The sequence below is a fragment of the Pantoea sp. FN0305 genome (assembly GCF_050113845.1).
In the GTDB taxonomy this organism is placed as follows: domain Bacteria; phylum Pseudomonadota; class Gammaproteobacteria; order Enterobacterales; family Enterobacteriaceae; genus Mixta; species Mixta alhagi.
The window spans coordinates 281,433-337,411 of the sequence record NZ_JBNJSN010000002.1; the positions used below are offsets into that span (position 1 = coordinate 281,433).

Genomic DNA, 55,979 nt, shown 5'->3' on the forward strand with positions numbered 1-55,979 from the left:
GGCGCTGGCGCAGCAGCTGGTTAACGCCGATACCCCACAGTATTACAACGCGGCCCAGTAATGAGCTGGCAACATCGGATTGCAGCAGCGCTGACCGAGCGTCAACAGCAGCAGCGCTTTCGTCAGCGCAGTCTGCTGGAACAGAGCCGCGCGGGCTGGCTGCTGCATAACGGAAAACGCTACCGCAACTTCGCCAGCAATGATTATCTCGGGCTGAGCCATGATGCGCGTCTGGTGCAGGCCTGGCAGCAGGGCGCTGAACGCTACGGCGTGGGTGCCGGGGCGTCGGGCCATGTCACCGGCTATGCGTTGCCGCACGCTCAGCTGGAAGCGGAGCTGGCTGACTGGCTTGGCTATCCCTGTGCGCTGCTGTTTAATTCCGGCTATGCCGCCAATCAGGCTGCGATCGGCGCGCTGGCAAAGGCGGGCGACCGTATCCTGGCGGATAAACTGTCACACGCCTCGCTGCTGGAAGCGGCCAGCCTCAGTCCGGCCACGCTGCGGCGTTTTGCCCATAATCAGCCAGAGAGCCTGCAACGTCTGTTAACCCCGCAAGAGGCGGGCGAAACGCTGGTGGTCACCGAAGGCGTATTCAGCATGGATGGCGACAGCGCGCCGCTGGGCGCGCTGCATCAGCTTACTCAGCAGGCAGGCGGCTGGCTGCTGGTGGATGATGCACATGGTATCGGCGTACAGGGCGAACAGGGACGCGGCAGCTGCTGGCAGCAGGGCGTCAGGCCAGAACTGCTGATCGTGACCTTTGGCAAAGCGTTTGGCATCAGCGGCGCGGCGTTGCTGTGCGATAACGACACCGCTAATTATCTGCTGCAGTTTGCCCGCCATCTGATCTACAGCACGGCAATGCCGCCAGCGCAGGCCGAAGCGCTGCGTGCGGCATTGCACGCTGTCCAGCAGGGCGACGATCTGCGTCAACAACTGGCGGCGAACATTGCCCGCTTTCGTCACGGCGCCGCGCAACTCTCCTTGATGCTGCTGCCTTCCTCCACCGCTATCCAGCCGCTGCTGGTGGGTGAGGATAGCCAGGCGATGACGCTCGCCAGCCGTCTGCGTCAGCGCGGCTGCTGGGTTACAGCGATTCGCCCCCCCACGGTGCCGCCGGGCACGGCACGCCTGCGTCTTACCTTAACCGCAAGTCACACGGCGGACGATATCGATCGGCTACTGGAGGCGCTGTATGACGCACAAAGTGAATAAGCAGGCGGTGGCGCAGGCATTTGGCCGCGCGGCAGGCGGTTACGACCGCTTTGCCGAACTGCAGCGCTACAGCGGAGAACGCCTTATGGCGTTGCAGCCTGCGTTATCCGGCGGAACCGTGCTGGATGCGGGTTGCGGCACCGGCTGGTTCAGCCGACGCTGGCGCGAGCAGGGTCATCAGGTCGTTGCCCTCGATCTTTCGCCAGGCATGCTGGCACAGGCGCGGCGCGATGAGACCGCGCATCACTATCTGCTGGGTGATATTGAGGCGCTGCCGCTGCATGCGCGTTGCGTGGATATCTGCTGGAGTAATCTGGCGATGCAGTGGTGCGACGATCTGGCGCAGGGGCTGCGCGAGCTGTGTCGGGTAACGCGCCCTGGCGGACGGGTGCTGTTTTCTACTCTGGCGGAGGATTCGCTGTATGAGATGCGCAGCGCCTGGCAGGCACTGGATGACTATCAACATGTGAATACCTTTCTTTCCGTGGCGGCGATCCAGCGTGCTGGCGACGACCTGGGGCTGCGGCTGAGCAGCGAAACGGTTGAGCAGCGCTTTCCCGATGTGCGCAGCGCGCTGCAATCGCTAAAAGGCATCGGTGCCACTCATATTCATCAGGGGCGTGCCAGCGGGCTATTAACGCGCCAGCGCCTGCAGCAGCTGGCACAGCACTGGCCGCAGGATGAACGCGGCTATCGCCTCTCTTATCAACTGGTAACCGGAGTAATTGATTGTGAGTAACTGCTGGTTCCTGACCGGAACCGATACCGAAGTAGGCAAAACCGTTGCCAGCAGCGCGCTGCTGCAGGCCGCTAACCGCGCGGGCTTTCTTACCGCAGGCTATAAGCCGGTGGCCTCCGGCAGTGAAATGACGCCGGAGGGCATCCGCAACGGCGATGCGCTGGCGCTGCAGCGTAACAGCAGCGTGCCGCTGAGCTATGAAGAGGTGAATCCGCTGGTGTTTATGGAGCCGACATCGCCGCATATTGTCAGCGCCGATACCGGTCAGCCGATTGAATTTGCGCGGCTTTCCGCCGGGCTGCAGACGCTACGGGAAAAAGCTGAATGGGTGCTGGTCGAGGGCGCGGGCGGCTGGTATACGCCGTTGTCGGAGCAGCAGACATATGCTGACTGGGTGCGCGAGGAGCAGCTGCCGGTGATCCTGGTGGTGGGCATTAAACTGGGCTGTATCAACCATGCGATGCTCAGCGCTGAAGCGATCCTCAATGCAGGGCTGCCGCTGGCGGGCTGGATCGCCAACGATATTCAGCCGCCGGGCCGACGTCATCAGGAATATATGGCGACCCTGCAACAGCGCCTGCCTGCGCCGCTGCTGGGCGAAATCCCCTGGCTGGAACAGGTTGATAACGCCGCGCTGGGCGACTATGTTCGTCTGCCCGTCTGACGCGCGTTTAGCTCACCGCCAGCCATTTATCCACTACCTTTTCATCCAGTTCCGCAACGTGGCCCTGCGCCACGTTGCGTCCACGATGCAGCAGCAAAAAATAGTCCGCTACGCGACGAATAACCGAAACCCGCTGTTCCAGCAGCAGGATCGTCAGGCCGAACTCATGATTCAGTCGATGCAGCAAATTACCGGTTTCCTCCTCCAGCCACGGCGACATGCCTTCGGTTGGTTCATCTAAAATCAGCAGTTGCGGCTGCAGTGCCAGCGCGCGGGCCAGCGCCAGATTCTGCTGCTGCTCCAGGGTCAGATCGCCGCTGCGCTGATGGCGCAGCTGCCACAGCGTGGGAAACAGTTCATAAACCAGCGGCGGAATGGCACTGTGGCGATCCTGCTGACCAGCCAGCAAGGCGATCAGCAGATTCTCCTCCACGCTGAGCTGGGAAAAAATCTGCCGTCCCTGCGGCACATAGCCGATCCCCAGCCGCGCGCGCGTTGCCGCTGGCTGCATCAGTAAATTTTCCGGCGGCGATCCAGCCTGCTGCCATATCATGCTGCCGCTGTTAATCGGCAGGTGGCCCATAATACAGTTTACCAGGGTGGTTTTTCCCATGCCGGGCTGCGCGATGATGCCGGTACAGGTGCCGGGCGGCAGGTCCAGATCCACATCCCACAGGATATGGTTTTTACCGTAAAACTGATTCACCGAACGTAAACGCAGCATCTGATATTCTCCTTCCGTACAGTTCAAATCATTCCGCCGCCTGCCTCAGGTCAGGCAGGTAACAGATGTCGGCGAGGTGATATCACCGCCTTATCCCCTGGAGGCTCAAGGGCCAATCCAGATGGGAGGTTCATGCTTTCTTGCAATCCACAGGCCAAATCATCGAAAACGGGCAGAAGACGGGCTGTTATGGCATGCACAGCAGACGTTGAATGGTCAGAAATACTTAATAATTTAATCGGGTAATAAATGGGCTGCACGCTGACGGTGCCAATGAGACCACGCTTATGGTGCAGAAGAACCACCATAAGGCAGAAAAATTTATTAATAACGGCTTGACGTTTAGGGTAGAAAAATCGCGGTAACGCCGAATAGCAGGCGTTAAACCAGAAAATTCAGGGGCAGGTCAGGCTGAAAAACGCGAAAAAAAAATATTTCATCCGTGTTACAGCCTGGGGCGTAATTTTATCCATCCCCGATGTTGCGGGGCCTGTAAACAGTTATCCACTATTCCTGTGGATAACCATGTGCATTACCGAGTGAAAACAACGTGCAAGCCAGAGCGGGCGCGGCTTTTTCCTGAACTGGCGCGAAACTGGGCTTTATTTATATTTTATTAAATTTCAACATGTTAGTTAAAATCAAGCCTGCTATTGCGTACGCTTTTTTCCGCTATGGCTTTTGCGCTGCGCCTATTGACAAATGTTAAATGCTGCCCGCTGTTGGGGATAACCTTGCGTCTCTTAATATTATCCCCATGTAATGATAAGTCTTTAAATTGTCGCTTTGCCTTTTTCATGGGTATCGGGCAAAATAACTGATTATTTATCCAGTGTCACGCGCTGGAAAAATCATCGAAGCGGAGTAAAATTATCCTCCTGTCCGTGCAATTCTTCAGCAGAGATCATTCCTAATGAGTAAAGCCTTTAAACTTAACTCCGCCTTTCAGCCCTCCGGCGACCAGCCAGAGGCGATACGTCGTCTGAAAGAGGGGCTTGAGGACGGTCTGGCACACCAGACGCTGCTGGGGGTGACCGGCTCCGGGAAAACCTTCACCGTTGCCAACGTGATTGCCGATCTTAACCGGCCAACGATGGTGTTAGCGCCCAACAAAACGCTGGCGGCGCAGCTGTATGGCGAGATGAAAGAATTCTTTCCCGATAATGCCGTCGAGTATTTTGTTTCCTACTACGACTACTATCAGCCTGAAGCCTACGTGCCCAGCTCCGACACCTTTATTGAAAAAGACGCCTCGGTGAACGAACATATCGAGCAGATGCGTCTTTCCGCCACCAAAGCGCTGCTGGAGCGGCGCGATGTGATCGTGGTGGCATCGGTTTCGGCTATTTATGGCCTTGGCGATCCCGATCTGTATCTGAAAATGATGCTGCACCTGTCGCGCGGTATGCTTATCGACCAGCGCAGTATTTTGCGTCGCCTGGCTGAGCTGCAGTACAGCCGTAACGATCAGGCGTTTCAGCGTGGTACTTTCCGCGTACGCGGCGAAGTGATCGATATTTTCCCGGCGGAATCGGACGATCTGGCGCTGCGCGTGGAGCTGTTCGATGAAGAGGTAGAGCGGCTGTCGCTGTTCGATCCGCTGACCGGACAGATAGATTCCGTGGTGCCGCGCTTTACCATCTATCCGAAAACGCACTACGTTACGCCGCGCGAACGTATTTTGCAGGCGATGGAAGAGATCAAACTTGAACTGGCCGACCGGCGTAAAACGCTGCTGGCGAACAACAAGCTGCTGGAAGAGCAGCGCCTGACGCAGCGTACTCAGTTCGATCTGGAGATGATGAATGAGCTGGGCTACTGCTCCGGCATCGAAAACTATTCACGTTATCTCTCCGGGCGCGGGCCGGGCGAGCCGCCGCCGACGCTGTTTGACTATTTGCCTGCGGATGGGCTGCTGGTGGTGGATGAGTCCCACGTTACTATTCCGCAAATCGGCGGCATGTACCGTGGCGACCGGGCGCGCAAGGAGACGCTGGTGGAGTATGGTTTCCGTCTGCCGTCGGCGTTGGATAACCGCCCGATGAAGTTTGAAGAGTTTGAGGCGCTTGCGCCGCAGACCATCTATGTTTCGGCGACGCCGGGCAACTACGAACTGGAAAAATCCGCTGGCGAAGTGATCGATCAGGTGGTGCGTCCTACCGGTCTGCTCGACCCGATTATTGAAGTGCGCCCGGTCGCCACTCAGGTGGACGATCTGCTGTCGGAAATCCGCAAACGCGTTGAGATCAACGAGCGCGTGCTGGTGACCACGCTGACCAAGCGCATGGCGGAGGATTTGACCGAATATCTGGAAGAGCACGGCGAGAAGGTGCGCTATCTGCACTCAGATATTGATACCGTTGAGCGTATGGAAATTATCCGCGATCTGCGTCTGGGCGTATTCAACGTGCTGGTGGGCATCAACCTGTTGCGTGAAGGGCTGGATATGCCGGAAGTGTCGCTGGTGGCGATTCTGGATGCCGATAAAGAGGGCTTCCTGCGTTCTGAACGCTCGCTGATTCAGACCATCGGACGTGCGGCACGTAACGTTAACGGCAAGGCGATCCTTTACGGCGATCGGATTACGCCTTCGATGGCGAAAGCGATTGGCGAAACCGAGCGTCGCCGCGAGAAACAGATCGAGTACAACACTGAGCACGGTATTGTGCCGCAGGGCCTGAACAAGAAAATTACCGATATTCTTGAACTGGGCAAAAGCGCGACCAAAGGGAAAACACGCGGCAAGAGCAGCAATCGTGGCGCTGCTGAGACCGAAGCCAGTTATCTGGCGCTTACGCCGCAGGCGCTGCAGAAAAAGATCCACCAGCTGGAAACGCAGATGCAGCAGCATGCGCAAAACCTGGAGTTCGAAGAAGCCGCCAACGTGCGCGATCAGTTACATCAGCTACGCGAGCTGTTTATCGCTGCTTCGTAAATAATGCGTCCCGAAAAAAGCCGCCGCCTGAACCGCTGCGGCTTTTTTTATGGCCGTGTCAGAAGCCACCGCCCGGAGACGGCTTCGCTGCAGGCGGCGCGCCTTAGCCGAGCGCCTGAAGCGCCTGCTCCAGCGCCAGACGCAGCAGCTGGCGATCGTGACGGTAGGGGATATCCGCCGCTTCCAGTGGCTGTTGCACAATCAGCCGATCCTGAACGCCCTGTACATCCACTCGTGGGCCGACCACCACCGCGTCAATCACCTTTTTACCAATATACTTTTCCATGATCGCCAGCTTATCTTCCAGCCTGAGGCTGGCTGCGGCGGGGCTAAGTTCCCGGCCCAGATTAGCAATAAAAATCAGCGGAGCGGGCGTGCGGCGCAGCGCCTGCGCCATTTCATCCATCAGCAACAGCGGCATCAGGCTGGTAAAAAAGCTGCCGGGTCCGATCAAAATCAGATCGGCTTCGGCAATCGCCTCTATCGCCTCGCGCGTTGGCGCCACGTTGGGATGCAGCATTAAATCCTGCGGTACCCGCGCCAGCGTATCGATTGCCGTTTCGCCGTAAACCATATGACCTTCGCAGTCGGTTGCCATTAAATCCACCGGCTGCTCCGACATAGGGATCAGCATGGCATCCACCTTCAGCATATCGCGTATCAGATTAATCGCCTCCAGCGGGCGCACGCTGAGATGATCGAGCGCTTTCAGCATCAGGTTGCCAAGGTTATGTCCCGCCAGCTCGCCATTGCCGGTAAAGCGGTACTCAAACATTGCCGACGCCACGCCCGGCTCGGTAATCAGCTGGTTCAGGCAGTTACGCGTATCGCCCCAGGCTATGCCGCCCTCCGATTGTCGGATACGACCGGTAGAGCCACCGTTATCGGTGGTGGTTACGATGCCGGTCAGACGTGAGCCCAGCGAAGCAAGGGCCGACATCACGCGCCCCAGTCCATGTCCGCCGCCCAGGGCCACCACCCGATCCAGATCCGTAAGGGTACGATTACGCATAATTCTCCTGACAATAAGTGACGGTAATCTTAACCGTCGAATTGCCACAGGATAATCGTTTCTCTGGGCGTTTAATACTCTCTGGCCGTAGCAGTATGGCTGTGATTTGCCAAACAACGCGCAAAAATGCGCTATCACAATCATCGTTCGGGCTTCGCTTGTGACTAATTAAAATCATCATGCAGCAAACTGTCGCTATCATGCAGATAAATGCACCGAAGTAGCGATATGTATCTAATTATATAACGAAATTCACCGTGGCATACCCGGACAAATGGCGTTACTATTTGCAGATTCCTGTTTAACAGGCAAAACCACACTCAAGCCTTTGCGCCTACGTCGACAGATAGGGGGCACTGGCCGCAGCCGCGAGCTGCCAGGGTGCAGAAAGAAATGACTGCATCTCCCATTTGGAAAGGTGTTCTGGTGACCCAATTTATTGATTCCTATGCCCGCAAGTTCTATTACTTGCGTTTGTCGATCACGGATGTGTGCAACTTTCGCTGCACCTACTGCCTGCCCGATGGCTATAAGCCGCAGGGCGCGACAAACAAAAGTTTCCTTTCGCTTGATGAGATCCGGCGCGTTACGCGCGCATTTGCCGATGCCGGTACGGAAAAAGTCCGTCTGACCGGCGGCGAACCGAGCCTGCGCCGCGACTTTGTCGACATCATCGCTGCCGTGCGTGAAAACCGGGGGATCCGTCAGCTGGCGGTCACGACCAACGGCTACCGTATGGCGCGCGATGTCGCACGCTGGCGCGATGCAGGCCTGACCTCCATTAACGTTAGCGTCGATAGTCTTGATGCGCGTCAATTCCACGCCATTACCGGTCAGGATAAATTTCACCAGGTCATGCGCGGTATTGACGCAGCCCTGGAGGCCGGTTTCAGCAAAGTGAAAGTCAATAGTGTGCTGATGCGCGATGTTAACCATCACAGCCTGCAAACCTTCCTCGACTGGATTCGCCACCGCCCGATTCAGCTACGCTTTATTGAGCTGATGGAAACCGGGGAGGGCAGCGATCTGTTTCGACGTCACCATATTTCCGGCGAAGTGATCCGCGATCAGCTGATTATGCAGGGCTGGCAGCGCCAGATTCGGGCGCGCAGCGACGGTCCGGCGCAGGTGTTTAGCCATCCTGACTATCAGGGCGAAATCGGCCTGATCATGCCTTATGAACGCGATTTTTGCGCCAGCTGCAATCGCCTGCGGGTATCGGCCACCGGCAATCTGCATCTCTGTTTGTTTGGTGATGGCGGCGTGCCGCTACGCGATCTTCTGGTTTCTGATGCGCAGCAGCCTGAGCTACAGGCGCGCATCGCCGAAAGCCTGGGGCATAAAAAGCAGACGCACTTCCTGCATCAGGGCAACACCGGCATTACGCAGAATCTTTCATTTATCGGCGGTTAAACGCGGAGTAAAGCATGGGCAAAGCCACAATGGAGTTTCAGGCGCTACAGGTTGCGGTACTGACCGTTTCCGATCGCCGCGACGCCTCAGATGATACCTCAGGCGACTATTTACGCGAGGCGGTGACCGAAGCGGGTCATCAGGTGCTCGATCACGCGATTGTTGCAGACAATCTCTACCGCATCCGTGCGGTGGTCTCCAGCTGGATTGCCAGCGATGATATTCAGGTGATCCTGATCAACGGCGGCACCGGCTTTAACAGCAAAAACAGTACGCCGGAAGCGCTGCTGCCGCTGTTTGACCGGGAAATTGAAGGCTTCGGCGAAGTGTTTCGCATGCTGTCATGGGAGGAGATTGGCTCTTCAACTCTGCAGTCACGTGCGGTGGCCGGTCTGGCTAACCAGACGCTGATTTTCGCGATGCCAGGCTCGACCTCTGCCTGCCAGACCGCCTGGGAACGTATTATCTGTGAGCAGCTCGACGCCCGCACGCGCCCCTGCCAGTTTGTATCACATCTGAAAAAATCATAACTATGTCGCAATTAACCCACATTAATGCCGCAGGCGAAGCGCATATGGTTGACGTTTCTGCCAAAGCGGAAACGCTGCGTGAAGCGCGCGCGGAAGCCTGCGTCGTGATGGCGCCCGCCACGCTGCAAATGATCATTGAGGGACGTCATCATAAAGGCGACGTCTTTGCCACCGCCCGTATCGCCGGTATTCAGGCAGCGAAACGCACCTGGGAGCTGATCCCGCTCTGTCATCCGCTGATGCTGAGCAAAGTTGAAGTGGAACTCACCGCCGAGCCGGAAAAAAATCGGGTGCGGATTGAGTCGGTTTGTCGGCTAACCGGCAAAACTGGCGTAGAGATGGAGGCGTTAACCGCCGCGTCCGTAGCTGCGTTGACCATTTACGATATGTGTAAAGCAGTACAGAAAGATATGGTTATTGAGTCAGTGCGCCTGCTGCAGAAAAGCGGCGGCAAATCAGGGGATTTTCAGGCGGTGGATAATGATTAACGTGCTGTTTTTCGCGCAGGTACGTGAACTGGTGGCGACCTCTTCTTTATCGCTGCCGGCGGAATATGCCACGGTAGAAGAGCTACGCGCGGCGCTGGCCGCCCGTGGCGATCGTTGGGATCTGGCGCTGAGCGCGGGCAAACTGCTGGCCTCGGTAAACCAGACGCTGGTATCGCTACAGCATCCGTTACAGGATGGCGACGAGGTCGCTTTCTTTCCGCCGGTCACCGGAGGTTAATATGACGACCCGTATTCGTGTGGGGCTGGCGCCATTCAATATGGCCGAAGAGTATCAGTGGCTCTCCGCCTGCGACCAGGATGGCGCGGTGGTGACCTTTACCGGCAAAGTGCGCAATCACAATCTGGGGGAGCACGTTTCCGCTCTGACGCTGGAGCATTATCCCGGCATGACGGAAAAAGCGCTGGCAGAGATTGTGGAACAGGCGCGCGCGCGCTGGCCGCTGGAACGGGTGAGCGTGATCCATCGCATCGGCGAGCTGTTTCCCGGCGATGAGATTGTTTTTGTCGGCGTTAGCGCGGCGCATCGCGGTGCGGCCTTCGCTTCCGCCGAATTTATCATGGACTATCTGAAAACCCGCGCGCCGTTCTGGAAACGGGAAGCGACGCCCGAAGGCGATCGCTGGGTTGAGGCGCGCCACAGCGACCAGCAGGCGGCCGGACGCTGGGATCAGTGAGGGGTTTTGTGGCGCTTCGTCTGTTCTGAGGTGCCAAATTCCGTACTGCCGTGGGCATGCTCACCGCCGCCCTTGACGCGCTGGAGCTGGATCACCTCACCATCCTGCCAGGCGTTAGCGCCTTTGACTACCGGATGCGCGATGATATCAGCACGCTGCTGGCGCATCTTACGTGTATCAATTCCCATTCGTTCGTCGCGATCTTTCAGCAGGCGCTGATCGAGCTGACCGTCGGCGGTGAAGCCCATCATCAGCGCTGGAATACCAAACGGCAGCGTTTTATCGCGGTCGGTATGCCAGGTGTGCCAGGTTTTACCATAGGTGTTAACCAGTTTGGTCATCAGCGCTTTATCTGCCGTGTCAGGCAATCCCGGTGCCACCAGCGTGCCCGATTTCACCTCATAGCTGTGGCTGTGCCAGAGCTTTTTCTCTTCCGGCGGCAGCGTTTTGTACAGCCGCTCGCTGATAATATATTCCACGCCCATTAAACGGGCATCGCGTGTGTTGCCGTCATAAATCAGCGCCTGCATTACATCATCATTCAGGATAGTGACGTAGTGGTGCGCTTCCATCTGACCATCTTTGTCGCCGTTGTAAAAATGAAAGCCGTCGAGATAGGCGTTAATGGCGTCAATCGGCGGGCGTGACTGCATTGCGGCGGCGCCGGTATCCAGCAGCTTCATTTTTGTTGAAGTCGGCGCGCCGGGAGTGTTCACCTGCGCCGGGGTATTATTGCCGCCGCAGCCAGCCAGCATCAGCGCTGCGACCACCGGTAACCATGAGGTTTTCATTGATAACTCCTGTAATAACAATTAACAAAACTTAACGTTAGCGTAAAACTGAGAAATGGGAAGGCGAGGGGGCTATGAATGAAAGCGGTGCTGGCATTTCGCTGCGGCAGTGGTTAAGGTGCGCTTATCTTCAAAAACGATAAGGACAGGTATGTCATCTCAGTTACTTCGCCTTATGCCGCTGGTTGCGCTGCTGGCGCTGGCGGGCTGTACCAGCAAACAGAAAGAGACGCCGCAGCAAACGCCGCAGCAGATGCAGGCGCGCATTACCGCGTTAATGCCGGGGCATGTGCGGCAAAAAGCGGACTGGTCCAGTGATATGGCCACTGCTTTTCGTACCCAGCAGATCGAGGCCAGCGACAGCAATATTTGCGCCGTGATTGCCGTAGCCGATCAGGAAACCAATTTTAACGCCGATTCACCGGTGCCCGGCCTGCCAAAAATTGCCTGGGGCGAGATCAACAAACGGGCGGCACGGCTGCATATTCCCGCCTTTCTGGTCCGTACCGCGCTGCTGATTAAATCGCCCAACGGGCGTAGCTATGCCGATCGGCTGGACAGCGTGCGTACAGAAAAAGAGCTGAGCGCCATTTTTGATGACTTTATTAATATGGTACCGATGGGGCAGACGCTGTTTGGCAACCTGAACCCAATTCATACCGGCGGCCCGATGCAGGTAAGTATCGCCTTTGCTGAGGCGAATGCGCGAGGCTATCCGTGGCCGGTGGAAACCTCCATCCGGCAGGAAGTCTTTACTGGTCATGGCGGCATCTGGTTTGGCGTTAAACACCTGCTGGGCTATCCAGCTAATTACAGCACGCCGCTGTACCGTTTCGCCGACTTTAACGCAGGCTGGTACGCCAGCCGCAATGCAGCATTTCAGGCAGCGGTGGCGCGCACTACCGGCATGAAGCTGGCGCTGGACGGCGATCTGATTATCTATGGCTCCGATAAGGCGGGTGCAACAGAACTGGCGGTACGCACGCTGGCGGGGCAAATCGATATGAGCCCTCGGGCGATCCGTCGCGATTTAGAAAAGGGCGATAAGCTGGAGTTTGAAAAAAGCGAACTGTGGAAGCAGGTCTTCTCGCTGGCCGATAAACAGGCCGGGCGCCGAATGCCGCGTGAAATGCTGCCCGGCATCCGTCTGGAAAGCCCGAAAATCACCCGCAACCTCACTACCGCCTGGTTTGCCCAGCGGGTTAACAGCCGCTATCAGCAATGCATGGCGCGGCGTTAAAAAAATGCCCGTGACGTTAATCCATCACGGGCGGGCCGTTTTGTTATAAGGGATAATGCTCTGGCTTAGCGCTGCTGCTCCAGCTGGAAGGTGGAAACCGTATCGGCCAGCTGGCGCGCCTGATCTTCCAGCGAGGCGGCGGCAGCCGACATTTGCTGCACCAGCGCGGCGTTTTGCTGCGTAACGCCATCCATCTCATTGACCGCCACGCTGACCTGACTGATGCCCTGCGACTGCTCATCGGAAGCATTAACGATTTCGTCGATAATCGATTGCACCGCCGCCACGGACTCGGTCATGGTTTTCATGGTTTTGCCGGTCTCATTCACCAGCGAGACGCCGGTGCTGACCCGTGACGAGGACTCGTCGATCAGCGCGGTGATCTCTTTTACCGCATTGGCGGAACGCTGCGCCAGATTACGCACTTCAGAAGCCACTACCGCAAAGCCGCGTCCCTGTTCACCGGCACGCGCCGCCTCTACCGCCGCGTTCAGCGCCAGAATATTGGTCTGAAAAGCGATGCTGCTGATCAGGCTGGTGATATCACCGATTTTGCGCGAGCTTTCGTCAATCTGCGCCATGATCTCTACCACCTGCTGTACCAGCGCCTCGCCGCGTCCGGCTATTGCCGTGGCGTTGTCGGTCAGCTCCGTGGCCTGGTGCGCGTTATCGGCATTCAGCTTCACCGTGGCGGTTAGCTCCTCCATGCTGGCTGCCGTCTCCTGTAGCGCGGAAGCCTGCTGCTCAGTGCGTGCAGAGAGATCGAGGTTGCCGCTGGCGATTTCGCTTGCGCCGCTGCGTACCGAGGCACTGGCGGTCATGATCTCGCTCACCATGCTACGCAGCTGCTGTTGCATGGTTTGCATGGCGTAAAAAATACTTTGCTGATCTTTCGCCTGCACATTGATGGTGCGGCTTAAATCGCCTTGTGCAACCGCCAGAGCAAGGCTTGCTGCTTCGGCCGGTTCGCCGCCAACGGGACGTGCGATTTTACGACTGAAGATCAGGCCCAGCACGCCGCAGACCACCACAATGCTGACCAGCATCAACACCAGTGCCCAGATAAGCTGACGGTTAGCGGCGGCCATGACATCACTGACTGGTGCGACAATCGCCAGCTGCCATGGCGTTTCGCTGTTGCCGATATGGATTGGTTGCCAGCTAATAAATGTGGCTTGCTTCAGGAACGGATCCTGATATTCATGCACCGTGAGGTTTTCACCTTTTTCTCCCTGCCAGGCTTTGCCTGCCAGCGATGGATCGGGGCTGGCGATAACTTTACCCTGATGCGACAGCAGCATCGCATAACCCTTGCCCTGCCACGGCTTGATGGCGCCAATCACTTTTTGCAGTGTCTCCAGCGAGAAGTCAGCGGTGACCACGCCTTTGAACTGACCATCCTTGATGATCGGCGCGGCAACCGAAGTCAGCATCACCTCTACGCCGTTATAGGGATAATGATAAGGTTCGAGGATCACATCTTTCATGCGCTGACGCGGCAGCAGGTAATAGTCACCAATACCCGGCTTCTCATAGTCTACCAGGTTATGGAGCGCGAGCTGCCCCTCACTGTTGCGATCGGTATAGCGTGCATAGCGACCGGTAGCATCCTGGTCCGGCTGGCCTGCAAATTCCGCATCTCTGCCGTCAAACGCGTTGGGTTCAAAGGCCAGTGCGACTGAAAGGTAATCCTGATGCGAACCCAGCGTAGCGGTCAGCATACGATCCAGCGCCCGGCGCTCCGGCACGCCCGCCTCTTTTAAGCTCCAGCTGTCATTACCCAATGCACGCGCAGTGTGTAATGCCTCGTCGAGCTTGTTTTGCACCTGTTGCGCGTTGGCCCTGGCGATTTGCTGCAGGTAATCCTGCGCCAGCTGGCGCTGCTGATCGCGTGACTGGCTACTGAGTAAGCCGATAGTGAGAATAAACCCGAGGGAGATGGTAATGACGCCGGTTAGCAGCATCAGGGTCTGGGTGCGCATTTTGCGCCGACTGGCAGATAAAGTGGTCATGTCATTCCCCGGAAAAGTAAAAAATTAAAATAACCTCCTGTCAGTGAGTGTCCTTCTGTACAGCTTATCGGCAATAAATTAATAAAGTTGAGTGATGATTACATATACTTACTTTATCCGTTGCGTTTATTAGCGAGATATGCATAGTTCGTCAAATCTATGCCACACTTGAGAGACCTGTTACTTCACATAATTAGGGGGATCAATGAATCGATTTCCACACTCGCAAGAGACTATCGTGCAGCGCGCCGGTACCGGCCTGCAAACTTACATGGCGCAGGTTTATGGCTGGATGACTTGTGGTCTGCTGCTGACTGCCTTTATTTCCTGGTATGCGGCGAATACGCCTGCGGTAATGGAGCTGGTATTCGCCAACCGTATTACGTTTTTTGGGCTGATCATTGCGCAACTGGCGGTGGTATTTGTGCTTTCAGGCATGGTGCATAAGCTTAGTGGTGCGGTGGCCACTGCGCTGTTTATGCTCTATTCAGCAATGACCGGTTTAACCTTAGCCAGTATTTTTCTGGTGTATACCTATTCATCTATCGCCAGCACCTTCTTTGTCACCGCCGGGATGTTCGGTGCCATGAGCTTTTGGGGCTACACCACCAAACGCGATCTCAGCAAAATGGGCAGCATTTTATTTATGGCGTTGATTGGCCTGCTACTGGCTTCGCTGGTTAACTTCTGGCTGAAAAGCCCGGCGCTGATGTGGGCGATTACCTATATTGGCGTGTTGGTGTTTGTCGGCCTGACGGCCTATGACACGCAAAAGCTAAAGGCAACAGGAGAAAATATTGATACGCGTGATAAAGAGAACCTGCGCCGCTATTCAATTATGGGCGCGTTAACGCTCTATCTGGACTTTATCAACCTGTTCCTGATGCTGCTGCGCATCTTTGGCAACCGTCGCTAGAGGTATGCTGCGCATCTTTCACAATCGCCGCCAGGGCATATTGCGCATCTGCGGCAACCGTCGGCAGAGCAGCACCAGACCTGTATTCAGGCCAGTGCCCCTTGTAGAGTAAGTAACCCCGCTGCGGGTAAATAAAGCACCGGAAGATCCGTTTTTCGGTGCTTTATTTTTTGGTGAAAAAGCAGAGCTGCAAGAGGCACCTCCATGCCAGCTATTATTTCGCTAAAATGTGAAGAGAGTCATAAGGCCAGGTCAAGCAGAGACAATTTTCAGTGGCCGATAAATATTCCCTCCTTAAGTGATGTCGTATACTCCTCTCAGGCAATGAAATGCTTATTTATTGTTTAACGCTTGTTCCGTTAGATTAACAGCCAAAGAAGGCGCTTCTTCGAATCAGTGATTTATTCGGGATATAAGGATTTTGTTATGGGAAAGAAAACGATTTACTTGTTTTGTTCCGCTGGAATGTCTACTTCGTTGCTTGTTTCTAAAATGAAAGCGCAGGCGCTGAAATATGAGGTCCCGGTCATCATTGAAGCATTTCCGGAGTCGCTGGCGGCTGAAAAAGCTCCCGAGGCGGATCTTATTCTGTTGGGACCGCAAATAGCCTGGATGCTGAAGGATATTCAAAAATTCGTGCCAGAGAAACCGGTTGAGGTTATTGACTCAGCGTTATATGGCAAAATAGATGGATTAGGCGTATTAAAATCGGCCGTCGCCGCAATAAAAAAAGCAGCCGGAAATTAAAGCAGGTTTATTTTTCGTCAAAGAGACTCTTTTCACGCCTGGCCGCCAGACTGGCGGCATAAAAGGAAAATAAAATGAGTAAACTCATTGATTCACTTGAAAGGGTGCTGCTTCCCTGCGCCATAAAACTGGGGAAGCAGCCGCACGTTAACGCCATTAAAAACGGATTTATTAAACTGATGCCGCTGACCCTGGTCGGGGCGATGTTTGTCCTTATTAATAACGTATTTCTGAGCTTTGGCGCAGGCTCATTTTTTTATTCCCTGGGAATTCGCCTGGATCCGGCAACCATTGAAACGCTAAATGGATTAAAAAGCATCGGCGGCAACGTTTATAACGGCACGCTGGGAATTATGTCGTTAATGGCGCCTTTTTTTATCGGCGGCGCGCTGGCGGAAGAGCGTAAAGTTGATATGCTGGCGGCAGGCGTGCTGGCCGTAGCCGCCTTTATGACCGTCACACCCTATAACGCAGGGGACGCCTATGCCGTTGGGGCAAACTGGCTGGGCGGCGCTAATATTATTTCCGGCATTGTCATTGGTTTGATTACGGCTGAAATGTTTGCCTTTATTATCCGGCGCAACTGGGTGATTACGCTACCGGAAAGCGTACCTGAATCCGTATCCCGTTCATTCTCGGCGTTGATTCCCGGTTTTATTATCCTCTCTGTTTTCGGCATTGTTTCGTGGGTGCTGGCACTATCCGGCAGCAATTTCCATCAAATTATTATCGACTCCATCTCTACGCCATTGGCCTCAATGGGCGCGGTGGTTGGCTGGACCTACGTTATCTTCACCTCGCTGCTGTGGTTCTTTGGCGTGCATGGCTCGCTGGCGCTGGCGGCGCTGGACAGCGGTATTATGACCCCGTGGGCGCTGGAGAATGTCGCCATCTACACCCAATATGGTTCGGTCGAGGCGGCGCTGGCTGCTGGTAAAACCTTTCATGTCTGGGCCAAACCCATGCTCGATTCCTATATTTTTCTTGGCGGCACCGGCGCCACGCTGGGCTTGATTATCGCTATTCTTATCGGCTCGCGACGTGCCGATCATCGTCAGGTGGCAAAACTGGCGCTTCCTTCCGGCATCTTCCAGATCAACGAGCCCGTGCTTTTCGGCCTGCCGATTATCATGAACCCGGTGATGTTTATCCCCTTTATGTTGGTCCAGCCCGTGCTGGCGGCGATAACGCTGGCTGCATATTACTTAGGGATCATTCCGCCCATTACCAATATCGCGCCCTGGACCATGCCAACCGGCCTTGGCGCCTTCTTTAATACTAACGGAAGTATTGCGGCTCTGCTGCTGGCGCTGTTCAACCTGTGCATCGCCACGCTGATCTATCTGCCTTTCGTGGTGATTTCCAACAAAGCCAACAGCGCTATTGCCCAGCAAGAGAGCGAAGAAGATATCGCTAAGGCGTTGAAATTTTGATTACCGGGGCTGAAACCCTTTCAGCCCGCGTTAACTCCCTTAATGTTGCGAGGTAAACATGTTTAATCTGGATAATCAGGCTGAAGCCGCACAGCAAACCGAGGAGCTGGAAGAGGTGGTGATGGGGTTAATCATCAACGCCGGGCAGGCCCGCAGTCAGGCCTACGCCGCCCTGAAACAGGCAAAAGCGGGAAACTTTGCACAGGCGCAGGCGCTGATGACATCGTCCCATCTGGCGCTAAATGAGGCGCACCGCATACAAACCCGGCTGATTGAAGAGGATCAGGGCACCGGTAAAACCCACCTTAGCCTGATCCTGGTGCATGCGCAGGACCATCTGATGACCTCAATGCTGGCGCGTGAGCTTGTGACGGAACTCATTGAGCTGCATGAAAAAATAAAATAACGTGTGGAGTCACAATGATGCAGCCACGGGTATTGAGCATGGAGATTAAAACGGCGCATGAAAGCCAACTGTTTGACGGCCAAAATTTTCATGTGTTTATCTACAACAAAACCGAAAGCATCTCCGGGCTGCATGAGCATGACTATTATGAATTCACCGTGGTGCTTACCGGACGTTATTATCAGGAGATAAACGGCAAAAGAGTGCTGTTAGAGCGGGGCGACTTTGTTTTTATTCCGTTGGGTTCAAACCACCAAAGCTTCTATGAGTTTGGCGCTGCCAGAATATTAAATGTCGGCATCAGCAAGGCCTTTTTCGATCGCCACTATTTGCGCCTGCTGCCGCCTCATTTTGTCGCTTCGCAGGTTTATCAGATCAAAAGCGAGTTTCTTAACTATATCGAAACCATGGTTTCTTCGCTCAACTTCAGAAACGGCGAATTTAATGAGTTTCTGGAGATGGTAACCTTTTATATTGTCAACCGACTGCGGCATTACCGCGAAACGGAAGCGATAACGCATATTCCACCCTGGCTGGAGACCACGGTTGAGAAAATGCATGATAAAGCCTGGTTCGGCGATAATGCGCTGGCAAATATGGTAGCGATCTCCGGAAAGTCGCAGGAGTATTTAAATCGCGCCACACAGCGTTATTATGGCAAGACGCCAATGCAAATCATTAATGAGATACGTATCGACTTTGCGAAAAAACAACTTGAAATAACCAACTACTCGGTAACGGATATCGCTTTTGAGTCTGGATATAGCAGCCCAAGCCTGTTTATTAAAAATTTCAAACGGCTAACCTCTTTTACGCCGAAGCATTACCGAAAACAGCTGTGCCGTATGAATTAGCCTGGCGCTAACCGTCTCAGGCTGGATTCAAATATTTATTTGCTGATTTAATTTGCAGTGCCGCGCCACTGTACAGGAGTTCCTATGAGCAAAAAAGTGAAAGTCGTCACCATTGGCGGAGGCAGCAGTTATACCCCGGAATTACTGGAAGGTTTTATTAAGCGCTACGATGAATTACCCGTTAGCGAGTTATGGCTGGTGGATGTTGAGGCGGGTAAAGAGAAGCAGGATATTATATTCGATCTCTGCCTGCGCATGATTAAACGTGCCGGCGTGCCGATTACGCTCTATAAAACCCTCGACCGTCGCGCCGCGTTGGTTAATGCTGATTTTGTTACCACGCAGCTACGCGTAGGGCAATTAAAAGCGCGCGAACTGGATGAGCGTATTCCGCTCAGCTATGGCTATCTGGGACAAGAAACCAACGGGGCTGGCGGGTTATTCAAAGGGCTGCGCACCATTCCGGTGATTTTCGACATCATCAAAGATGTAGAGGAGATTTGTCCGCAGGCGTGGATCATCAACTTTACCAATCCGGCAGGCATGGTAACCGAAGCGGTGTTTCGCCATACCGGCTTTAAACGATTTCTTGGCGTATGCAATATCCCGGTTGGGATGAAAATGTTTATCCGCAACGTGCTGCAGGTAGCGCCGCAGGATAACCTGTCGATCGATCTCTTTGGCCTAAACCATATGGTGTTTATCAAAGATGTTCTGGTTAACGGCACCTCGCGTTTTGCTGAACTGCTGGAAGGCGTGGCTTGCGGAACGCTGAAGGCCAGCGGCGTAAAAAACATTTTTGATTTGCCGTTCAGCGCCGGGTTAATCCGCTCGCTGAAGCTGATCCCCTGTTCCTATCTGCTTTACTACTTCAGGCAAAAAGAGATGCTGGCTATTGAGACGGCCGAGTTCTACAAGGGCGGCGCGCGCGCAACGGTGGTGCAACAGGTTGAGAAGCAGCTTTTCGAGCTGTATAAAAATCCTGAGTTAGACACGAAACCCAAAGAGCTTGAGCTGCGCGGCGGGGCTTATTACTCCGATGCGGCATGCGAAGTGATAAGCGCCATCTATAACAACAAGCAAACCGAACATTACGTCAACTTCCCGCATAAGGGCCATATCGATAACATTCCAGCCGACTGGGCGATTGAAATGACCTGTACCATCGGGCGCGACGGTGCCACGCCCACCTCACGCATCAAACATTTTGATGAGAACGTCCTCGGGCTGATTTATACCATCAAGAGCTTTGAGGTGGCGGCCAGCAGGGCGGCGCTGAGCGGTGAATTTAATGATGTGCTGCTGGCGCTGAACCTGAATCCGTTGATTCACTCCGATAAGGATGCGGAAAGCCTGGCGCGCGATATGCTGCTGGCGCATCAGGCCTATCTGCCTGAATTTGCCCAGGCGATAGCTCAGCTGAAATAACCCGGTATCGGCGCCTGCTTCGGCGAGGCGTTCTCAAAGGGAGAATTATGGATAAATTGTTGATCGTAAACGCCGATGATTTTGGCCTTAGCAGAGCGCAAAATTACGGCATCATCGAGGCATACCGCGACGGCATTGTGACCTCCACGACCGCCATGATGAATGCGGCAGGCGCAGAGCATGCCGCAGCCTTAAGCATGCTCCATCCTGAACTGGCCGTGGGCATGCACTTTGTCTTAACGCTGGGGAAGCCGCTTTCAGCGATGCCGAAATTAGTCAATGCGCAGGGCGAACTTGATAAAAGGATCTGGCAAAGAGCACAGACGGATACCTTGCCGCTGGAAGAGATCCAGCAAGAACTGGCCAGGCAGTTTGCACGCTTTATCGCCTTGTTTGGTTATGCGCCGACCCACATCGACAGCCATCACCATGTCCATATGATCCCGCAAATCTTTCCTATCGTCGAAGCGTTCGCGAAAGAGAAGGGAGTAGCGATACGCATCGATCGTCGCGAGATAACCGCGCATGGCATTAAGCTTCAGGGCGCAAAAAGCACGCAGGATTTCGCCACTGACTTTTACGGGGAGGCGATTACGGAAGCGTTACTGCTGGAGACGCTGGATAGGGCGCAGGCACGCGGGGTGCAATCTCTTGAGGTTATGTGTCATCCCGCCTTTATCGATCGCCCGCTTCTTACCAGCAGTTATTGTTGGCCACGGCTGGATGAACTTGATGTGCTTACGTCAGCATCGTTGAAATATGCGATTGCCGAACGGGGTTATCGGCTGGGAACATTCAGGGATCTATAGCTGCCGTTTTTAGCGGAAAGGCGTGCTGTCTGCGCATGTAGCTCAAACCCGGCATCATCAGCGTGATGCCGGGTGATATGGTTACTGTGTGAGTTTGCTGTGCGAGTTTAGCCTGTCGTCCGTTTCGTGTCGTTCCTGGTGCTTATCCTGTTCCGCCGGTTGCTCGTTATCTTGCTGCTGCATTTTTCGCTCGTTTTTTACCCGCAGATGTTTCGCCCGGCTTTCCAGCCACAGGTAAAGCACCAGTGCCAGTAGCAGCGGCAGGATAAAGTAGAGCACGCGATAGGCGAGCAGGGCGGCGATAATCTGCCCATGACCAGTATGCTCATCACGCAGCAACGCCAGAAATACCGCTTCCAGCACGCCGATACCGGCCGGGATATGGACTATCACCCCGGCGATACTGCTGATCAGTAACACGCCCAGCACTACCGGATAATTCACTTCCTGTCCCAGCAGCAGCCAGATGATTGCCCCCATGACCATCCAGTTAGCGCTGGAGATAGCAAACTGAAACAGCGCCATACGCAGCGAAGGCAACGCCAGTTTTTGCCCTTTGACTGTCCAGCGACGTCGTTTAGAAAAGGCGCAGGCGCCCAGGTAGGCAAGAACCAGCAGCGCCAGAATACCGCCGATCAACCGCAGCGTCCCTTCGCCAATAAACCAGCCGGGCGGTACCGGCACCATACCGGCGGTAAAAATAATTCCCGCCAGCAGGATATAGCCGAGCCAGTTGGTGGCGATACTGAGAGAAAAAATACGGGTGATAGTGCTGCCGCTCAGCCCCAGCCGGGAGTAAAGCCGATAGCGCATCGCAACGCCGCCCACCCAGGTACTTAGCGTCAGGTTAAAGGCGTAACAGATAAACGACACCAGCATCACCTGACGTTTGGCCAGCTTATGACCGCAGTAGGCGCGGCCAATCAGATCATAGCCGCCGTAAGCGAGATAACTCAGGATCACCAGACCCACCGCGCTGAGAACCGCTATGCGGTTATAGTTGACGATCACTTTCCAGACATCTTCCCAGTCTACTTTGCCGGCATAGACTCCCAGCAGTACAATAACCGCAATAAAGAACAGCCAGGTGAGGATTTTTTTGGCCAGCTTCCATTTGGGATGGGCTTTTGACATCAGGATTTTACCCCTTGTTTTTCGCTATCAACGCGATCCTGGGTTTCCAGTTCCGGCTGAACCGGCGGCGGTACCTGCTTTACTTTAGGCGTATGGGCAGGCAACCAGCCGGCAATAGCAGGGAAATGGCGCAGGAAGTGGAAAACAATCACGCTTTTAGTCAGCTGCAGCCAGGTGCGCTTCGGTAGTTTATCTTCCCGTACGCGCACACAGTCTTTCTGTAACAGCTGCTCCAGATTATCGCGCAGCGTCTGGTTAAACTGTCGATCATGAATAATCAAATTTGCTTCCAGATTCAGCGACAGGCTAAGCGGATCGAGATTACTGGAGCCGACCGTGGCCCACTGTTGATCCTGTACCGCTACCTTTCCGTGTAGCGGACGGCGAATATATTCATACACCTCCACGCCGCCTCCTACCAGGTAGTTATACAGCAGCTCCGCGCCTACTTTAACAATCGGCATATCGGGTTCGCCCTGTACGATCAGACGCACGCGCACGCCGCGCTGGGCGGCATTTTTCATCTCGCGCAGCAGGCGATAGCCGGGGAAAAAGTAGGCGTTGGCGATAATCACATCCTGTTTAGCGTTGCTGAGCATCTCCATATAGTGCTGTTCAATATCGTCGCGATGTTTATCATTATCGCGAAAAACAAACAGCGCCTGCGCATCGCCGGGCTTCTGGTTGCGCGCCGGGCGATGAGAGCGTTGCCCCCACCAGCGACGCGTATTCGCTTCGCTGCCAAAAGCCTCCGCCACAAAAGCACCGATATCGTCGACAATCGGCCCTTTAACCTCAACGGCGTAATCCTGCTTGGCTTCCGGACCGAAATCGGTGTTGTGCTCGGCGGAAAAGTTAATGCCGCCGACAAAGGCGATAACGCCGTCGACAACCACAATTTTACGGTGCAGCCGACGGAAGACATTGGTGCGCATGCCCATCACCAGCGGGCGAGGGTCATAATAGAGAAAGCGCACGCCAGCAGAGGTAAGGCTGGAAATAAACTCATCCGACAGATCGGGTGAACCGTAGCCATCAACCATCAGCTCGATTTTTACGCCGCGCTTCGCGGCAGCCAGCAGTTCGCGATGCAGCGCCTTGCCAACGTTATCCTCAAACAGAATAAAGGTTTCCAGCAGCACACTTTGCTTTGCGCGCTGAATCGCCCCAAATACGCGTGGGAAAAACTGTTCACCGTTTTCCAGTAACTGGATACGGTTACCATCGCGCCAGTTCATTGTCATAAGTGAATCTCCACAGCCAGCGGCGCATGATCGGAAAGATGAGACCAGGGCCGCACAGGTAATGCCCAGGGATGACTGGTTGCGGCGTTACGCACATAAATACGATCGAGGCGCAACAGCGGAAAACGCGCCGGGAAAGTGCGCGCCGGGCGTCCGTGCTTACGGCTGAATACCTCATCAAGATTGGCGCAACGTTTTAACATTTTATTGGCGCGCATTTGCCAGTCATTAAAATCACCTGCCACCACCAGCGGCGCATCGGAGGGCAGGGCGGCGATCATCTCGCACATCATCTTCATTTGCGCATGGCGATGCGCATCGCGCAGACCAAGGTGAACGCACATAACATGCAGCGTCTGATCGCGGTCAGGAAGCTGTAACTGACAGTGCAGTACGCCGCGCCTCTCGGTGCCCGCTACTGAAATATCGCGGTTCTCATACTCAACGATTGGGAAGCGGGAAAGCACTGCGTTGCCGTGATGCCCTTCAGGATAGACAGCGTTACGTCCGTAAGCGAAATCGTTCCACATGGTATCAGCGAGAAACTCATAGTGCGGGGTGTCCGGCCAGTTTTCCACCTGCAGTGGATGCACAGCGTGCGTACCCATTACCTCCTGTAAAAAAACGATATCAGCGGACGTCGCGCGTACTGCTTCGCGCAGTTCAGGTAAAATAAAGCGCCGGTTGAAAGTAGTGAAACCCTTATGTGTATTAATTGTCAGGACTTTAAAGGAAAATCCTTGCGCTTTTTGTGACATACTGGGGGCGCTCTCCTTTTGATTTTGATTTCCGATAAAGTGTAGTCTTTGTCACAAAAGGGCGCTGACTTCCGCCGCGTTTTGCGGCATTGTCCGAAAACTGCGTTACATTATGGACATCCGTCGTTGGCTTTGCCGACTACTTGGATCGCATTTAAACGCGATCAGGAGAAGAGAATGAAATGGTTTAACCGTATACAGATTGCCACTGGCCAACCCTGTCTGCACATTTCTTTGCATCTGGTGATGCTTGTGGCTCTGGTTTGGGGCTGGCGGGAACGGGCGTTGGTTGAAGTGAGCAGCGTACTGGTTGCCGCCTATGCTGCGGTATTTATCGCTATGCTGCTGACGCAGCGTATACCGCGTCTGCGGCGCACCGGTGATTTTTTAGAAGAGATCACCACCACCTACTATTTCGGCGCGGCGATGCTGCTGCTGTTTTTGGTTTCACGCATCCTGCATAACAATCTGCTGCTGGCCTGTCTGGGGTTGGTGATGCTGGCAGGACCGGCGCTGGTTTCGCTGCTGGTGAAAGAGCCGCCGCCGCGTATCGAAAAGAAACGTAGCTAAGCCTGCTGCTCTTCTGCTGTCAGGGCCGCCTTGTGCGGCCCTGGTTTTTTCTGCCGCACACGCTTTTTGACGCCACAGCGCCACGCCGCTATCGCCCCGACGTGTAAACTGTTACACTGATCTCATTACGCACCGTAGTTTGTGCCCTTTCAACCGCTTGCTCAACAAGCGTCATGATCTCCCCCCTGGAAACTGCACCGTTAACGACGGTCAGGGTGGAACCGGAGTTGAACCCCTATGTCCTTTGATTCTCTCGGCCTGAACGCCGATATTTTGCGTGCCGTGGCCGAGCAAGGCTATCGTGAGCCTACCCCTGTACAGCGCCAGGCTATCCCGGTGGTACTGGAAGGTCGCGACCTGATGGCCAGTGCCCAAACCGGCACCGGCAAGACGGCAGGCTTTACGCTGCCTATTCTGCAGCGTCTGAGCGCGAAACCGCTGGCGGCGAAAAGCCGTCGCCCGGTACGCGCATTAATTCTTACCCCGACGCGTGAACTGGCGGCGCAGGTAGGCGAAAACGTACGCGACTACAGTAAATATCTGAGTCTGCGCTCGCTGGTGGTATTTGGCGGCGTCAGCATCAACCCGCAGATGCTGAAACTGCGTGGCGGCGTGGATGTGCTGGTGGCAACGCCGGGCCGTCTGCTCGATTTGGCGCAGCAAAATGCAGTCGATCTGTCACAGGTAGAAATCCTGGTGCTGGATGAAGCGGACCGCATGCTCGATATGGGCTTTATTCATGATATCCGCCGCGTTCTGGCGCGCCTGCCGGCGAAACGTCAGAATCTGCTGTTTTCCGCCACCTTCTCCGACGAAATTAAAGGTCTGGCGGAAAAACTGCTGGATAACCCCAGCCAGGTTGAAGTTGCGCGTCGCAATACCGCTTCTGAACAGATTACTCAGCATGTGCATTTTGTTGATAAAAAACGCAAGCGGGAACTGCTGTCGCTGATGATTGGCCAGGGCAACTGGCAGCAGGTGCTGGTATTTACCCGCACCAAACATGGCGCGAACCATTTAGCCGAGCAGTTGAATAAAGATGGCATTACTGCCGCTGCGATCCATGGTAATAAAAGCCAGGGCGCGCGTACTCGTGCGCTGAGCGACTTTAAAGGCGGTCAGATTCGTGTGCTGGTGGCGACCGATATCGCCGCGCGCGGCCTGGATATTGAAGAGCTGCCGCACGTCGTTAACTATGAACTGCCCAACGTGCCGGAAGATTATGTGCACCGCATCGGTCGTACCGGTCGCGCCGCCGCAACCGGCGAAGCGATATCGCTGGTCTGTGTGGATGAGCACAAGCTGCTGCGTGATATTGAGCGTGTACTGAAGCGTGAAATTCCACGTATGGCGCAGCCAGGTTTTGAGCCGGATCCGAGCATTAAAGCGGAGCCGATCCTCAATGGCCGCCAGCAGCGTGGCGGCGGCGGTGGACGTAGCCAGGGCGGTCGCGCTCAGGGCGGCGATCGTCAGCCTTCAGGCCAGCGTCAATCCGCTTCAGCGGATCGTCAGCCGCGTCGCGCTTCCGGCGAACGTGATGGCAATCAGCCGCGTCGCGCCTCTGGCGATGGCAGCAATCCGCGCCGCGCTTCCGGCGAACGTGATGGTAATCAGCCGCGTCGCGCTTCTGGCGATGGCAGCAATCCGCGCCGCACTTCCGGCGACAGCAGCCATCCACGCCGTCTTTCCGGCGATGGCAATCAGCCGCGCCGCACTTCCGGCCAGCGCCCGGCACAGGCGCGTAGCGATAAGCCTTCCGGCAATCGTTAATTTCGCCTGGCTAAAAACGGCTACCCTTGCGGTAGCCGTTTTTTTTGCTGCATACCGCGTTAGCTTCCCGCTGTTTTTTTATCCGCTTCTGTAATAAACGCCTGCCCGGGTGATTCTCACTTTCAGGCAAAAGGCGTAAACTTGCGCGTCAATTTTGTCAAAGGTATTTCTCATGCGGGTGTTACTGGCGCCGATGGAAGGCGTACTTGATTCTCTGGTACGCGAATTACTGACCTCAGTGAATGATTACGATCTTTGCATCACCGAATTTTTACGCGTGGTGGATCAGCTGCTGCCGGTAAAATCTTTTCTGCGTCTCTGCCCGGAGCTACAGCACCAAAGCCGTACCTCTTCCGGCACCTTAGTCAGAGTTCAGCTGTTGGGACAGCATCCGCAGTGGCTGGCGGAGAACGCGGCGCGGGCGGTAGAGCTGGGTTCGTGGGGCGTCGATCTCAACTGTGGCTGCCCCTCGAAGCTGGTGAACGGCAGCGGTGGCGGGGCTACGCTGCTGAAAGATCCGGAGCTGATCTATCGCGCGGCTAAAGCAATGCGCGAAGCGGTGCCCGCTACGCTGCCGGTAACGGTAAAGGTGCGTCTTGGCTGGGACTCTGGCGAGCGACGTTTTGAAATTGCCGATGCGGTACAGCAGGCAGGCGCCAGCGAACTGGTGGTGCACGGGCGCACCAAAGAGGATGGCTACCGTGCCGAGGCGATTAACTGGCAGGCGATTGGTGAAATCCGTCAGCGTTTATCGATCCCGGTGATTGCCAACGGTGAAATCTGGGACTGGCAAAGTGCACAGGCATGTATGGCGACAACCGGCTGCGATGCGGTAATGATTGGTCGTGGCGCGCTTAACGTGCCTAACCTGAGCCGGGTTATTAAAGAGAATGCGCCGCCGATGCCCTGGCCGCAGGTGATGGCGCTGCTGCATCGCTACACCCGGCTGGAAAAGCAGGGCGATACCGGGATGTACCATGTGGCACGTATCAAACAGTGGCTGGGCTATCTGCGCAAAGCATATCCGCAGGCGGATATGCTGTTTACTACCGTCCGCACCCTGAAAAACTCCCCGGAGATCGCGGCGGCGATCGATCGTCAGTGCCAGCTGGCCGAGGCTTTATCACTTAACGAGGCGTTATAGCATTACCAGCAGCGTATAAAACAGCGCGGCCATTAGCGCGCAAGCCGGTAATGTCAGCAGCCATACCAGGCCCATGCGTTTCAGCGTTTGCCACTGCAGGGCGCTGCGATTCGCCACCATGCTGCCTGCGACGCCGCAGGTCAGCACCTGAGTAGTGGAAACCGGCAGGCCAAACTGCTCCGCCACGCCTAATGTTGTCATGGTGACCAGTTCGCTGCTGGCGCCCTGCGCTGCGCTAAGCGGCGCTTTACCGGTGCGTTCGCCAATGGTAATAGCGATGCGCTGCCAGCCGGTCAAGGTACCCAATCCCAGCGCCAGCGCCACCATGATTTTTACCCACCAGGGGATTAGGCTGCTGGCGTGATTTAACTGTCCGGCCATCGCCGTCAGCAGTGCGCGCTCATTATGCGTCAGCGGCACAGGGCTGTTTACCAGCTGATGCAGGGTTTTGCTGGTCAGCGACATTTGCAGGCGCAGGCGGGTTGCCTCACTTGTTGAGAGCCGATCGAAGCGGGTCAGGGCGCTCAGCTGTTGATGCAGGCTGCCCGTCACTTTGCCCAGCGCTGGCAATACCTCTTGCTGCCAGCGCTGCTGCTGTAAATAGCGCTGCAGTTCACTTTCTGCCATCGGCAGTGTGAGATCGCTGCGCTGCGGCAGCTGCGCCTGCGCCTGTGCGGTCAGCACGGTTAAGCTGGCTATTTCGCGCTCCGGCAGAGTGCGGTTCAGGGCAAACGTGCCCGGCAGCGCGATCAGCAGGATGACCATAATCAATCCCATACCTTTCTGCCCGTCGTTGGCTCCGTGCGCGAAAGAGACGCCGCTGCTGGTCAGCAGCAGCATGCCGCGCAGCCAGAGCGGAGGAGGGCGTTGCAGATCGGCAGCCTGAGTGAGCTGGCGATTCGGCAATAGCGCCTTCATTGCCAGCAGCAGCAGCCCGGCGGCGACAAAACCCAGCACCGGCGACAGCAGCAGCGCCCAGCCAGCCCAGCCAGCCTGATGCCAGTCGATGCCGGTCAACGCGCCATTGCCGTTCAGCAAGCTACTGGCACCGCCCACGCCTACCATCGCTCCCAGCAGCGCATGAGAAGAGGAGGAAGGGATAGCGAAATACCAGCTGGCAAGATTCCAGCTAATCGCCGCCAGCAGCAGGGCATAAATCAGCGCGTAGCCATGACGGGCATCCAGTTGCAGCAGTCCCTCTGCTGGCAGCAGAGATATGACGCCCCAGGCCACCACGCCGCTTGCCAGCAGCACGCCCAACATATTCGCAATGGCGGAAATCAGCACTGCCCGCCCCGGGGAGAGCGTACCGGTATAAATTACTGTCGTAACGGCATTGGCGGTATCGTGCACGCCGTTAACAAAAACAAAGCCCAGAGCCAACAGCAGGGCGCCGCTCAGCAGCAGGTCAGGAGTAAAAACGTTGCCCGAGGCGCGCATCTCAGCCGCAAGCTGTGCCATCATCCAGCCGATCGCTACCAGCAAAAGCAGGCCAGCCATTGCCATTCGCAGACGCTGTTGTCGACCGGATCGTGCCGGATAAAGCGTGGGGAAGCGTGAGGTATAGCGGGCAAAGGTGCTGTAATCGCTCATATCACACCGTAAAATTATGGAATGCTCCTGTGGTGATACGCTTTTTATATGACAACAGTATGACGTGATGGAAAGGCCGGCAGCAAAGACATTCCCTGCGCACGGCAAGCCACAACCGCAAAGAGAGTGAGATAAAGCGTCAAGGGAGAAATTAATGCGGCCTAATAACAGTAAGCCGCTTTCATATTGTTATGATCTGTTGTTCAGATAACGATTAGCGAATAAATCAGTGCTGCCTGATGAAATAGCATATCAGGGTGATAAAAAGAGAGTGGCAATTAGTCGCAGCCCGCCGAGATAAACGGTGGCGGGCTGCGTGACGGAGCAGGAATAACATTCCCTGGTGTGAAAAAAAAGAAAGAAGATATTTATTTATCACCTTCCAGGTGATGAAAGGATTATTGATAAAGTTTTATTTTCCGTCAACCGTTTATTTGTAGGCTACAGGATAAAAATAGATAATTTTATTTACGGTTAATGTCTGCTTAATGATAATTGATTTTGTGCTAATTAATAATTAACCTTAAAATAAAAGACATATTATTATTCAAACGAGATGGCGTTATTTATCATCCCGCCAGCGACGAGAAAGTGACGTTCACCGCGCCGGTAAATAGTGGTTTCAGAATTATCTTCTCTTTTACTGCTGCCGGTTCGCTGCCAGGCTTACTCCTTTGCCCGTCAGGGATCTAAGAAACCAGGCCATGCTCTATTTCAACATTTCCCGCCTCCTTTTTCCTGCCCTCTGGCTGGTTGCGCTGTGGTGCAGCGCAGCGATGGCCGACACCGTTTGGCTAAAAAATGGCGATCGCCTTAGCGGTAACGTACGCTCGCTGGAAGACGGAAAATTAATTATGGATACCGACTGGGGCGGTACGCTGTCACTAAACTGGCGCGCAGTCAGCACGCTTAACAGTAAAAACCTGGTTACTTTACGCAATAGTCAGACTGGAGAGAGTTATAGCGTCAAACTGGAGGCGGCTGAAGCGGGCTGGCTGACGGTGGTCAGCAGTAATCAGCAGGAAGAGAAGGTCGCGGTTTCCCGTATCGACGATTTTATGAAAGCGAAAGTCAAAAGCGAGCGGCTTAACTGGAGCGGCAACGTGGATGCAGGCATTAACCTGAAACACGCATCGACCGAAACGCAGGATACCCATTTCTCTTTCAACAATAAAATTAGCCAGGGTAAATGGCGGCATAATTCCGGCGCAACCTGGAATCGCGAAACAGAAGACGCCAGCGTCAAAACCTATAATTACAGCCTGCGCTATGCGATTGATTATACCTTTCGTGAACAGTTCTTCTGGCAGGGACGCGCCAGCTATAAGCGTGACTGGGTTGAAGATCTGGCGCATCAGGCGCTCATCGGCACCGGGCCAGGCTATCAATTCTGGGATAAATGGTAAAAAAAGGGCGATAATCATCGCCCTTTTTGATACTGCTTTATGCTCAGGAACCACTATTTTCGTCAGCAGGCGCTACAGGCTGAGATTGATCCACAGGCGCTGCAGGCGGTACCTGACCAGCTGGTGCTACAGGCTGAGCCTGATCCACCGGCGCAGGGTTGCCGTTTTGCTCGGCAGCATTGGTCGGCAGCGTCTGATTTGGTGCCTGGGTATCAGCATTTTGCGGAACCACTGGCTCAACCGGCGCTTCTTCCGCTAATCCGTTAACCTTCACCGGCATACCGGAGCGCGCTCTCATCGCCTGATCGACGATCGTCTGGTTTACGCTGGCGTCAGACAAGATTTTGCTCACCGCAGGCGTTAACGTGATCGGTACCGGCGCACGCGATTTAAACTGCTCTTCAGTAGTGGAGAGCGGATTATGGATCTCAACATAACGCGAACCATCCGGCTCTACCGACGCCTTAACCGGCTGATCGATAAACTGCACGCGCGTGCCAACCGGCACGTTATCGAACAGCCATTTAATATCGTCAGCACGCAGACGTACGCAGCCGTGGCTTACGCGCAGGCCAATACCGAAGTTAGCGTTGGTGCCGTGAATCGCATAGAGGCGACCGATATAAAGCGCATAAAGTCCCATCGGGTTATCCGGACCGGCCGGGAACACTTCAGGCAGCGTCTCGCCGCGCGCGGCGTACTCTTCATGCATTTTTTTGGTTGGCGTCCAGGTCGGGCCCGCTTTTTTGCGCTGCACGGTGGTGGTCCAGTCTACTGGGGTATCCTTGCCCAGTTCGCCAATGCCGATAGGCAGCACGACAACGGTTTTGGTGCCTTTCGGGTAATAATAGAGACGCATTTCGGCGCTGTTGATGACAATCCCTTCACGCGGCGCGTCGGGCAGAATCAACTGGTGGGGAATAATCAGTTTTGAACCGGCCTGCGGCAGATAAACGTCAACGCCGGGGTTGGCTTCGAGCATATTGCTCAGGCCCATTTGATATTGTGCAGCAAAAGCTTCCAGAGGAAGTTTGCTGTCCTGCGGGATGGTAATTTCCAGGTTTTCTCCCGTCAAACGGCTGTTGGCCGGAGGCAGAGGATAAACCACAGCAAGCGCCTGCTGGCTAAATGCCACCAGTGCTACTGCCAGTGAAGCGATCGCGCGAATGCTCTTTTTCATCTTATTTCAATTGATTAATGCCATTAAATGGCTTGTTAGAGAGTCGACCCAGGTGCGGCCATTGTGACCGGCTGCACATTATATGTGCATAACCTCTGATTGTGGAACCAGGATTTTTCGTAACCGCACCAGCTTTCCTTAACTCTATGTCATTTCACACAATCTTGCCGGGCCTGAAGGCATTTTTTACATTCAGGGCTGCCATTGCGGGTCATCGCCATCCAGTTTGCGATTCAGGAAAAAGGCGGCGCTGATCAAAGCCAGATGGCTGAGCGCCTGCGGAAAGTTGCCCAATGCGTAGCCATGAAAATCAAACTCCTCGGCATACAGGCCCAGCGGACTGGCGTAGCTCAGCAGCTTCTCAAACTCGAAATGCGCCTCCTCAACCCGTCCGGCCCGCGCCAGACACTCCACGTACCAGAATGAACAGGCCACAAAGGATCCCTCACGACCGCTTAGCGCATCGGCAGGCGTCTCTTCACGGTCATAGCGCCAGACCATACCGTCGCGCACCAGCTTCGCCTTGATCGCATCCAGCGTTGAGAGCCAGTCGGGATCGGTTGCGCCCACAAAGCGCACCAGCGGCATCAGCAACATCGAGGCATCCAGCGATTTACCGTGGCGCGTAGCGGTAAAGTGTCCCTGTTCAGGATCCCAAAAATCCTGCCAGATCTCCTGGCGAATTTCGCTGCGCACGCGATCCCAGCGCTCATAGGGCATCGGTAACGATCGTTTCATGCCAAGGCGCAGCGCACGATCCAGCGCCACCCAGCACATCAGGCGCGAGTGCAGAAAGTGTTGCGGTTCGCCGCGCATTTCCCAAATTCCGGCGTCCGGCTCCTGCCAGTGTTCGCACAGATAATCAATGGTGCTGCAGACGTTGCGCCAGCCGTGCTCAGAGATCGCCTCGCCATACTTGTTGGCAAGATAAACCGCATCCATCAGTTCGCCGTAAATATCGAGCTGCGTTTGCCGCCAGGCATCATTACCGATACGTACCGGACGCGAATCACCATAGCCGGAAAGATGCGGCAGCTCGCTTTCATGCAGCTCGGTGGCGCTGTCAAGGCGGTACATGACCTGCAGCCGCTCTTTGTCATGATGGCTGTTTTCCACGCAATGACCTACCCAGTGCGTAAAGCGTTTCGCTTCATCAACATAGCCAAGGCGCATCAGGGCATAAACGCTAAAAGAGGCATCGCGGATCCAGGAGGCGCGATAGTCCCAGTTACGTTCGCCGCCCAGCTCTTCCGGCAATCCGAAGGTTGCGGCGGCGGCAATCGAGCCGTGCTGCCATGAGGTCAGCAGCTTCAGCGCCAGCGACGAGCGTTTCACCATCTCCTGCCAGCGTCCGCGCCAGTTGCTTTGATGGCACCAGCTGCGCCAGTAACGTAGCGTTTCCTTAAAGCAGATATCGGTTTGCAGGTTATCCAGATGCTCATCCTGCGCGCAGCCGAAAATAAATTCCGCGTGCTCGCCCGTTTTCAGGGTAAAGCTCGCTACTGCCGCCTGACGATCCAGAGAGAGCGGTACGGTGGCGGTCAGGCGCAGCGTAGGCTGGCCGTCGGCGCTGAACAACACGGCATTATCGCGCAGCTTCGCTTTGGGTGTGGCGCGTGCATAGTCATGCACCGGCGCGCAGCGCAGCGAAAAACGCCCCTCGCCGCGAACCATCTTCAACCGGCGAATAATGCGCGGTTTGGTGTCCTGTTGCTCGCAGATCGGCATGTAATCGGTAATTTCCGCTACGCCTTCGGCAGCCAGCCAGCGTGTTTGCAGAATATTGGTATCCGGCAGGTAGAGCTGCTGGCGGCGGCTCGCTTTCCACTCTGGCGTCAGACTAAAGACGCCCGCCTCGTCACTGTCCAGCAGGGCAGTGAATATCGAAGGGCTATCCAGATTGGGCCAGCAAAAATAGTCGATAGTGCCATCGTCCGCCACCAGTGCGCAGGTACGCAGATCGCCAATGACGCCGTGATTACCGATAGGTCGTTTGATATCAGCCATGCCGTTCCCCGGTTGCGCTGTGTGAACTATTACTATAGCCAGGCTGGGCGGCGGCGGCGGGCAGAGCAGCTATACTTGCTGTTCGTTTATTGAGCGTGACAGAGGAGTAAAGCTATGCCGACAAACAAGGTTGCAGTGGTCACCGCATCGGACTCCGGTATCGGGAAAGCCTGTGCGGTGATGCTGGCAGAGCAGGGTTACGATATCGGCATTACCTGGCGTTCGGATGAGAAGGGCGCGCAGGAGACAGCTGAAGAGGTGCGTAAGCTGGGACGGCAGGCGGAACTGGTGCAGATGGATCTTTCCGATCCGCAGCTGGGAGGGGAAGCGCTGGCGTCGCTGATTGAGAAGCTGGGTCGCATCGATGTGTTGGTGAATAATGCCGGTACCAACGTTAAGGGCGACTTTCTGGATATTGCCTTTGATGACTGGCGCAAAGTTTTTACCGTGGATGTCGACGGCGCTTTTGTTTGCGGGCAGATTGCTGCGCGTCAGATGGTCAAACAGGGCGAAGGCGGTCGCATTATCAATATCACCTCGGTGCATGAGCATACGCCGCTGCCGGGTTCGGTCTCTTATACCGCGGCTAAACATGCGCTGGGCGGCCTGACCAAGGCGATGGCGCTTAGCCTGCTGCCACAGAAAATTTTGGTTAACGCGGTCGCGCCGGGCGCTATCGCCACGCCAATGAACGATATGGAAAATGCCGACGCGCACAAGGTTTCCCTGCCCACTATTCCTGCCGGTCGCCCCGGCGATACGCGCGAAATCGCCAGCATGGTTGCCTGGCTCTGCTCTGAGTGGTCTGGCTATACCACTGGTCAGTCTTTTATTATTGACGGCGGCTTTATGCTCGCTAATCCGCAGTATGCCGCCGCGCAACAGCAGGCCGCTCAGTAATTTCCGGCGCTTTAGCGCGCTTACGGGGCAGGCTGCTGCCCCGTTTTGCTTTTCCGTTCCGCCTCCTTCCGCGTTATTATTTGGCGCACAATCAAGAAGGAAGCGTATATGGCTATGGAGATCCCACTGCTGGCGGTACGTGACGTCAGCTATCGTCTGGCGGATAAAATGCTGCTGGCGCCTCTCTCTTTTACTTTGCAGCAACATGAAATCGTCTGGCTCACCGGTGCTTCGGGCAGCGGTAAAACCACATTACTGAAAATTCTTGCTTCGTTACTGCCGCCCAGCAGCGGCAGCATCGCGCTTCGCGGCGAGGAGAGCACCACGCTAAAGCCGGAGACCTGGCGTCGCCAGGTCTCTTACTGTTTCCAGACGCCGCAGCTGTTTGGCGAAAGCGTCTATGACAACCTGGCTTTTCCCTGGCTAATCCGTCAGCAGCGGCCTGAAAAGCAGGCGCTGCGCGCCAGCCTGGCGCAGCTGAATGTAGACCCGGAAATACTCGAGCAGCCCATCGGCGATCTTTCCGGCGGCGAACGGCAGCGGGTGGCGCTGCTGCGCAATTTACAGTTTCCTCCGGCGGTTCTGCTGCTGGATGAGGTTACCAGCGCGCTGGATACAGAGAATAAAGCTCAGGTAAAACAGCTTATTCGCCAGACGGTGCAGCAGCAGCCGATGAGCGTGCTCTGGATCAGTCACGACCCGCAGGAGATCGACGATGGCTCCCGCATTATCTCTTTAACCCGCATGGACGCAGCGCAATGAATCATCCCGAAATTAGCAATACCTCGCTGGCGCTGGCCTTTATGCTGGTGCTGGTGGCCCTGTTTGTCAGCCAGAAAGAGAAGCTGGGACTGCATAAAGATATTTTATGGAGCGTGGCGCGTGCCATCATTCAGCTCACCCTGGTGGGCTACGTCCTGCACACGCTGTTCGATTTTAATAACCGCTGGCTGACGCTGCTGATGGTGCTGTTTATCTGTATCAATGCGGCGCTGCATGCACGCAAACGCAGTAAACGCATCGGTAACGCCTTTGTTATCTCTTTTACCGCCATTACTTCCGGCACCGCCCTGACGCTGACCATTCTGGTATCAAGCGGCGCGATTGATTTTGTGCCGATGCAGGTGATTCCGGTTTCCGGCATGATTGCCGGTAATGCGATGGTGGCAGTGGGATTATGCTACGCCCAGTTGAATCAACGCTTCGCTGATAATCGTCAGAAAGTGGAAGAGATGCTGAGTCTTGGCGCATCGGTTAAACAGGCTTCGGCAACCCTGGTACGCGACAGCATTCGCGCCGCGATGAGCCCAACGGTGGATGCGGCGAAAACCGTGGGGCTGGTTAGCCTGCCGGGCATGATGTCAGGCCTGATCTTTGCCGGTATCGATCCGGTGCTGGCGATTAAATATCAGATCATGGTGACCTTTATGCTGCTGGGAACGGCGGCGATCTCAACAATCATCGCCGCCTGGCTCGGCTATCGGCGCTTTTATAACGCCCGCTCGCAGCTGGTATTTTAATCGTCGTTTCGCCGCGACCAGCGGCGAAACGCCAGACGCAGCAGCAGCACAAACACCACCGCACCAGCCAACCACAGCAGATGCTTCAGATGATGATCGAGGCGATGCAGCCAGGGCGTGATCATCTCACCGGCAAAATAGCCGAGCGTTACAAAGACCAGTGACCAGATAAAGGCACCGATGGCATTAAAAATCATAAATTTCAGCGGACTGAGGCGGCTGGCACCGATAATAATGGGTCCGATAATGCGAAAGCCGTACATAAAGCGCACGCCAATAATAAACAGCACCGGATAACGACGGATCAGGCGATTGGCGCGCTTCAGTTTGCCCTGATGTTTCTTAAAGCGCCGCAGTATGCGGGAACCGAATCGACGACCAATATAGTAAAGCAGCTGATCGCCAAGAAAGCCGCCGAGCATCACCGCCAGCACCACGCCGCTATAGCGCAGCAGCTTTTCGTGCGCCATGATGCCGCCCAGCAGCGCGAACGTTTCCCCTTCGGCAATACAGCCAATAACCACGGCCAGATAACCATACTGCTGAATAAACTGGTTGATATCGAAATGCAAAACGTACCGTCCCTTTTAGCCTTAGCGTCAGGGTAAGTGTACACCTCGTTAACTCTGCCTTGCGAAAAAAGGCGATACGGGGAAAAGGTTGCGCCCGTGATTGGTGAAAAAATAGGCAGATGACGTATACTTAAGTCACCGTCGCCAGATTGGCGGCAAGGTACTGAGGGCTATATCATGAATCATGTCTGGGGCCTGCTGGCGCATCCCGATCGGGAAATGCGCAATATCGAACGGGAAAACGAAAGCGTTTCCCACCATTACACCCATCACGTTTTACTGATGGCGGCGATTCCGGTGATTTGCTCCCTGATTGGTACCACCCAGATGGGATGGTATCTCGGCGGAGGGCGCTCGGTTCCGCTCGCGCTGTCGACCGGACTGATGCTTGCCGTGCTGTTTTATCTGTTAATTCTGGGCGGCGTGGCGGTAATGGGTCGGGTCATTCACTGGATGGCGCGTGATTATCCGCAGCGTCCCAGCATGCAGCGCTGTACGGTTTTTGCCGGCTATGTCGCTACGCCGCTGTTCCTGAGCGGCATCATCGCGCTTTATCCGGTTGTCTGGCTCTGCGTGCTGGCAGGAGCAATCGCGCTTGCCTGGACCGGCTATCTGCTCTACGTGGGCATTCCGCAATTGCTTAATATCGATCGCGATGAAAGCCTGCGTTTTTCCGGCTCAACGCTGGCCATCGGCATTCTGCTGTTTGAGGTGTTGCTGGCGCTAACGGTGCTGCTGTGGGGCTACGGCTTCCGTATGGGATAAGCCGCTTGCCTGCGCACAGACACTGCCGATATTTTGGTCTTGCTAAAAAAGCCACCTGCGGGTGGCTTAATCATGCTTTTAAAGCTTTATGCGATATCTTTAATCGCCACTTCACGGCGAGCCAGGAAATCACTTACTGTACCTATACGGTTAAGTTCTTCCTGGGCATGGGTATCATTTTCTACCTCCCATATATTTACAGCCGACTGAATATTTAGCCAAAAATCCACGGTTGTATCGAAAGCCTTTGCCAGACGAAACGCCATATCTGTAGTGAGTTTGCGATGATTGTTAACTAAAGCGCTGACCGTATTGCGGTGGACGTTAAAGGAGGCTGCCGCATTGATCATATCAAGTTTACGTGCAAGCGTAGTTTGAAGATCAGGCGGTATTTTGCTGGCTGGCGTTGCGTATTGAAAAAAGGCGTCCAGCCAGGCATCACGGAAGCTTCCAATACTTTTTAATATTCCCTTTTATCCTTCTAATCCCTGTGCGCTAATCTTAACGCACTCATGCACCGTGCTCAGGTGCGTGGGCGCGGTGACGCTTTTTCATAAAGACAATTTCTTGCCTGTTTACGCCCGGAAACGAATCTCTGATAGGAATTTACTGAGCGCCCGGCGTATTATTCTGTCTGCCAGCCGTTGCACCTGTTGACTCTTGTGACGGCAGCCTGTGTTACACACAGCGCGCAATCCTGAACCGGTAAGTTGTTAAACGATGCCCGCAAAATTTCGTTATTCGTTGCTGAGCCTGGCTTTTCTTTTCTCCGCGCAGAGCCTGGTGGGTCAGGCGCTGGCCGCTTCGCCATTAAGCACGCCTGCGCCGCTCTCCCAGCCGCAAATCGCCTCCGGCAGCGCGATGATTGTCGATCTGAATACTAATAAAGTGCTGTATGCCTCGCATCCGGATCGGGTAAGGCCAATCGCCTCGATTACCAAAGTGATGACGGCGATGGTGGTGCTGGATGCGCATCAGCCGCTGGATGAGATGCTGAATATTGATATCAGCCATACGCCGGAAATGCGCGGCGTGTTTTCTCGCGTACGCCTGAAGAGTGAAATCAGTCGCAGAAATATGCTGCTGCTGGCGCTGATGTCGTCGGAAAACCGTGCTGCCGCCAGCCTGGCGCATCATTATCCCGGCGGCTATGACGCCTTTATTCGCGCCATGAATGCCAAAGCGCGTGCGCTGGGCATGACCAATACCCATTATGTGGAGCCGACCGGCCTGTCGATTCATAACGTTTCCACCGCCCGCGATCTGACAAAGCTGCTGATCGCTACGAAACGTTATCCGCTGTTGGGTCAGCTCAGCACCACCCATGAGGAGATGGCGCACTTCAGCAATCCGGACTATACGCTGCCTTTCCGTAATACCAATCATCTGGTCTATAAGCCGGACTGGCACATTCAGCTCACCAAAACCGGCTTTACCAATCAGGCGGGGCACTGTCTGGTGATGCGCACCATGATCAAACAGCGTCCGGTCGCGCTGGTGGTGCTGGATGCCTTTGGCAAATATACCCATTTTGCCGATGCCAAACGGCTACGCGACTGGCTGGAGACCGGCAAATCCGCCCCGGTTCCGGCGGCGGCGCTGGCGTATAAAAAGCAAAAAACCGCTAATACCGCCAGCAATAACGCGATCGATTAGTGTGTTACTCCTCCGCTGGGCGGTCAGCGGAGGAGAGCGCACGCTGCATGATCAGCGTATCGCGCCAGGCACCATGCTTATATCCCACCCCTTTTAATACGCCCGCCTGACAGAATCCCAGCCTGAGATGTAGCTTCAGCGAGCCGATGTTCTGCTCGCCGTTGCCGATAATCGCCAGCATCTGCTGCCAGGGACCTTGTTCACAGCGCGCGATCAGCGCCGCCAGCAGGGCGCTACCGATGCCGCGTCCTGCCGCGTCGTGTGCCAGATAGATCGACTCTTCCACGCTATAGCGGTAAGCAGGACGCGGGCGATAGGGTGAAGCGTAGCTAAAGCCAACCAGGCGGCCTGCCTGTTCAGCGACCAGATACGGCATTTCCAGCGCCTGCACCTTGAGAAAACGGGCCTGCATTTCCGCCGTATCGGGCGGCGTCTCCTCAAAAGAGGCGCAGCCATACAGCACATGCCAGGCGTAAATTTCGCTGACAGCGGCGATATCAGCCGCGCATGCATCACGAATCAGCAGGGGTTCGGCCTTCTCAGACATAACTTCTCCTTATACCGGATGAAAGTCTTACTTTGACACAGGCGCGCGGTAGCCCTTCATAACAAATTCTTATGCAAAAAGAGCGATTTTTCTTCACGCTTTCCTATAGTGAAGCGGCAGGCAAAAGCATAAACTGGCGCGCGATCGCGGCGAGGCCGTGGAACAGAAACAGAGTGGAATGACCTTCGATGTCAAAGTGGTTACGATTAATGCGCACAAGCCTGCTGGCGCTGCTGGTAATGGCGTCATTTGTGATTCACGCGGCGGAAAACGCTGAGGATAGCGCGGCGGCAGGTGAAGAGACTGTAGTAAAGGTAAATGCGTCGGCAGAACTGCCGAAAATGCAAAAAATCCTCGATAAAATCAAAGGGCAGGTTTCCGGCGAAACCAATGATGCACAGCTTTCCCAGCTCAACGAAATGGCGCTGGAGCTGTCGGGCAATGCCGATACGCTGGGACAGGCGCTGATCCCGCAACGGCAACAGTTAATGGCGCAGCTGGCAGTATTAGGCCCGGTGCCACAAGCGGACAGCGGCGTGAAAGAGACGCCGGAGGTGACGCGCAAGCGAAGCACGCTGGAAAATCAAAAGCAAAAGCTGGACGAACAGATTAAACAAGCGGAGACGATCAAAAGCGGCTCGCTTAACCTCAGCGCGCAGATTGTTAGTCTGCGGCGCGATAATCTGAAAACCCAGCTGGCATTGAACTCTGGCAGTATTTTTGGTCCGCGTTTCTGGGCACCGCTGTTTGGTATGCAGCAAAGAGATGGCGATAAGCTGGCTAACTTCCGCGATGAGCTAACGGACACCGTGGCGCTGGCCTGGGAGCCGGGTTGGCGGCTCGGCACCGTGTTGTGGCTGGTAGCCGCGGTGCTAATCGCTACGCTGGGCCGCCGCTACGGAGAGGAGTTCCTCGCGTGGATTAGTATTAACAAGTTGCCGGAAGGGCGTCTGCGGCGCAGCTTCCTGGCGGCGGCGATCGCCCTTACCACGCTGGTGGCGGTGGTGCTGGCGTTTAACTTTCTTGATCAGGCGTTTACCCGCCGCGAGGAAGTTTCTGATGACGTCCAGAGCTTTGCTGATCGTCTGGTACAGCTCAGCCTGTTCTGCGGCCTGATTGCCGGGCTGGGACGGGCGTTTCTGTCGACGCGTCGCCCTTCATGGCGTCTGCCGGCGATTTCCAACGAGGTGGCGCAGGCGCTGAAACCCTACCCGCCGCTGACCGCGCTTCTGGTATTTATTTTCCAAACGGTAGAAGCACTGAATACCACCGTTGGCACCAGCGTCGGCACCACCATTCTGGCAAACGGCATGACGGCGCTACTGGTGGGCGCTACCGCGCTCTCTATCAGTTTCCGCTCCAGCCGCGTTCGTCGTTGTCTGGTGCAGGAAGGGCAGACGCCAGAGGCCCGATCCACCTTAGTCGGCCTGGTTCAGATGTCGATTACGCTTATCGGTCTGGCAATCATGCTGTCGCTGATTATCGGTTACGTTACCCTGGCGCGCTTTCTCAGCTATGAGCTGGTCTGGCTGGGTATCGTCTGCGGCGCTTACTATTTCCTTAGCCATCTGGTGAGCGATGGCTGCGAAACGCTGCTGTCGGTAAATAGCCTGACCGGCAAGCGGATGCAGACCTCGCTGAACATCGATGAGCGGCATCTTTCGCAGGCGGCGGCGCTGCTGTCGGCGCTGGGAAAAACCATACTGCTGCTGTTTGCGGTAGTGGCGGTGCTGAACGGCACTTTCGGCACCTCGACGCCGATTGAACTGCTGCAAAAGGCGGTAGAGTTCTGGGGCGGCAAAGGGCTGGAGTCGCTGAATATCGTGCCTGCACATCTGGTCAATGCGCTGCTGTGCATGGTTATTGGCATCTATGTGCTGCGCGCGGTGCGTCGCTGGCTGGATAACGACTTTCTGCCGAAAACCACCATGGATATCGGCATGCGCGTTTCGCTGGTAACGCTGTTCAGCAATATCGGCTATGTGCTGGTTATTCTGTTAACGCTCTCAACCATGGGCGTGCAGTGGAACAAGCTGGCCTGGATTGTCAGCGCCCTGTCGGTGGGTATCGGTTTCGGCCTGCAGGAGATTGTGAAAAACTTTATCTCCGGCCTGATCCTGTTGACTGAACGTCCGGTGAAGGTGGGTGACCTGGTAAGCATCAGCGGGATTGAAGGCGATATTCGCCGGATCAACGTGCGCGCCACAGAGATTCAGCTGGGCGACAAATCTACGGTGATCGTACCGAACTCGCAGCTGATCTCGCAGAACGTGCGTAACGCCACCATGGGTAATGCTCAGGGCGTGGTTACCATTACGCTGACGTTCCCGCTGGATATCGATCCGGTGCAGGTGCGGGAGATTTTACTGGGGGTCTATCAGGAAAACGAACGCATTCTGGATACGCCAGAGCCCTCGGTCAGTTTCAAAGATCTTACCCCGCAGGGAATTGTGCTGAGCGTAACCGGAAATGTCTCTAACCAGCGGCAGATTGGCGGCGTGAAAAGCGATCTGCTGTTCGATCTGCTGACGCGCCTGCGTAAAGAGGGCATCGTGCTATCGCGCCCGCAAACCATGATCATTGAGCGCAAGAATGGTGAGGTGGTCGTTAAAGATCCACAGCAAAGCTAAGCCGCGCCAGGGCCGCCTTTTCGCATGGAAACGGCGGCCTTTGGGCGTTTAATCGGCCGAGTGATGCGCATCGCAGCCGCAGCCCGCCCAGTGTTTTAGTTTGCTGGTTTTACCAATGCCGGGGTTAAAGCTGTTAGTCGGATCGAGCTGCTGATAGAACGCTTTCAACTGCGGCTTCGCCTGGTAAAGATGGCCGACGTTATGCTCCGCCGGATATTCCGCGCCGCGCTGGTTAAGGATCTCCAGCATTCTCTCTTTCAGCGCATGCGCGTCCACGCCTTTCTTCACGATGTAATCCTGATGAAACACATGGCACATAAAGTGGCCATAGTAGAGGCGATGCACCAGCTTATCGTCAAACTCCGGTGGCAGCTTCTCGAACCAGTCGCGATCGTTACGACGCAGCGCAATATCCAGCGCCAGAATATCCTCGACTTCATCATGATGCGCCGCGTGATAGCGCACCGCCGCACCCGCTGCGGCAAAGCGATGCAGAAAGGCTTTCGAGCCCTCTTCATCGGTGCATTCAAAATAGTCGCCGCCGCCCTCGCGGAAAAAGTCCCTTAAAAACTGACGCGCCTCCTCCACGCCGTCGCCGGACATTTTCAGCATCAGATGATGCTCATAGCGGTCGCGCCAGATTTTCATCTTTTTCGGCAGGTGCGTCGGAAACAGCACGCTCAGCTTTTGCAGCATGCGGTCGGTAAAATGGGGGCGGAACAGCGGAATGTGGCTCAGCATCGCATCGATACGTCCCTTCAGGGTAAAGAAACGCGGCATCTTATCGGTGCCCAGCCGGTCGATCATAATAAAGGTATCTTTCCCATACTTTTCGGCGATGTCATACATATCGCGATGCATATATTCGCCCGCCACCGGCAGGTTTTTAAAATGGGCCAAAATATGGCGACGAATATCCTCCAGCGCCGCCGTATCGTTGCTGCCGATATAAAATACCTGCTGCTTTGTCTCCGCCTCGAAGGTATCCAGACGCACAGCGAACACCGCCAGCTTGCCGGCGCAGCCGGAGGCTTCATACAGGCGGCTGGCGTCGGCGTTAAAGCGCGACGGTGTGTCTGCCTCTACGTCGCGCACACGCTCGACGTAGTGGTGATCGGACGCCTGGCGCGCATCATGGCGCACATCGCTCTCGCGCCAGGTCTCATCATCCAGACGCCCCAGGATCTGCTCCGGCGTGCTGCCCAGTTCAATGCCGAGATGATTCACCAGCTTTAGCTGTCCCTGCTCATCCAGCTGAGCGTAAAGCGCCATTTCGGTATAGGCCGGGCCGCGTTTCACCAGCGCGCCGCCGGAGTTATTGCACACGCCGCCGAGAACAGATGCGCCAATACAGGAGGAGCCGATCACTGAATGCGGCTCGCGTCCCAGCGGCTTAAGGATTTTCTCCAGCTGAAACAGCGTGCTGCCGGGAAACGCCAGCACCTGCTTGCCTTTATCCAGCAGCTGAATACGATCCATGCGCAGGGTGCTGATAATAATGATTTCGCGATCATAATCGTTGCCGTTGGGCGTTGAGCCTTCGGTCAGGCCGGTATTTGCCGCCTGCATCAGAATGATTTTATCCGCCGCGACCGCAGCCTTTAGCACACGCCACAGTTCCAGCAGCGAGCCGGGAAAAACCACCGCCAGCGCCTCGCCCTGACCAGAGCGGAAGCCTTTACGATAGCGTTCGGTTTTACGCGGATCGGTCAGCAGATGGCTACGGCCAACGATACGGCGCAGTTCATTAACCAGGGTTTGACTGGCAGATTGAGTATGAGGGTGCATATCCATTGTCCTGTTATGTGGGTCAAATTTACTGTAGCAGCTCCGACACAAAAGCGTTCAACGGCAAAACTACCTGCTATTCTCTTGCTGTTGCACGCTGTAGCTATCTTATTGCTGTAGCACTAATTACCCTTCATACTTCACGCTGCAGGTATGTTGGCTGCGCTCGCTTATCCCGGCCACTGATTTGCGTCAGCGCCCGGGGATTTACGCGCTGGCCGCCTTCCTGCAACGCCAACTATTTAGGGTACAAAACCCGTTCCGCGTTCTTGTTGAGAGCCCAATCTGATGAAATGGATTTACTCCCTGAGTCTCGCTGTTTCTCTGGCGGTGCAGCCCGCCTTCGCTGACGATCTTTTCGGTCCCCATCCTATGACGCCAGAAGCGCGCGATGCGTTTGTCACCGATCTGCTGGCGAAAATGACGCTGGATGAAAAAATTGGTCAGCTGCGGCTGATTAGCGTCGGACCGGACAACCCAAAAGAATCGATCCGCGACATGATCCAGAAAGGACAGGTCGGCGCGATATTTAATACCGTTACCCGTCCCGACATCCGTGTTATGCAGGATCAGGTAATGCAGCTTAGCCGCCTGAAAATCCCGTTATTCTTTGCCTATGACGTGGTGCATGGTCAACGCACCATTTTCCCGATTCCGTTAGGCCTGGCGGCCACCTGGGATCTGGATGCGGTCAGCCGCGTTGGTCGCGTCTCTGCCTGGGAGGCAGCAGACGATGGCCTGAATATGACCTGGGCACCGATGGTGGATGTCACGCGTGAACCGCGCTGGGGCCGCGGTTCAGAAGGCTTTGGCGAAGATACTTTCCTGACCTCTAAAATGGGCAGCACCATGGTTGAGGCGATGCAGGGTAAAAGCCCGGCGGATCGCTATTCTGTGATGACCAGCGTTAAGCATTTCGCATTGTATGGCGCGATTGAAGGCGGTCGCGACTACAACACCGTGGATATGAGCCCGCAGCGCATGTTCCAGGATTATTTGCCGCCCTATAAGGCGTCGCTGGACGCTGGCAGCGGCGGGGTGATGGTGTCGCTGAATTCCATCAACGGCATGCCGGCCACCGCCAACAGCTGGCTGCTGAAAGATCTGCTGCGCGAACAATGGAAATTCAAAGGCATTACCATCAGCGATCATGGCGCGATTAAAGAGCTGATCAAGCATGGCGTCGCCAGCGATCCTGAAGATGCGGTACGGGTAGCGCTAAAAGCCGGTATCGATATGAGCATGGGTGATGTCTACTACAGCCAGTATCTGCCGGGGCTGGTGAAGCGCGGCGTGGTATCGCAGCAGGAAATCGACGATGCGGCGCGCCATGTGCTGAACGTGAAATATGATATGGGGCTGTTTAACGATCCCTACAGCCATTTAGGGCCGAAAGGCAGCGATCCGGTAGATACCAATGCGGAAAGCCGTCTGCATCGTGAAGATGCGCGTGAAGTGGCGCGTAAAAGTATGGTGCTGCTGAAAAACCGGCTGGAAACGCTGCCGCTGAAAAAGTCGGGCACCATTGCGCTGATCGGTCCGCTGGCGGACAGCCAGCGCGACATTATGGGCAGCTGGTCGGCAGCGGGCGTGGCGAAGCAGTCGGTAACGCTGCTGCAGGGGATGAAAAACGCCACCGCCGACAAGGCAACGCTGCTGTATGCCAAAGGCGCGAATATTACCGATCATAAAGGGATTCAGGATTTTCTGAACCTCTATGAGCAGGCGGTCAGCGTGGATAGCCGCACGCCGCAGCAGATGATTGACGAAGCGGTGGCCACGGCGAAAAAAGCGGATGTGGTGGTGGTGGCGCTGGGCGAGGCGCAGGGCATGGCGCATGAGGCCTCCAGCCGTACCGACCTGACGCTGCCTGAGAGCCAGCAAAAGCTGCTGGCGGCGCTGAAAACCACCGGCAAACCGCTGGTGGTGGTACTGATGAACGGACGCGCGCTGGCGCTGGAGCGTGAAGATCAGCAGGCCGATGCGCTGCTGGAGACCTGGTTTAGCGGCACCGAAGGGGGCAACGCTATTGCCGACGTGCTGTTTGGCGACTATAACCCGTCAGGCAAGCTGCCGGTCTCCTTCCCGCGTTCGGTGGGGCAGATCCCGATTTATTACAATCACCTGCCAACCGGCCGTCCTTATAATTCAGCAAAACCGAACAAATATACTTCGCACTATTATGATGCGGTTAACGGGCCGCTCTATCCCTTTGGCTACGGTTTGAGCTATACCCGCTTCAGCGTCTCGCCGGTGAAGCTCTCCTCATCGACCATGCCGCATAATGGCAAGGTTGAAGCCAGCGTTACGGTAACCAATACCGGCAAACGCGACGGTGCAACGGTGGTGCAGCTCTATCTGAACGATGAAGTTGCCAGCATCAGCCGTCCGGTAAAAGAGCTGCGCGGCTTTAAGCGCATCATGTTGAAAGCAGGCGAGTCACAAACCGTGACCTTCCCGATTGATGTGGAAGCGCTGAAATTCTGGAACCAGCAGATGCAGTGGGTAGCGGAGCCAGGCAAGTTCAAAGTGATGATTGGCCTGGATTCGGTGAGAACGCAGAATGCGGAATTCACTTACCTGTAATGCAGCATCTCAGCGGTAGGGTGCTTGCAGCCTTACAGGCAACCAACGCCTGATGCAGGCATATGGATCTGTTTAAAACCGACCCTTCAGGGTCGGTTTTTTTTACGTCTATTTGCCGCCCGCCATATCGAGAAAACTGCCGGTGACGTATGAGGCCTCATCGGACAGCAGCCAGGCGATCGCCTGCGCCACCTCTTCGGGCTGGCCGCCGCGCTTCATTGGCAAACTCTCCTTTACCCGATCAACACGCCCTGGCTCGCCGCCATCGGCGTGCATCCCGGTATAAATAAAACCAGGCCGCACGGCGTTTACCCGGATGCCCTGCGCCGCCACTTCCAGCGACAGGCCGCTGGTCAGTGTATCGATGGCGCCTTTTGAGGCGGCATAGTCGACATACTCATGGGGCGCGCCGAGCCGCGAGGCGGCAGAAGAGACGTTAACAATTGCGCCGCCCTGGCCGCCGTGACGCAGCGCCATGCGCTTTACCGCCTCGCGCGCGCAAATAAAACTGCCGCTGACGTTAGTGGCGAAAATAGAGGCGATGCGCTGCGCGTCCAGTTGCTCAATAGTGGCCTGCGGTTTGAGAATGCCGGCGTTGTTCACCAGGCCGGTCAGCATGCCAAGCTCGCGGTCAATCTGCTGAAACATCGCTACTACCTGCTCCTCGTCGGCAATATCCGCCTGAACCGCAATGGCATTGCCCCCGTCGCGCCGAATCAGCGCTACCACTTCTTCAGCCTGCGCCTGCTGGCTGCGATAGCCGATACAGATCGTGTGGCCTTTTTGCGCTAACAGCAGTGCGGTAGCGCGTCCAATACCACGATCGCCGCCGGTAATTAAAGTAATGTGTTTTTTCATTGGTTCTGTGCGATTCGCCTGTTTATCGATTCCCGGTGATAAACATCATTAATGTAATGTTCAAACTCAGCAAGGCGATAGCGATAAATATTATGACGAACGGTCGTGTCACTTCAGTTGAGTGTTGCTAACAGGGCGGTGCGGAGAGGCGCAGGCACAACGAATGAAAAAGGAATGAATGCGCATAGGACAGGATCACGATAACCGGCATAAAAAAACCGATCGGCAGCCAACCGATCGGCTTATCTGGTATCTATGCTCTGTTAAAAACGCCTAATGAGATCACTTCACGCTTAGCGCCGTCAGGCGGCGTGCTGATTAACCTGTTGTTCAGCCAGCATAGTGAGTTTTTCATCAGTCGCTTTTTCTTCATCCAGGGTATTTTTCAGGATAGAGACGACATTGTCGTAGCCCAGATTTTTCGCCAGCGCCATCAGCGAACCGTAGCTGGAGATTTCATAATGTTCGACTTTCTGAGCGGCGACAATCAGGCCTGCATCGCGCACCGGCCCTTCTTCCACTTCCTGAATAATCTCCTCGCCTTCTTTGATCAGCCCTTCCATTGCTACACAGGTAACATTTTCCATTTCCACATTGTCGAGAGACTGGATAACCTGATCAAGGCGTTCGATATGGCCTTTGGTCTCCTCGAGGTGTTGTCTAAAGCCTTCGACAAGTTGAGTTTCAGTGGCGGCCTCGGCCATTTTCGGCAGTGCCTTGGTTAACTGAACTTCAGCACTGTAAACATCGCTTAGAGTATGAACAAACAGATCGTTTAACGATTGCATAGTCATAACGCTTATCTCCCTATTAATTAGGTATTGGTGTGCTGCGGTTGCCATAAAAGCCTGGTGGAAGGTGATAAAACAGGCAAATAATCTGCGCTTCGCTTACAAACAGATGAAAGATAAGGATTTATGCTATTTTATACTTTGCTTATTAAATTTTTAGCTTATTAATCATGCGTTTGCCGGAGACGTAATTCTGCGTAAAAGAGTGTATTTGTTTATTGCAGAACGCACCGGCAGGCGAAGAAGTGATGGATATTTAATGGAATTATTACGCAGGCGCATTGAAAAGCAGGTTTTTCGGGTAAACGGCCTGTCACTTAACGAGTTCGATCTCTCTCAGCCGCCGGGCGATCCGGGGTTGTTTGGCCCTGATAGCCTGGTCTGGCCGGTGCATGGCGACTTCACCTCCATGCTGTGCGGCGGCATTGGCGCGTTGCTGTTACAGATGCTGCATCCTTCGGCGCTGGCAGGCGTCTGGGATCACTCATCTTTTCGTCAGGATATGCTGGGACGTTTGCGTCGTACCAGCCAGTTTGTCGCGGTCACTACCTTTGGCAACCGTGCCGATGCGCTTACCTTAATTGAACGGGTAAAGCGTATCCATCTACAGGTTAACGGCATCGATGCTTACGGCAATCCTTATGCGGCCAGCGATCCTGAGCTGTTAACCTGGGTGCATGTCGCCGAAGCCAGCTGTTTTCTCGCGGGCCATCTGCGTTATAAAAACCCGGCGCTTGGCCTGACAGAACGCGATCTCTACTATGCACAGGCGGCGCGGGTTGCCGAGGCGCTGGGCGCGCAGCAGGTGCCCAAAAGCGTACAGGCGGTAGAGGAGTACCTGCAGCGGATGCGCCCCCAGCTCTGCTGCGACACGCGCACCCGCGAAGTTATCAGGCTGCTGCGCCAGGCTCCCGCGCCCAGCAGACCAGCAAAACTGGTTATGGGCACGCTGATGGAAGCGGGTATGGGTCTGCTGCCCGACTGGGCGCAGCAGATGAGCGATCTGACCCTGAGCGCGCGCCGTCAGGCCATTATCGATCGACGCATCCGCTTACTGGCACGCTTGCTACGCTGGTCGGTGCGTAACGGCGCGTTTCCGCGCGCAATGCGGCGCATGGGGCGTGATTTTTGAGATTATTACCCTTGCCGCTGTGTCGCAATAAGGGAGATCCTGCTCTATTCTCGGGGAAGCTGGATTCCTCCACGTTGCGTTGAGGCACTATGACATATTCGCAGTTGATTGCTGAGGTGACTAATCAGCAACAGACGTTAACCGCCATCATCGAACAGACCGAACGGGCCGCCTATTTTTATATCTGGCCCACCGAGCCGTTTCGCTCCCGCTTTGCGGTACGCGGCTGCTGGCTGCGTAACCTGCTGCCCGCGCCATTTGAAGAGGACAGCGCGGCCATAGAGCAGGGGATTGCGCCGCTGTTAAGCGCCGACTGTTGTCGCACGCTGGAGGCTGAGCCGCCGCTTGATCCGGCCGGTCTGCAAATCATTTGGGAACCGACCGATGATGGCGCGGCGGTCTGGTATCAGGGGCAGCTGCTGGCGGTGATCCCGGGCTGGAGCCTGTATCAAAATAAACAGGTGAGTTTCTCGGCAGGCTGCATCAAGGAGAATCGCCTGACCGCGCCGCTGGGATCGGCATCAACCAACCACTATTACGCTCAGGCGCTGGCGCATCGCCAGTTCTGGCGCGACTGGCATGACGGGCATCTCTGGCAGCCGGTCGAGCACGATCTGCTGCAGTGCTACGAATCACACTACGGCCCGTCGCTTAAATATTATGCTATCGACCAGGGCAAGTGGCCGCCGATGGCGATTTCACAGCATTATCATCAGGGCGTCTGGTATTTCTTCACGCTTGGTATGTGCATCCGTCCAATGCCGTGGGTAGATTTTCTCTATGAGGATCTGGCCCCGCAGTATCGCCGCACTGAACTGGCGATGGCGATCGATGCTGAAGTAATGACAGAGGATAATGCTATCCAGATGGCTAGCGCACTGGCGAATTATGCGCACTATCCCTGGAGCAGCCTGAACTGGCTGGGCGAGGGCCATACGCTGCCCTCTTCCGTTGCGCCGGTAGGCTTTGAAGGGTTTTTGCTCTCTGCTACGCTGGGTGCAGAAGGTGGACAGTTTGCCTTGCCAAAACGCGAAGGCGAGCGGGTAAATTTATTGTGGACCACGCCAGTGACGGCCGCCGAACAGGCCTTTGCTCAGGCGGATGACCAGGGCGGTATTCAACTGGTTACGCGTCTGTTGCAGTATGGCGCGAATCATATCTTCCGGCCGCGCCAGCAGGTGGTTGAACAGGAAACATGAGGGCTGCGTCTGTTGTGGTGATGCTCGCCACCGCTGGCTGTCACGACTTTCTTTGACCAGAGAGAAGATTTGTAAATTGTGATGGCGATCGCCTCAAGTAAAAAGGTTACATGCCGTTAACACGAGAAGGGCAATATGGCCCTTCCTGTTATGTGGTGTGAACATGATAAAAACAACGCAGGCACGCTTTACCGCGGCGATCGTGGCATTTTTTCTGTTATTGATGGCGATCACCGTGGTGGTCATCAATCTTTTTGTTGCTCCACAATTAAAAACCAATGAAGAGCGCCTGGTGCGCTACGAAGTTGATACGCTCGCCGCCCGGATTATCGAACAGATGAACCGGGTTCAGGCTCAGCAACGCACCATTACCGAAGCGGTTAGCGTACTGGATAGCGCCGCTATCGACAGCCTGCTGCCGGCGCTGGTTAATCAATATAATGACAGCAACGTCTTTGGCGGCGGTATCTGGCCGTTGCCGAACATGCGCGCCGCAGACCGGGAAAAATTCAGCACCTTCTTTGCCCGTGACGCCAGCAATCAGCTACAGGTAAACACCTTCTGGAACTCACCAGAGGCAGATCGCTACTATGAACAGTCGTGGTATAAAGCCGGTCTTGCTGCCAGCAAAGGAGAGTGCGCCTGGGCTAACGCCTATCAGGATGCCGCCAGCCCGCAGCCGCGTACCAACTGCGCCATGGCGATCTATCGCAACGGCGCAGCCTGGGGCGTTGCCACCATCGACGTGACGCTGGGGTTCTTTAACCATCTGGCGAAAGAGATGGGTGAGGCGATTCAAGGACGCGTACTGATCGTAGAGGCCGATGGCAAAGTCGTCGGCAACGCAGCGCTGGTTGAGGGGACGCCGAAACTGCAATATCTCAATGAGCTTTCCCTGCCAATGGCCGCGCCGCTGAAGACGCTGCTGGCCAATGCCGGGAAAGAGCCGATAGAGAGCCAGTATCAGAGCGAAGAGGGCGACCGCACACTGTTTGTTCAGCAGATCGCCGGCAGCCCCTGGTATCTGGCCAGCGATGTGCCGACCAGCCTGCTGACGCAGCAGACCCACTCAATGATGACGCGCCTGGGCATGGTTCAGATCCCGTTAGCTATTGTGCTGCTGCTGGTGCTGCTGGGCTTTATTCGCAGCATGATGAAGCGCCTGAGCCTGCTTAACGAAAATATCCTGGCCTTATCCACTGGCGGGGCGGATTTAACCCAGCGTCTGCCAGCCAGTAACAGCCCGGAATTTAACGCCGTTGCAGAGAGCTTTAACCAGTTTATTAGCTATCTGCAGGGGCTGATGCGACAGGTCGGCGACAGCGCGTTGGCTATTACTTCCGCCTCGCGCCAGATTGCCAGCGGCAACCTTGATCTCTCGGCACGTACGGAAGAGCAGTCCAGCTCTATTGTGCAAACTGCGGCGTCGATGGAAGAGTTAACCGGCACGGTGCGTCAGAATGCTGATAACGCCACCCACGCCAACCAGCTGGCGGGCGAAGCCGCGAAAGTGGCGGAGCGCGGTACCGGCGTGGTACGACAGGTGGTGACCACCATGGGCGAAATTGACGCATCCTCACGTAAGGTGGTGGATATTATCAGCGTGATTGACAGTATCGCCTTCCAGACCAATATCCTGGCGCTGAACGCAGCGGTAGAAGCGGCGCGAGCCGGTGAACAGGGGCGCGGCTTCGCGGTGGTTGCCAGCGAAGTACGTAATCTGGCGCAGCGTTCGGCCAACTCGGCGCGTGAGATTAAAAAGCTGATTGAAACGTCGGTGGCAAATATTGATGCGGGCAGCCAGCTGGTCAATGAAGCGGGCCGCACCATGGATGAACTGATGCAGGGTGTCAGCAGCGTGACGACCCTGATGAACGAAATCATGTCTTCCAGCCGTGAACAGAGCATGGGAATTGAACAGGTTAACGTGGCGATTAACCAACTGGATAACACCACGCAGCAGAACGCCTCCCTGGTTGAACAGGTTTCCGCCGCCGCTCAGGCAATGGAAGAGCAGAGCGTTCAGCTGGAGCAGGTAGTAACCCGTTTCAAACTGTAAGCGATAAATCCACAGGCTCCGCTGTGCAAGTGGGCAGCGGAGCGAAGGAGTAAGTCAGGTTACTTTTTTGTACATATTCTGATGAATACGCGGGACTTTTTTGCGGCTTAAGAGCGAGTGGTTATGCCACAATAGCTGGGATTAGTCTGAAGGAGCCCGTATGTCCGCTATTGAAGTTATTCTTGTTGATCCTCTTGATCGTCCTGTCGGCATAATGGAAAAACAGGAAGTGCATGAAAAAGGGTTACTGCATCGCGCGGTAACCGTTTATGTCTTTAACCATCAACATCAACTGTTGCTGCAACGCCGCGCCAGTGCTAAATATCACTGCGGCGGCCTGTGGAGCAATACCTGTTGCGGCCATCCTTATCCTTCGGAACCCACTCAGCATGCCGCCGAACGGCGTTTGCGGGAAGAGATGGGGCTTGATTTAACCCTGACGGCGATGTTTGAACTGAGCTATAACCTGCCGTTAAGTAACGGTTTGACCGAGCATGAATATGGGCATGTTTTTTTTGCCATTAGCGACGCCCAGCCACAGCTCAATCCTGAAGAGGCGGATGCCTGCCGCTGGCTTTCACTGGAGGCTATCCAACAGGAGATAACACACGATCCTGCCCGCTTTACTCCCTGGTTTTTATATACGTTCGCCCGCATTCCCGCGCAGCTAACGCGCTTTATTCAGCATGCGGGCCAGCTAAAGCCTGGCGCATCCAACGGATAGATCAGAGAAGCCCGCCGCCCGCACCCCGTTGCGCCATGTCAGGCCGTTTTATTTTCGCACTGCAAACATTTGCGCTACGCTTTGACAGACTCACTTTGCTGAAAAGGAAAACTGCCATGGCTTTTGCTACTGCGCGTCGCGGGATACTGCTCTTTGCCGCCCTGATGACGCTGGCTGGCACCGCACAGGCTGCCGATCCGCTGCGTGTCGGCTCGAAAATCGATACGGAAGGCTCGCTGTTGGGCAACATTATTTTGCAGGTGCTGAATAAGCATGGCGTGCCAACGGTAAATAAAATTCAGTTGGGCAATACGCAGGTGGTGCGCGGTGCGATAACCGCCGGCGAGCTGGATATTTATCCTGAATATACCGGCAACGGCGCGTTCTTTTTTAATCTGGCTGGCGATGCGGCATGGAAAAATGCGCAGGCGGGCTATGAAAAGGTCAGAGCGCTGGACGAGCAGAAAAATCAGTTGGTCTGGCTGACGCCCGCACCGGCTAACAATACCTGGACTATCGCGGTACGCGGCGATTTGGCGCAGAAAAACCAGCTTGTTTCGCTGGCCGATCTCAGCCGTTATCTTAAGCAGGGCGGCACCCTTAAGCTGGCCGCCTCTGCCGAATTTATCGAACGTGCCGATGCGCTGCCTGCTTTTGAAAAAGCGTATGGCTTTAAGCTCAGTCAGGACCAGCTACTGTCACTGGCGGGCGGCGATACGGCGGTCACCATCAAGGCGGCGGCGCAGCAAATTTCCGGCGTGAATGCGGCGATGGCCTACGGTACTGACGGACCGGTGGCGGCGCTGGGGCTGCAAACATTAAGCGATCCTCAAGGCGTCCAGCCAATCTACGCGCCCGCGCCGGTGATCCGTGCCGCAGCGCTGAAACAGTACCCGGAAATCGCCGCCTGGCTGAAACCGGTATTTAGCGCCCTGGATGAAAAAACCTTGCAGTCGCTGAACGCCAAAATTGCCGTTGAAGGGCAGGATGCGAAAAAGGTGGCCGCTGAATGGCTGCAACAGCAAAAACTGCTGTAAATCACAGCAACGAAACCATGCGGCGTTTGATCCCCCGTAATCGCGTACTGCTGCTGCTGACCGCGCTGCTGATTGCAGCGCTGTTTCTTTTACCCTTCGCCAGTTTTGCGCCGAACCGGCTGGTATCGGGCCAGCCGGTGATGCTGACCGAACTGCTGCAGGGGGCGAGCTGGCTGATCCTGCTGATTCTTCCGCTTCTGTTGCTGCTGGTCTGGCAGTCGCTTAATCGTCCAACGCTGATCCTGACGCTGGCGCTGAGCGAAATTCTGCTCACCCTGCTGGTGGCGCTTGGCGGCCACGCGGCGCAAACGCTGGCCGGGCAGGGCAGCGCGCTGGCGCGTACCGGTTTCGGCAGCGGTCTGTGGGCGGCTATCGCGCTTTGCTTGCTGATTGCCGCAGACAGCGTGACGCGCCTGACGCGCAGCGTACCGTGGCGGCTGCTGTTGAATGCTCAGGTTTGGCTACCGTTGCTGGCGCTGCTGCTCGGCGGACAGCTCGATCAGCTCTCGTTGCTGAAAGAGTATGCCAACCGTCAGGAGGTGTTTGACCAGGCGCTGGCGCGTCACCTGTTGCTGCTGGCGGCGACGTTGTTGCCGGCGCTGCTTATCGGCATACCGCTGGGCCTGATCTGCTATCGCCGCGCACGCTGGCAGAGCGTGATTTTCTCCGTGCTGAATATTATCCAGACCGTGCCGTCGGTGGCGCTGTTCGGCTTGTTGATCGCGCCGCTGGCAGGGCTGGCGGCGCATTTTCCCTGGCTGGGGCGGCTTGGCGTTAGCGGCATCGGTCTTGCACCGGCGCTGATTGCGCTGGTGCTGTATGCGCTGCTGCCGCTGGTGCGTAGCCTGGTGGCGGGGCTGCAACAGGTGCCGGCGGGCGTGCGCGAAAGCGCTTGCGGCATGGGCATGTCGCAGGCGCAAATCTTCTGGCAGGTAGAGATCCCGCTGGCGTTGCCGGTGCTGCTTAGCGGCCTGCGTGTAGTGACCATTCAGACAGTTGGCCTGGCCGTTATCGCCGCCCTGATTGGCGCAGGCGGCTTCGGCGCAATTATTTTTCAGGGACTGCTCAGCAGCGCGCTGGAACTGGTGCTGCTGGGCGTGATCCCGGTTATCGCACTGGCGGTGCTGGTGGATACGCTGTTTAAAATTGTTATCTCCCTGCTGCAAAGGAACGCCTTATGATTCAGTTTAACCAGGTGAGCAAATACTTTGCCGGTAAGGCGGCGGTGGACGGCATCAATCTGCATATCGCCGCCGGAGAATTTACCGTGCTGATTGGCACCTCCGGCTCAGGTAAATCCACCACGCTGAAAATGATTAACCGGCTGATTGAGCATGATGAAGGGACAATTCTGTTTG

General features: G+C 55.5%; 52 protein-coding genes and 1 riboswitch (2 of these 53 cut by a window edge). Of the genes, 36 read left to right on the plus strand and 16 right to left on the minus strand.

Annotated elements, in window-relative coordinates; translation table 11 throughout:
- The 4 genes in view from bioB to bioD are tightly spaced (each overlapping or abutting the next) and all read left to right on the plus strand, a layout consistent with a single transcriptional unit that may run on beyond the window.
- Positions 1 to 61 carry the 3' end of a biotin synthase BioB gene (gene bioB / locus ACQE3Y_RS05455; protein WP_085067545.1) on the plus strand. The gene continues 971 nt to the left of window position 1, outside the view, so 61 of the gene's 1,032 nt are visible here — the last part of the coding sequence; its start codon lies off the left edge, out of view; the stop codon is at positions 59 to 61.
- Positions 61 to 1,215: an 8-amino-7-oxononanoate synthase gene (gene bioF, locus ACQE3Y_RS05460; protein WP_426974144.1), complete on the plus strand. Its 1,155-nt coding sequence runs from the start codon at positions 61 to 63 to the stop codon at positions 1,213 to 1,215. The genes bioB and bioF overlap by 1 nt, the downstream gene beginning before the upstream one ends.
- Positions 1,196 to 1,954, plus strand: coding sequence for a malonyl-ACP O-methyltransferase BioC (gene bioC, locus ACQE3Y_RS05465; protein WP_426974145.1), 759 nt, complete (start codon positions 1,196 to 1,198; stop codon positions 1,952 to 1,954). Before bioF ends, bioC begins: the two co-directional genes overlap by 20 nt.
- Positions 1,947 to 2,618, plus strand: a complete 672-nt coding sequence (gene bioD / locus ACQE3Y_RS05470) for a dethiobiotin synthase (RefSeq protein ID WP_426981032.1) — start codon at positions 1,947 to 1,949, stop codon at positions 2,616 to 2,618. The genes bioC and bioD overlap by 8 nt, the downstream gene beginning before the upstream one ends.
- Positions 2,619 to 2,625: 7 nt before the next feature.
- Here the strand turns inward: bioD and ACQE3Y_RS05475 are convergent, their stop codons facing one another.
- On the minus strand, positions 2,626 to 3,342 hold the full coding sequence (locus ACQE3Y_RS05475) for an ATP-binding cassette domain-containing protein (protein WP_426974147.1): 717 nt from the start codon (positions 3,340 to 3,342) through the stop codon (positions 2,626 to 2,628).
- 913 nt (positions 3,343 to 4,255) lie between these two features.
- On the opposite strand from ACQE3Y_RS05475, the gene uvrB reads away from it, so the two are divergent.
- Entirely contained in the window at positions 4,256 to 6,277 is a 2,022-nt protein-coding gene (gene uvrB / locus ACQE3Y_RS05480; protein WP_250652165.1) for an excinuclease ABC subunit UvrB, read from the plus strand.
- Positions 6,278 to 6,380: 103 nt separating this feature from the next.
- Here uvrB and ACQE3Y_RS05485 read toward each other — a convergent pair whose 3' ends face one another.
- Positions 6,381 to 7,289, minus strand: a complete 909-nt coding sequence (locus tag ACQE3Y_RS05485) for a gluconeogenesis factor YvcK family protein (protein ID WP_426981033.1) — start codon at positions 7,287 to 7,289, stop codon at positions 6,381 to 6,383.
- 305 nt (positions 7,290 to 7,594) lie between these two features.
- A riboswitch (molybdenum cofactor riboswitch) is annotated at positions 7,595 to 7,726 on the plus strand.
- Here ACQE3Y_RS05485 and moaA point away from each other — a divergent pair.
- The 5 genes from moaA (at position 7,683) to moaE (ending at position 10,415) form a co-directional block, all read left to right on the plus strand.
- Positions 7,683 to 8,702, plus strand: a complete 1,020-nt coding sequence (gene moaA, locus ACQE3Y_RS05490; protein WP_426974149.1) for a GTP 3',8-cyclase MoaA — start codon at positions 7,683 to 7,685, stop codon at positions 8,700 to 8,702. It overlaps the preceding riboswitch by 44 nt.
- A gap of 14 nt (positions 8,703 to 8,716) precedes the next feature.
- Positions 8,717 to 9,232 carry a molybdenum cofactor biosynthesis protein B gene (moaB, locus tag ACQE3Y_RS05495; protein ID WP_250652167.1) on the plus strand — a complete coding sequence of 172 codons (516 nt, stop codon included), beginning with the start codon at positions 8,717 to 8,719 and terminating at the stop codon, positions 9,230 to 9,232.
- 2 nt (positions 9,233 to 9,234) lie between these two features.
- Positions 9,235 to 9,720, plus strand: coding sequence for a cyclic pyranopterin monophosphate synthase MoaC (moaC, locus tag ACQE3Y_RS05500; RefSeq protein WP_085067536.1), 486 nt, complete (start codon positions 9,235 to 9,237; stop codon positions 9,718 to 9,720).
- The gene (gene moaD / locus ACQE3Y_RS05505; protein ID WP_085067535.1) at positions 9,713 to 9,958 is read left to right on the plus strand and encodes a molybdopterin synthase sulfur carrier subunit; all 246 of its coding nucleotides are present in this window, start codon (positions 9,713 to 9,715) and stop codon (positions 9,956 to 9,958) included. Before moaC ends, moaD begins: the two co-directional genes overlap by 8 nt.
- Before the next feature lies 1 nt (position 9,959).
- On the plus strand, positions 9,960 to 10,415 hold the full coding sequence (gene moaE / locus ACQE3Y_RS05510) for a molybdopterin synthase catalytic subunit MoaE (protein ID WP_426981035.1): 456 nt from the start codon (positions 9,960 to 9,962) through the stop codon (positions 10,413 to 10,415).
- Here the strand turns inward: moaE and ACQE3Y_RS05515 are convergent.
- Positions 10,409 to 11,206 carry an OBAP family protein gene (locus tag ACQE3Y_RS05515; protein WP_426974151.1) on the minus strand — a complete coding sequence of 266 codons (798 nt, stop codon included), beginning with the start codon at positions 11,204 to 11,206 and terminating at the stop codon, positions 10,409 to 10,411. The two genes, moaE and ACQE3Y_RS05515, sit on opposite strands and share 7 nt — an antisense overlap.
- A 151-nt stretch (positions 11,207 to 11,357) precedes the next feature.
- On the opposite strand from ACQE3Y_RS05515, the gene ACQE3Y_RS05520 reads away from it, so the two are divergent.
- Positions 11,358 to 12,446, plus strand: a complete 1,089-nt coding sequence (locus ACQE3Y_RS05520; protein ID WP_426981036.1) for a DUF1615 domain-containing protein — start codon at positions 11,358 to 11,360, stop codon at positions 12,444 to 12,446.
- A 65-nt stretch (positions 12,447 to 12,511) separates the two neighbouring features.
- Here the strand turns inward: ACQE3Y_RS05520 and ACQE3Y_RS05525 are convergent, their stop codons facing one another.
- Entirely contained in the window at positions 12,512 to 14,458 is a 1,947-nt protein-coding gene (locus ACQE3Y_RS05525) for a methyl-accepting chemotaxis protein (RefSeq protein WP_426981037.1), read from the minus strand.
- Positions 14,459 to 14,663: 205 nt separating this feature from the next.
- On the opposite strand from ACQE3Y_RS05525, the gene ACQE3Y_RS05530 reads away from it, so the two are divergent.
- The 7 genes from ACQE3Y_RS05530 (at position 14,664) to chbG (ending at position 21,051) form a co-directional block, all read left to right on the plus strand.
- Complete coding sequence (locus ACQE3Y_RS05530) at positions 14,664 to 15,374, plus strand: Bax inhibitor-1/YccA family protein (RefSeq protein WP_426981038.1); 711 nt, start codon at positions 14,664 to 14,666, stop codon at positions 15,372 to 15,374.
- Positions 15,375 to 15,800: 426 nt separating this feature from the next.
- Positions 15,801 to 16,121, plus strand: a complete 321-nt coding sequence (locus ACQE3Y_RS05535) for a PTS sugar transporter subunit IIB (protein WP_426981039.1) — start codon at positions 15,801 to 15,803, stop codon at positions 16,119 to 16,121.
- Between the two features lie 74 nt (positions 16,122 to 16,195).
- On the plus strand, positions 16,196 to 17,554 hold the full coding sequence (gene chbC, locus ACQE3Y_RS05540) for a PTS N,N'-diacetylchitobiose transporter subunit IIC (protein ID WP_426981041.1): 1,359 nt from the start codon (positions 16,196 to 16,198) through the stop codon (positions 17,552 to 17,554).
- Between the two features lie 58 nt (positions 17,555 to 17,612).
- Positions 17,613 to 17,960 carry a PTS N,N'-diacetylchitobiose transporter subunit IIA gene (gene chbA, locus ACQE3Y_RS05545; RefSeq protein WP_426981043.1) on the plus strand — a complete coding sequence of 116 codons (348 nt, stop codon included), beginning with the start codon at positions 17,613 to 17,615 and terminating at the stop codon, positions 17,958 to 17,960.
- 14 nt (positions 17,961 to 17,974) lie between these two features.
- Complete coding sequence (chbR, locus tag ACQE3Y_RS05550; RefSeq protein WP_426974156.1) at positions 17,975 to 18,814, plus strand: transcriptional regulator ChbR; 840 nt, start codon at positions 17,975 to 17,977, stop codon at positions 18,812 to 18,814.
- An 84-nt stretch (positions 18,815 to 18,898) separates the two neighbouring features.
- Positions 18,899 to 20,242 (plus strand): 6-phospho-beta-glucosidase, encoded by a 1,344-nt coding sequence (locus ACQE3Y_RS05555; RefSeq protein WP_426974157.1) that lies wholly within the window; start codon positions 18,899 to 18,901, stop codon positions 20,240 to 20,242.
- A 47-nt stretch (positions 20,243 to 20,289) separates the two neighbouring features.
- The gene (gene chbG, locus ACQE3Y_RS05560) at positions 20,290 to 21,051 is read left to right on the plus strand and encodes a chitin disaccharide deacetylase (RefSeq protein WP_426981044.1); all 762 of its coding nucleotides are present in this window, start codon (positions 20,290 to 20,292) and stop codon (positions 21,049 to 21,051) included.
- Positions 21,052 to 21,132: 81 nt separating this feature from the next.
- Here chbG and ACQE3Y_RS05565 read toward each other — a convergent pair whose 3' ends face one another.
- From ACQE3Y_RS05565 to ACQE3Y_RS05575, 3 genes are read right to left on the minus strand one after another with little or no spacing between them, the layout of a single operon-like run.
- A complete protein-coding gene (locus ACQE3Y_RS05565) occupies positions 21,133 to 22,185 on the minus strand; it encodes a lysylphosphatidylglycerol synthase domain-containing protein (protein WP_426974159.1) in 1,053 nt (350 codons plus the stop codon).
- Positions 22,185 to 23,429 (minus strand): cardiolipin synthase ClsB, encoded by a 1,245-nt coding sequence (gene clsB / locus ACQE3Y_RS05570; RefSeq protein ID WP_426981045.1) that lies wholly within the window; start codon positions 23,427 to 23,429, stop codon positions 22,185 to 22,187. The genes ACQE3Y_RS05565 and clsB overlap by 1 nt, the downstream gene beginning before the upstream one ends.
- Positions 23,426 to 24,187, minus strand: coding sequence for an endonuclease/exonuclease/phosphatase family protein (locus tag ACQE3Y_RS05575; RefSeq protein ID WP_426974161.1), 762 nt, complete (start codon positions 24,185 to 24,187; stop codon positions 23,426 to 23,428). Before ACQE3Y_RS05575 ends, clsB begins: the two co-directional genes overlap by 4 nt.
- Positions 24,188 to 24,364: 177 nt before the next feature.
- Here ACQE3Y_RS05575 and ACQE3Y_RS05580 point away from each other — a divergent pair, with 177 nt between their 5' ends.
- From ACQE3Y_RS05580 to dusC, 3 genes are all read left to right on the plus strand, one after another.
- Positions 24,365 to 24,757: a YbhQ family protein gene (locus ACQE3Y_RS05580; protein WP_250652182.1), complete on the plus strand. Its 393-nt coding sequence runs from the start codon at positions 24,365 to 24,367 to the stop codon at positions 24,755 to 24,757.
- Between the two features lie 237 nt (positions 24,758 to 24,994).
- The gene (gene rhlE, locus ACQE3Y_RS05585; protein ID WP_426981046.1) at positions 24,995 to 26,527 is read left to right on the plus strand and encodes an ATP-dependent RNA helicase RhlE; all 1,533 of its coding nucleotides are present in this window, start codon (positions 24,995 to 24,997) and stop codon (positions 26,525 to 26,527) included.
- Positions 26,528 to 26,699: 172 nt separating this feature from the next.
- On the plus strand, positions 26,700 to 27,671 hold the full coding sequence (gene dusC / locus ACQE3Y_RS05590) for a tRNA dihydrouridine(16) synthase DusC (protein ID WP_426974163.1): 972 nt from the start codon (positions 26,700 to 26,702) through the stop codon (positions 27,669 to 27,671).
- On the opposite strand, the gene ACQE3Y_RS05595 is transcribed toward dusC, so the two are convergent.
- Positions 27,666 to 29,264, minus strand: a complete 1,599-nt coding sequence (locus tag ACQE3Y_RS05595; protein WP_426974164.1) for an inorganic phosphate transporter — start codon at positions 29,262 to 29,264, stop codon at positions 27,666 to 27,668. The two genes, dusC and ACQE3Y_RS05595, sit on opposite strands and share 6 nt — an antisense overlap.
- Before the next feature lie 704 nt (positions 29,265 to 29,968).
- Between ACQE3Y_RS05595 and ACQE3Y_RS05600 the strand changes: the two genes are divergently transcribed.
- Positions 29,969 to 30,670, plus strand: coding sequence for a DUF481 domain-containing protein (locus tag ACQE3Y_RS05600; RefSeq protein ID WP_426974165.1), 702 nt, complete (start codon positions 29,969 to 29,971; stop codon positions 30,668 to 30,670).
- Between the two features lie 43 nt (positions 30,671 to 30,713).
- Here the strand turns inward: ACQE3Y_RS05600 and ACQE3Y_RS05605 are convergent, their stop codons facing one another.
- Together ACQE3Y_RS05605 and ACQE3Y_RS05610 are read right to left on the minus strand one after the other, a co-directional pair.
- Positions 30,714 to 31,850: a L,D-transpeptidase family protein gene (locus tag ACQE3Y_RS05605; RefSeq protein WP_426981047.1), complete on the minus strand. Its 1,137-nt coding sequence runs from the start codon at positions 31,848 to 31,850 to the stop codon at positions 30,714 to 30,716.
- A 192-nt stretch (positions 31,851 to 32,042) separates the two neighbouring features.
- Positions 32,043 to 33,857 (minus strand): glycoside hydrolase family 15 protein, encoded by a 1,815-nt coding sequence (locus tag ACQE3Y_RS05610; RefSeq protein ID WP_426981048.1) that lies wholly within the window; start codon positions 33,855 to 33,857, stop codon positions 32,043 to 32,045.
- A gap of 114 nt (positions 33,858 to 33,971) precedes the next feature.
- Here ACQE3Y_RS05610 and ACQE3Y_RS05615 point away from each other — a divergent pair, with 114 nt between their 5' ends.
- The 3 genes from ACQE3Y_RS05615 (at position 33,972) to fetB (ending at position 36,277) form a co-directional block, all read left to right on the plus strand.
- Positions 33,972 to 34,757, plus strand: coding sequence for an SDR family oxidoreductase (locus ACQE3Y_RS05615; RefSeq protein ID WP_426974168.1), 786 nt, complete (start codon positions 33,972 to 33,974; stop codon positions 34,755 to 34,757).
- Between the two features lie 108 nt (positions 34,758 to 34,865).
- The gene (gene fetA, locus ACQE3Y_RS05620) at positions 34,866 to 35,519 is read left to right on the plus strand and encodes an iron efflux ABC transporter ATP-binding subunit FetA (RefSeq protein WP_426974169.1); all 654 of its coding nucleotides are present in this window, start codon (positions 34,866 to 34,868) and stop codon (positions 35,517 to 35,519) included.
- Positions 35,516 to 36,277 (plus strand): iron efflux ABC transporter permease subunit FetB, encoded by a 762-nt coding sequence (fetB, locus tag ACQE3Y_RS05625; RefSeq protein ID WP_426974170.1) that lies wholly within the window; start codon positions 35,516 to 35,518, stop codon positions 36,275 to 36,277. The genes fetA and fetB overlap by 4 nt, the downstream gene beginning before the upstream one ends.
- Here fetB and ACQE3Y_RS05630 read toward each other — a convergent pair.
- A complete protein-coding gene (locus ACQE3Y_RS05630) occupies positions 36,274 to 36,849 on the minus strand; it encodes a DedA family protein (RefSeq protein ID WP_426981049.1) in 576 nt (191 codons plus the stop codon). The genes fetB and ACQE3Y_RS05630 overlap by 4 nt on opposite strands.
- A 177-nt stretch (positions 36,850 to 37,026) precedes the next feature.
- Between ACQE3Y_RS05630 and ACQE3Y_RS05635 the strand changes: the two genes are divergently transcribed.
- Positions 37,027 to 37,614, plus strand: coding sequence for a Yip1 family protein (locus ACQE3Y_RS05635; protein ID WP_085067515.1), 588 nt, complete (start codon positions 37,027 to 37,029; stop codon positions 37,612 to 37,614).
- Between the two features lie 86 nt (positions 37,615 to 37,700).
- On the opposite strand, the gene ACQE3Y_RS05640 is transcribed toward ACQE3Y_RS05635, so the two are convergent.
- Positions 37,701 to 38,081 carry a HigA family addiction module antitoxin gene (locus ACQE3Y_RS05640; RefSeq protein ID WP_426981188.1) on the minus strand — a complete coding sequence of 127 codons (381 nt, stop codon included), beginning with the start codon at positions 38,079 to 38,081 and terminating at the stop codon, positions 37,701 to 37,703.
- 253 nt (positions 38,082 to 38,334) lie between these two features.
- On the opposite strand from ACQE3Y_RS05640, the gene pbpG reads away from it, so the two are divergent.
- On the plus strand, positions 38,335 to 39,270 hold the full coding sequence (gene pbpG, locus ACQE3Y_RS05645) for a D-alanyl-D-alanine endopeptidase (RefSeq protein ID WP_426981051.1): 936 nt from the start codon (positions 38,335 to 38,337) through the stop codon (positions 39,268 to 39,270).
- 4 nt (positions 39,271 to 39,274) lie between these two features.
- Here the strand turns inward: pbpG and ACQE3Y_RS05650 are convergent, their stop codons facing one another.
- Positions 39,275 to 39,817 carry an N-acetyltransferase family protein gene (locus ACQE3Y_RS05650; protein WP_426981052.1) on the minus strand — a complete coding sequence of 181 codons (543 nt, stop codon included), beginning with the start codon at positions 39,815 to 39,817 and terminating at the stop codon, positions 39,275 to 39,277.
- Between the two features lie 188 nt (positions 39,818 to 40,005).
- Here ACQE3Y_RS05650 and ACQE3Y_RS05655 point away from each other — a divergent pair, with 188 nt between their 5' ends.
- Positions 40,006 to 42,447 carry a DUF3772 domain-containing protein gene (locus ACQE3Y_RS05655; RefSeq protein ID WP_426974174.1) on the plus strand — a complete coding sequence of 814 codons (2,442 nt, stop codon included), beginning with the start codon at positions 40,006 to 40,008 and terminating at the stop codon, positions 42,445 to 42,447.
- A gap of 48 nt (positions 42,448 to 42,495) precedes the next feature.
- Here the strand turns inward: ACQE3Y_RS05655 and dld are convergent, their stop codons facing one another.
- Positions 42,496 to 44,235, minus strand: coding sequence for a D-lactate dehydrogenase (gene dld, locus ACQE3Y_RS05660; protein WP_426981053.1), 1,740 nt, complete (start codon positions 44,233 to 44,235; stop codon positions 42,496 to 42,498).
- Positions 44,236 to 44,523: 288 nt separating this feature from the next.
- On the opposite strand from dld, the gene bglX reads away from it, so the two are divergent.
- Positions 44,524 to 46,821, plus strand: a complete 2,298-nt coding sequence (gene bglX / locus ACQE3Y_RS05665) for a beta-glucosidase BglX (protein ID WP_426974176.1) — start codon at positions 44,524 to 44,526, stop codon at positions 46,819 to 46,821.
- Positions 46,822 to 46,929: 108 nt separating this feature from the next.
- Here bglX and ACQE3Y_RS05670 read toward each other — a convergent pair whose 3' ends face one another.
- Positions 46,930 to 47,679, minus strand: a complete 750-nt coding sequence (locus ACQE3Y_RS05670; protein ID WP_426981054.1) for an SDR family oxidoreductase — start codon at positions 47,677 to 47,679, stop codon at positions 46,930 to 46,932.
- 302 nt (positions 47,680 to 47,981) lie between these two features.
- Positions 47,982 to 48,473, minus strand: coding sequence for a ferritin-like domain-containing protein (locus ACQE3Y_RS05675; protein ID WP_250652201.1), 492 nt, complete (start codon positions 48,471 to 48,473; stop codon positions 47,982 to 47,984).
- A 256-nt stretch (positions 48,474 to 48,729) separates the two neighbouring features.
- On the opposite strand from ACQE3Y_RS05675, the gene ACQE3Y_RS05680 reads away from it, so the two are divergent.
- From ACQE3Y_RS05680 to ACQE3Y_RS05710, 7 genes are all read left to right on the plus strand, one after another.
- Positions 48,730 to 49,602, plus strand: a complete 873-nt coding sequence (locus ACQE3Y_RS05680; protein WP_426981055.1) for an oxygenase MpaB family protein — start codon at positions 48,730 to 48,732, stop codon at positions 49,600 to 49,602.
- An 89-nt stretch (positions 49,603 to 49,691) separates the two neighbouring features.
- The gene (locus tag ACQE3Y_RS05685; protein ID WP_426974179.1) at positions 49,692 to 50,801 is read left to right on the plus strand and encodes a suppressor of fused domain protein; all 1,110 of its coding nucleotides are present in this window, start codon (positions 49,692 to 49,694) and stop codon (positions 50,799 to 50,801) included.
- 163 nt (positions 50,802 to 50,964) lie between these two features.
- Entirely contained in the window at positions 50,965 to 52,860 is a 1,896-nt protein-coding gene (locus ACQE3Y_RS05690; RefSeq protein ID WP_426974180.1) for a methyl-accepting chemotaxis protein, read from the plus strand.
- A gap of 160 nt (positions 52,861 to 53,020) precedes the next feature.
- The gene (gene idi, locus ACQE3Y_RS05695) at positions 53,021 to 53,584 is read left to right on the plus strand and encodes an isopentenyl-diphosphate Delta-isomerase (protein ID WP_426974181.1); all 564 of its coding nucleotides are present in this window, start codon (positions 53,021 to 53,023) and stop codon (positions 53,582 to 53,584) included.
- Positions 53,585 to 53,700: 116 nt separating this feature from the next.
- The gene (osmF, locus tag ACQE3Y_RS05700) at positions 53,701 to 54,621 is read left to right on the plus strand and encodes a glycine betaine ABC transporter substrate-binding protein OsmF (RefSeq protein ID WP_426981056.1); all 921 of its coding nucleotides are present in this window, start codon (positions 53,701 to 53,703) and stop codon (positions 54,619 to 54,621) included.
- Positions 54,622 to 54,638: 17 nt separating this feature from the next.
- Positions 54,639 to 55,802: an ABC transporter permease gene (locus ACQE3Y_RS05705; protein WP_426974370.1), complete on the plus strand. Its 1,164-nt coding sequence runs from the start codon at positions 54,639 to 54,641 to the stop codon at positions 55,800 to 55,802.
- A protein-coding gene (locus ACQE3Y_RS05710; protein ID WP_426981057.1) for an ABC transporter ATP-binding protein crosses the window boundary here: on the plus strand, positions 55,799 to 55,979 show its start. Its footprint extends 755 nt past the window's final position; only the first 181 of its 936 coding nucleotides appear in the window; its start codon is at positions 55,799 to 55,801; its stop codon lies beyond the right edge, outside the window. The genes ACQE3Y_RS05705 and ACQE3Y_RS05710 overlap by 4 nt, the downstream gene beginning before the upstream one ends.

What these genes read in the sequence shown, in the direction of transcription:
- bioF (WP_426974144.1), top strand. Translation starts at nt 61, where the DNA reads ATGAGCTGGCAACATCGGATTGCAGCAGCGCTGACCGAGCGTCAACAG.
- bioC (WP_426974145.1), top strand. Translation starts at nt 1,196, where the DNA reads ATGACGCACAAAGTGAATAAGCAGGCGGTGGCGCAGGCATTTGGCCGC.
- ACQE3Y_RS05475 (WP_426974147.1), bottom strand. Translation starts at nt 3,342, where the DNA reads ATGCTGCGTTTACGTTCGGTGAATCAGTTTTACGGTAAAAACCATATC.
- uvrB (WP_250652165.1), top strand. Translation starts at nt 4,256, where the DNA reads ATGAGTAAAGCCTTTAAACTTAACTCCGCCTTTCAGCCCTCCGGCGAC.
- ACQE3Y_RS05485 (WP_426981033.1), bottom strand. Translation starts at nt 7,289, where the DNA reads ATGCGTAATCGTACCCTTACGGATCTGGATCGGGTGGTGGCCCTGGGC.
- moaA (WP_426974149.1), top strand. Translation starts at nt 7,683, where the DNA reads ATGACTGCATCTCCCATTTGGAAAGGTGTTCTGGTGACCCAATTTATT.
- moaB (WP_250652167.1), top strand. Translation starts at nt 8,717, where the DNA reads ATGGGCAAAGCCACAATGGAGTTTCAGGCGCTACAGGTTGCGGTACTG.
- moaC (WP_085067536.1), top strand. Translation starts at nt 9,235, where the DNA reads ATGTCGCAATTAACCCACATTAATGCCGCAGGCGAAGCGCATATGGTT.
- moaD (WP_085067535.1), top strand. Translation starts at nt 9,713, where the DNA reads ATGATTAACGTGCTGTTTTTCGCGCAGGTACGTGAACTGGTGGCGACC.
- moaE (WP_426981035.1), top strand. Translation starts at nt 9,960, where the DNA reads ATGACGACCCGTATTCGTGTGGGGCTGGCGCCATTCAATATGGCCGAA.
- ACQE3Y_RS05515 (WP_426974151.1), bottom strand. Translation starts at nt 11,206, where the DNA reads ATGAAAACCTCATGGTTACCGGTGGTCGCAGCGCTGATGCTGGCTGGC.
- ACQE3Y_RS05520 (WP_426981036.1), top strand. Translation starts at nt 11,358, where the DNA reads ATGTCATCTCAGTTACTTCGCCTTATGCCGCTGGTTGCGCTGCTGGCG.
- ACQE3Y_RS05525 (WP_426981037.1), bottom strand. Translation starts at nt 14,458, where the DNA reads ATGACCACTTTATCTGCCAGTCGGCGCAAAATGCGCACCCAGACCCTG.
- ACQE3Y_RS05530 (WP_426981038.1), top strand. Translation starts at nt 14,664, where the DNA reads ATGAATCGATTTCCACACTCGCAAGAGACTATCGTGCAGCGCGCCGGT.
- ACQE3Y_RS05535 (WP_426981039.1), top strand. Translation starts at nt 15,801, where the DNA reads ATGGGAAAGAAAACGATTTACTTGTTTTGTTCCGCTGGAATGTCTACT.
- chbC (WP_426981041.1), top strand. Translation starts at nt 16,196, where the DNA reads ATGAGTAAACTCATTGATTCACTTGAAAGGGTGCTGCTTCCCTGCGCC.
- chbA (WP_426981043.1), top strand. Translation starts at nt 17,613, where the DNA reads ATGTTTAATCTGGATAATCAGGCTGAAGCCGCACAGCAAACCGAGGAG.
- chbR (WP_426974156.1), top strand. Translation starts at nt 17,975, where the DNA reads ATGATGCAGCCACGGGTATTGAGCATGGAGATTAAAACGGCGCATGAA.
- ACQE3Y_RS05555 (WP_426974157.1), top strand. Translation starts at nt 18,899, where the DNA reads ATGAGCAAAAAAGTGAAAGTCGTCACCATTGGCGGAGGCAGCAGTTAT.
- chbG (WP_426981044.1), top strand. Translation starts at nt 20,290, where the DNA reads ATGGATAAATTGTTGATCGTAAACGCCGATGATTTTGGCCTTAGCAGA.
- ACQE3Y_RS05565 (WP_426974159.1), bottom strand. Translation starts at nt 22,185, where the DNA reads ATGTCAAAAGCCCATCCCAAATGGAAGCTGGCCAAAAAAATCCTCACC.
- clsB (WP_426981045.1), bottom strand. Translation starts at nt 23,429, where the DNA reads ATGACAATGAACTGGCGCGATGGTAACCGTATCCAGTTACTGGAAAAC.
- ACQE3Y_RS05575 (WP_426974161.1), bottom strand. Translation starts at nt 24,187, where the DNA reads ATGTCACAAAAAGCGCAAGGATTTTCCTTTAAAGTCCTGACAATTAAT.
- ACQE3Y_RS05580 (WP_250652182.1), top strand. Translation starts at nt 24,365, where the DNA reads ATGAAATGGTTTAACCGTATACAGATTGCCACTGGCCAACCCTGTCTG.
- rhlE (WP_426981046.1), top strand. Translation starts at nt 24,995, where the DNA reads ATGTCCTTTGATTCTCTCGGCCTGAACGCCGATATTTTGCGTGCCGTG.
- dusC (WP_426974163.1), top strand. Translation starts at nt 26,700, where the DNA reads ATGCGGGTGTTACTGGCGCCGATGGAAGGCGTACTTGATTCTCTGGTA.
- ACQE3Y_RS05595 (WP_426974164.1), bottom strand. Translation starts at nt 29,264, where the DNA reads ATGAGCGATTACAGCACCTTTGCCCGCTATACCTCACGCTTCCCCACG.
- ACQE3Y_RS05600 (WP_426974165.1), top strand. Translation starts at nt 29,969, where the DNA reads ATGCTCTATTTCAACATTTCCCGCCTCCTTTTTCCTGCCCTCTGGCTG.
- ACQE3Y_RS05605 (WP_426981047.1), bottom strand. Translation starts at nt 31,850, where the DNA reads ATGAAAAAGAGCATTCGCGCGATCGCTTCACTGGCAGTAGCACTGGTG.
- ACQE3Y_RS05610 (WP_426981048.1), bottom strand. Translation starts at nt 33,857, where the DNA reads ATGGCTGATATCAAACGACCTATCGGTAATCACGGCGTCATTGGCGAT.
- ACQE3Y_RS05615 (WP_426974168.1), top strand. Translation starts at nt 33,972, where the DNA reads ATGCCGACAAACAAGGTTGCAGTGGTCACCGCATCGGACTCCGGTATC.
- fetA (WP_426974169.1), top strand. Translation starts at nt 34,866, where the DNA reads ATGGCTATGGAGATCCCACTGCTGGCGGTACGTGACGTCAGCTATCGT.
- fetB (WP_426974170.1), top strand. Translation starts at nt 35,516, where the DNA reads ATGAATCATCCCGAAATTAGCAATACCTCGCTGGCGCTGGCCTTTATG.
- ACQE3Y_RS05635 (WP_085067515.1), top strand. Translation starts at nt 37,027, where the DNA reads ATGAATCATGTCTGGGGCCTGCTGGCGCATCCCGATCGGGAAATGCGC.
- pbpG (WP_426981051.1), top strand. Translation starts at nt 38,335, where the DNA reads ATGCCCGCAAAATTTCGTTATTCGTTGCTGAGCCTGGCTTTTCTTTTC.
- ACQE3Y_RS05650 (WP_426981052.1), bottom strand. Translation starts at nt 39,817, where the DNA reads ATGTCTGAGAAGGCCGAACCCCTGCTGATTCGTGATGCATGCGCGGCT.
- ACQE3Y_RS05655 (WP_426974174.1), top strand. Translation starts at nt 40,006, where the DNA reads ATGTCAAAGTGGTTACGATTAATGCGCACAAGCCTGCTGGCGCTGCTG.
- dld (WP_426981053.1), bottom strand. Translation starts at nt 44,235, where the DNA reads ATGCACCCTCATACTCAATCTGCCAGTCAAACCCTGGTTAATGAACTG.
- bglX (WP_426974176.1), top strand. Translation starts at nt 44,524, where the DNA reads ATGAAATGGATTTACTCCCTGAGTCTCGCTGTTTCTCTGGCGGTGCAG.
- ACQE3Y_RS05670 (WP_426981054.1), bottom strand. Translation starts at nt 47,679, where the DNA reads ATGAAAAAACACATTACTTTAATTACCGGCGGCGATCGTGGTATTGGA.
- ACQE3Y_RS05675 (WP_250652201.1), bottom strand. Translation starts at nt 48,473, where the DNA reads ATGACTATGCAATCGTTAAACGATCTGTTTGTTCATACTCTAAGCGAT.
- ACQE3Y_RS05680 (WP_426981055.1), top strand. Translation starts at nt 48,730, where the DNA reads ATGGAATTATTACGCAGGCGCATTGAAAAGCAGGTTTTTCGGGTAAAC.
- ACQE3Y_RS05685 (WP_426974179.1), top strand. Translation starts at nt 49,692, where the DNA reads ATGACATATTCGCAGTTGATTGCTGAGGTGACTAATCAGCAACAGACG.
- ACQE3Y_RS05690 (WP_426974180.1), top strand. Translation starts at nt 50,965, where the DNA reads ATGATAAAAACAACGCAGGCACGCTTTACCGCGGCGATCGTGGCATTT.
- idi (WP_426974181.1), top strand. Translation starts at nt 53,021, where the DNA reads ATGTCCGCTATTGAAGTTATTCTTGTTGATCCTCTTGATCGTCCTGTC.
- osmF (WP_426981056.1), top strand. Translation starts at nt 53,701, where the DNA reads ATGGCTTTTGCTACTGCGCGTCGCGGGATACTGCTCTTTGCCGCCCTG.
- ACQE3Y_RS05705 (WP_426974370.1), top strand. Translation starts at nt 54,639, where the DNA reads ATGCGGCGTTTGATCCCCCGTAATCGCGTACTGCTGCTGCTGACCGCG.